This window comes from Aestuariirhabdus haliotis, assembly GCF_023509475.1.
GTDB classification, from domain to species: domain Bacteria; phylum Pseudomonadota; class Gammaproteobacteria; order Pseudomonadales; family Aestuariirhabdaceae; genus Aestuariirhabdus; species Aestuariirhabdus haliotis.
Genome location: NZ_JAKSDZ010000002.1, coordinates 173,015 through 230,685, shown reverse-complemented (window position 1 = coordinate 230,685; position 57,671 = coordinate 173,015). Strand labels below are relative to the sequence as shown.

At 51.4% G+C, this 57,671-nt stretch carries 50 protein-coding genes (1 of these 50 cut by a window edge); 30 read left to right on the top strand and 20 right to left on the bottom strand.

All coding sequences use genetic code 11. The features are described 5' to 3' along the window. The 6 genes from MIB40_RS02940 to MIB40_RS02915 all read right to left on the bottom strand — a co-directional run. Window positions 1-235: the 5' end (the start) of a diguanylate cyclase domain-containing protein gene (locus tag MIB40_RS02940; RefSeq protein WP_249690617.1), read on the bottom strand. The gene continues 2,561 nt to the left of window position 1, outside the view; only the first 235 of its 2,796 coding nucleotides appear in the window; the start codon lies at window positions 233-235; the stop codon falls past the left edge of the window. A 100-nt stretch (window positions 236-335) separates the two neighbouring features. Continuing rightward, entirely contained in the window at window positions 336-1,802 is a 1,467-nt protein-coding gene (astD, locus tag MIB40_RS02935; RefSeq protein WP_249690599.1) for a succinylglutamate-semialdehyde dehydrogenase, read from the bottom strand. Between the two features lies 1 nt (window position 1,803). Next, the gene (gene astA, locus MIB40_RS02930) at window positions 1,804-2,835 is read right to left on the bottom strand and encodes an arginine N-succinyltransferase (protein WP_249690597.1); all 1,032 of its coding nucleotides are present in this window, start codon (window positions 2,833-2,835) and stop codon (window positions 1,804-1,806) included. Between the two features lie 125 nt (window positions 2,836-2,960). Further along, window positions 2,961-4,049 (bottom strand): arginine N-succinyltransferase, encoded by a 1,089-nt coding sequence (locus MIB40_RS02925; RefSeq protein WP_249690595.1) that lies wholly within the window; start codon window positions 4,047-4,049, stop codon window positions 2,961-2,963. A gap of 298 nt (window positions 4,050-4,347) precedes the next feature. Further along, window positions 4,348-5,574: an aspartate aminotransferase family protein gene (locus tag MIB40_RS02920; protein ID WP_249690593.1), complete on the bottom strand. Its 1,227-nt coding sequence runs from the start codon at window positions 5,572-5,574 to the stop codon at window positions 4,348-4,350. 39 nt (window positions 5,575-5,613) lie between these two features. After that, complete coding sequence (locus MIB40_RS02915) at window positions 5,614-10,428, bottom strand: NAD-glutamate dehydrogenase (protein WP_249690591.1); 4,815 nt, start codon at window positions 10,426-10,428, stop codon at window positions 5,614-5,616. Between the two features lie 249 nt (window positions 10,429-10,677). On the opposite strand from MIB40_RS02915, the gene MIB40_RS02910 reads away from it, so the two are divergent. Then, a complete protein-coding gene (locus MIB40_RS02910; protein ID WP_249690588.1) occupies window positions 10,678-11,664 on the top strand; it encodes a GlxA family transcriptional regulator in 987 nt (328 codons plus the stop codon). Between the two features lie 31 nt (window positions 11,665-11,695). On the opposite strand, the gene MIB40_RS02905 is transcribed toward MIB40_RS02910, so the two are convergent. After that, window positions 11,696-12,952 (bottom strand): valine--pyruvate transaminase, encoded by a 1,257-nt coding sequence (locus MIB40_RS02905; RefSeq protein WP_249690586.1) that lies wholly within the window; start codon window positions 12,950-12,952, stop codon window positions 11,696-11,698. Window positions 12,953-13,163: 211 nt separating this feature from the next. Further along, complete coding sequence (locus tag MIB40_RS02900) at window positions 13,164-14,501, bottom strand: MATE family efflux transporter (protein WP_249690584.1); 1,338 nt, start codon at window positions 14,499-14,501, stop codon at window positions 13,164-13,166. A 171-nt stretch (window positions 14,502-14,672) separates the two neighbouring features. Here MIB40_RS02900 and MIB40_RS02895 point away from each other — a divergent pair, with 171 nt between their 5' ends. Further along, a complete protein-coding gene (locus MIB40_RS02895; protein WP_249690582.1) occupies window positions 14,673-15,137 on the top strand; it encodes an acyl-CoA thioesterase in 465 nt (154 codons plus the stop codon). A 35-nt stretch (window positions 15,138-15,172) separates the two neighbouring features. Here MIB40_RS02895 and MIB40_RS02890 read toward each other — a convergent pair whose 3' ends face one another. The 4 genes from MIB40_RS02890 to MIB40_RS02875 are packed head-to-tail and all read right to left on the bottom strand — an operon-like array spanning window position 15,173 to window position 19,193. Continuing rightward, the gene (locus MIB40_RS02890; RefSeq protein WP_249690580.1) at window positions 15,173-15,586 is read right to left on the bottom strand and encodes a hypothetical protein; all 414 of its coding nucleotides are present in this window, start codon (window positions 15,584-15,586) and stop codon (window positions 15,173-15,175) included. Further along, on the bottom strand, window positions 15,583-17,928 hold the full coding sequence (locus MIB40_RS02885) for a PqiB family protein (RefSeq protein ID WP_249690578.1): 2,346 nt from the start codon (window positions 17,926-17,928) through the stop codon (window positions 15,583-15,585). Before MIB40_RS02885 ends, MIB40_RS02890 begins: the two co-directional genes overlap by 4 nt. Further along, window positions 17,921-18,571, bottom strand: a complete 651-nt coding sequence (locus MIB40_RS02880) for a paraquat-inducible protein A (protein WP_249690576.1) — start codon at window positions 18,569-18,571, stop codon at window positions 17,921-17,923. Before MIB40_RS02880 ends, MIB40_RS02885 begins: the two co-directional genes overlap by 8 nt. Next, window positions 18,564-19,193, bottom strand: a complete 630-nt coding sequence (locus MIB40_RS02875; RefSeq protein WP_249690574.1) for a paraquat-inducible protein A — start codon at window positions 19,191-19,193, stop codon at window positions 18,564-18,566. Before MIB40_RS02875 ends, MIB40_RS02880 begins: the two co-directional genes overlap by 8 nt. Window positions 19,194-19,234: 41 nt before the next feature. Between MIB40_RS02875 and MIB40_RS02870 the strand changes: the two genes are divergently transcribed. Continuing rightward, window positions 19,235-19,546, top strand: coding sequence for a YkgJ family cysteine cluster protein (locus tag MIB40_RS02870; RefSeq protein WP_454892279.1), 312 nt, complete (start codon window positions 19,235-19,237; stop codon window positions 19,544-19,546). Between the two features lie 54 nt (window positions 19,547-19,600). Here MIB40_RS02870 and gltA read toward each other — a convergent pair whose 3' ends face one another. Then, window positions 19,601-20,884, bottom strand: coding sequence for a citrate synthase (gene gltA, locus MIB40_RS02865; RefSeq protein WP_249690572.1), 1,284 nt, complete (start codon window positions 20,882-20,884; stop codon window positions 19,601-19,603). A gap of 437 nt (window positions 20,885-21,321) precedes the next feature. On the opposite strand from gltA, the gene sdhC reads away from it, so the two are divergent. The 12 genes from sdhC to htpG all read left to right on the top strand — a co-directional run bounded on the left by sdhC (window position 21,322) and on the right by htpG (window position 36,309). Further along, complete coding sequence (gene sdhC, locus MIB40_RS02860) at window positions 21,322-21,696, top strand: succinate dehydrogenase, cytochrome b556 subunit (protein ID WP_249690570.1); 375 nt, start codon at window positions 21,322-21,324, stop codon at window positions 21,694-21,696. Beyond that, the gene (sdhD, locus tag MIB40_RS02855; protein WP_249690568.1) at window positions 21,690-22,058 is read left to right on the top strand and encodes a succinate dehydrogenase, hydrophobic membrane anchor protein; all 369 of its coding nucleotides are present in this window, start codon (window positions 21,690-21,692) and stop codon (window positions 22,056-22,058) included. The genes sdhC and sdhD overlap by 7 nt, the downstream gene beginning before the upstream one ends. A 3-nt stretch (window positions 22,059-22,061) precedes the next feature. Continuing rightward, window positions 22,062-23,831, top strand: coding sequence for a succinate dehydrogenase flavoprotein subunit (gene sdhA, locus MIB40_RS02850; RefSeq protein ID WP_249690564.1), 1,770 nt, complete (start codon window positions 22,062-22,064; stop codon window positions 23,829-23,831). 15 nt (window positions 23,832-23,846) lie between these two features. Beyond that, window positions 23,847-24,551: a succinate dehydrogenase iron-sulfur subunit gene (locus tag MIB40_RS02845; RefSeq protein WP_249690562.1), complete on the top strand. Its 705-nt coding sequence runs from the start codon at window positions 23,847-23,849 to the stop codon at window positions 24,549-24,551. A 233-nt stretch (window positions 24,552-24,784) separates the two neighbouring features. Then, the gene (locus MIB40_RS02840; RefSeq protein WP_249690786.1) at window positions 24,785-27,610 is read left to right on the top strand and encodes a 2-oxoglutarate dehydrogenase E1 component; all 2,826 of its coding nucleotides are present in this window, start codon (window positions 24,785-24,787) and stop codon (window positions 27,608-27,610) included. 47 nt (window positions 27,611-27,657) lie between these two features. Beyond that, window positions 27,658-28,860, top strand: coding sequence for a 2-oxoglutarate dehydrogenase complex dihydrolipoyllysine-residue succinyltransferase (gene odhB, locus MIB40_RS02835; RefSeq protein ID WP_249690560.1), 1,203 nt, complete (start codon window positions 27,658-27,660; stop codon window positions 28,858-28,860). Between the two features lie 60 nt (window positions 28,861-28,920). Then, window positions 28,921-30,366 carry a dihydrolipoyl dehydrogenase gene (lpdA, locus tag MIB40_RS02830; protein ID WP_249690558.1) on the top strand — a complete coding sequence of 482 codons (1,446 nt, stop codon included), beginning with the start codon at window positions 28,921-28,923 and terminating at the stop codon, window positions 30,364-30,366. A 171-nt stretch (window positions 30,367-30,537) separates the two neighbouring features. After that, entirely contained in the window at window positions 30,538-31,704 is a 1,167-nt protein-coding gene (gene sucC, locus MIB40_RS02825; RefSeq protein ID WP_249690556.1) for an ADP-forming succinate--CoA ligase subunit beta, read from the top strand. After that, a complete protein-coding gene (gene sucD / locus MIB40_RS02820; protein WP_249690554.1) occupies window positions 31,704-32,585 on the top strand; it encodes a succinate--CoA ligase subunit alpha in 882 nt (293 codons plus the stop codon). The genes sucC and sucD overlap by 1 nt, the downstream gene beginning before the upstream one ends. A 94-nt stretch (window positions 32,586-32,679) precedes the next feature. Further along, a complete protein-coding gene (locus MIB40_RS02815) occupies window positions 32,680-33,558 on the top strand; it encodes a prenyltransferase (RefSeq protein WP_249690552.1) in 879 nt (292 codons plus the stop codon). 32 nt (window positions 33,559-33,590) lie between these two features. Next, window positions 33,591-34,283, top strand: coding sequence for a DUF599 domain-containing protein (locus MIB40_RS02810; RefSeq protein WP_249690550.1), 693 nt, complete (start codon window positions 33,591-33,593; stop codon window positions 34,281-34,283). Window positions 34,284-34,407: 124 nt separating this feature from the next. Next, entirely contained in the window at window positions 34,408-36,309 is a 1,902-nt protein-coding gene (gene htpG / locus MIB40_RS02805) for a molecular chaperone HtpG (protein WP_249690548.1), read from the top strand. Window positions 36,310-36,447: 138 nt separating this feature from the next. On the opposite strand, the gene fabB is transcribed toward htpG, so the two are convergent. Then, a complete protein-coding gene (fabB, locus tag MIB40_RS02800) occupies window positions 36,448-37,665 on the bottom strand; it encodes a beta-ketoacyl-ACP synthase I (protein ID WP_249690546.1) in 1,218 nt (405 codons plus the stop codon). A 24-nt stretch (window positions 37,666-37,689) separates the two neighbouring features. Then, window positions 37,690-38,205 carry a 3-hydroxyacyl-[acyl-carrier-protein] dehydratase FabA gene (gene fabA, locus MIB40_RS02795; protein ID WP_249690543.1) on the bottom strand — a complete coding sequence of 172 codons (516 nt, stop codon included), beginning with the start codon at window positions 38,203-38,205 and terminating at the stop codon, window positions 37,690-37,692. 301 nt (window positions 38,206-38,506) lie between these two features. Between fabA and MIB40_RS02790 the strand changes: the two genes are divergently transcribed. From MIB40_RS02790 to MIB40_RS02775, 4 genes are all read left to right on the top strand, one after another. Next, entirely contained in the window at window positions 38,507-39,523 is a 1,017-nt protein-coding gene (locus tag MIB40_RS02790) for an NAD(P)H-dependent glycerol-3-phosphate dehydrogenase (protein WP_249690541.1), read from the top strand. Between the two features lie 17 nt (window positions 39,524-39,540). Then, entirely contained in the window at window positions 39,541-39,816 is a 276-nt protein-coding gene (locus MIB40_RS02785) for a DUF4389 domain-containing protein (protein WP_249690539.1), read from the top strand. A gap of 3 nt (window positions 39,817-39,819) precedes the next feature. After that, window positions 39,820-40,290 carry a phosphohistidine phosphatase SixA gene (sixA, locus tag MIB40_RS02780; RefSeq protein ID WP_249690537.1) on the top strand — a complete coding sequence of 157 codons (471 nt, stop codon included), beginning with the start codon at window positions 39,820-39,822 and terminating at the stop codon, window positions 40,288-40,290. 70 nt (window positions 40,291-40,360) lie between these two features. Continuing rightward, window positions 40,361-41,137 carry a crotonase/enoyl-CoA hydratase family protein gene (locus MIB40_RS02775; protein ID WP_249690535.1) on the top strand — a complete coding sequence of 259 codons (777 nt, stop codon included), beginning with the start codon at window positions 40,361-40,363 and terminating at the stop codon, window positions 41,135-41,137. A gap of 18 nt (window positions 41,138-41,155) precedes the next feature. Here the strand turns inward: MIB40_RS02775 and MIB40_RS02770 are convergent, their stop codons facing one another. Further along, entirely contained in the window at window positions 41,156-41,857 is a 702-nt protein-coding gene (locus MIB40_RS02770) for a patatin-like phospholipase family protein (RefSeq protein ID WP_249690534.1), read from the bottom strand. A 148-nt stretch (window positions 41,858-42,005) separates the two neighbouring features. On the opposite strand from MIB40_RS02770, the gene MIB40_RS02765 reads away from it, so the two are divergent. From MIB40_RS02765 to MIB40_RS02755, 3 genes are all read left to right on the top strand, one after another. Beyond that, on the top strand, window positions 42,006-42,812 hold the full coding sequence (locus MIB40_RS02765) for an alpha/beta hydrolase (protein ID WP_249690524.1): 807 nt from the start codon (window positions 42,006-42,008) through the stop codon (window positions 42,810-42,812). Further along, entirely contained in the window at window positions 42,809-43,681 is an 873-nt protein-coding gene (locus tag MIB40_RS02760; RefSeq protein ID WP_249690523.1) for an alpha/beta fold hydrolase, read from the top strand. The genes MIB40_RS02765 and MIB40_RS02760 overlap by 4 nt, the downstream gene beginning before the upstream one ends. Before the next feature lie 121 nt (window positions 43,682-43,802). After that, window positions 43,803-44,171 carry a DUF7793 family protein gene (locus tag MIB40_RS02755; protein ID WP_249690521.1) on the top strand — a complete coding sequence of 123 codons (369 nt, stop codon included), beginning with the start codon at window positions 43,803-43,805 and terminating at the stop codon, window positions 44,169-44,171. On the opposite strand, the gene MIB40_RS02750 is transcribed toward MIB40_RS02755, so the two are convergent. After that, entirely contained in the window at window positions 44,150-46,411 is a 2,262-nt protein-coding gene (locus tag MIB40_RS02750) for a sensor domain-containing protein (protein ID WP_249690519.1), read from the bottom strand. The genes MIB40_RS02755 and MIB40_RS02750 overlap by 22 nt on opposite strands. Before the next feature lie 126 nt (window positions 46,412-46,537). Between MIB40_RS02750 and MIB40_RS02745 the strand changes: the two genes are divergently transcribed. Then, the gene (locus MIB40_RS02745; RefSeq protein WP_249690517.1) at window positions 46,538-47,410 is read left to right on the top strand and encodes a DUF4892 domain-containing protein; all 873 of its coding nucleotides are present in this window, start codon (window positions 46,538-46,540) and stop codon (window positions 47,408-47,410) included. Between the two features lie 86 nt (window positions 47,411-47,496). On the opposite strand, the gene folE is transcribed toward MIB40_RS02745, so the two are convergent. Then, window positions 47,497-48,039 (bottom strand): GTP cyclohydrolase I FolE, encoded by a 543-nt coding sequence (folE, locus tag MIB40_RS02740; protein WP_249690515.1) that lies wholly within the window; start codon window positions 48,037-48,039, stop codon window positions 47,497-47,499. A 135-nt stretch (window positions 48,040-48,174) separates the two neighbouring features. Between folE and prmB the strand changes: the two genes are divergently transcribed. The 3 genes from prmB to MIB40_RS02725 all read left to right on the top strand — a co-directional run bounded on the left by prmB (window position 48,175) and on the right by MIB40_RS02725 (window position 51,537). Further along, entirely contained in the window at window positions 48,175-49,134 is a 960-nt protein-coding gene (prmB, locus tag MIB40_RS02735; protein WP_249690513.1) for a 50S ribosomal protein L3 N(5)-glutamine methyltransferase, read from the top strand. Window positions 49,135-49,264: 130 nt separating this feature from the next. Further along, window positions 49,265-50,368, top strand: a complete 1,104-nt coding sequence (gene aroC / locus MIB40_RS02730) for a chorismate synthase (RefSeq protein WP_249690511.1) — start codon at window positions 49,265-49,267, stop codon at window positions 50,366-50,368. Between the two features lie 2 nt (window positions 50,369-50,370). Beyond that, complete coding sequence (locus MIB40_RS02725) at window positions 50,371-51,537, top strand: MFS transporter (protein WP_249690509.1); 1,167 nt, start codon at window positions 50,371-50,373, stop codon at window positions 51,535-51,537. Here MIB40_RS02725 and MIB40_RS02720 read toward each other — a convergent pair. Both MIB40_RS02720 and MIB40_RS02715 read right to left on the bottom strand, forming a co-directional pair. After that, window positions 51,516-52,016: a SixA phosphatase family protein gene (locus MIB40_RS02720; protein ID WP_249690507.1), complete on the bottom strand. Its 501-nt coding sequence runs from the start codon at window positions 52,014-52,016 to the stop codon at window positions 51,516-51,518. The two genes, MIB40_RS02725 and MIB40_RS02720, sit on opposite strands and share 22 nt — an antisense overlap. Continuing rightward, a complete protein-coding gene (locus MIB40_RS02715; protein WP_249690505.1) occupies window positions 52,017-52,901 on the bottom strand; it encodes a LysR family transcriptional regulator in 885 nt (294 codons plus the stop codon). 187 nt (window positions 52,902-53,088) lie between these two features. Here MIB40_RS02715 and leuC point away from each other — a divergent pair, with 187 nt between their 5' ends. From leuC to asd, 4 genes are read left to right on the top strand one after another with little or no spacing between them, the layout of a single operon-like run. After that, a complete protein-coding gene (gene leuC / locus MIB40_RS02710; RefSeq protein ID WP_249690503.1) occupies window positions 53,089-54,510 on the top strand; it encodes a 3-isopropylmalate dehydratase large subunit in 1,422 nt (473 codons plus the stop codon). Between the two features lie 29 nt (window positions 54,511-54,539). Beyond that, window positions 54,540-55,187: a 3-isopropylmalate dehydratase small subunit gene (gene leuD, locus MIB40_RS02705; RefSeq protein WP_249690501.1), complete on the top strand. Its 648-nt coding sequence runs from the start codon at window positions 54,540-54,542 to the stop codon at window positions 55,185-55,187. Window positions 55,188-55,208: 21 nt separating this feature from the next. Continuing rightward, window positions 55,209-56,285: a 3-isopropylmalate dehydrogenase gene (gene leuB, locus MIB40_RS02700; RefSeq protein WP_249690499.1), complete on the top strand. Its 1,077-nt coding sequence runs from the start codon at window positions 55,209-55,211 to the stop codon at window positions 56,283-56,285. A 29-nt stretch (window positions 56,286-56,314) separates the two neighbouring features. Further along, window positions 56,315-57,427, top strand: a complete 1,113-nt coding sequence (gene asd, locus MIB40_RS02695) for an aspartate-semialdehyde dehydrogenase (RefSeq protein WP_249690497.1) — start codon at window positions 56,315-56,317, stop codon at window positions 57,425-57,427. The last annotated feature ends 244 nt before the right edge of the window (window positions 57,428-57,671 follow it).

Sequence of the window (57,671 nt, the reverse complement as noted above, 5' to 3'; positions counted from 1 at the left end):
TGTGTACAAAATTAATTTCCCGATTGTTGATACGTCCCCAGTAGCGCCAAAGGTCTACTAATAGCCCCTGGGCAGTCCCATCGCTCGTGACCAAAGAATAGGGGGCATCATCGGTGACAATTGCAACCTGTAGAGGGGCTGCAGTGACTAAACCAGGCAGCAGAACTATAGCCCCTATGATGAGTGCATAGAGCGGCCTCAGGTCGAGTCGTAAGAGAAAGGGGGCGGAAATCATAACCCTAGTTTATGCATTAAACAGAGTGCTGCCCAGCCAAGTTAAAAAGTAAGCATAAAAAAAGCCTCCGAAGGGAGGCTTAATCATATTTGGCACGAAATTAGAGTGATAGTCCAGGCGCCAGCTTTTCGGGCAGGTTGACCGTATCGGCTTCGAGGGATGCTACCGGGTAAGCGCAGTAATCTGCGGCATAGTAAGCGCTGGCCCTGTGATTGCCGCTCGCACCAATTCCGCCGAACGGGGCTGCACTGCTAGCACCGGTGAGCTGCTTGTTCCAATTGACGATTCCAGCCCGGCTGCGTTTGAAGAAGTGTTCATATTGCTTTCGGTTGTCACTGAGTAGGCCTGCGGATAAACCGTAGCGGGTGTTGTTGGCCATATCGATCGCTTGATCAAAGTCATCGTAGCGAATCAGTTGCAGAAGCGGTCCAAAGTATTCGTCGTCAGGTAGTTCGGTGATGGCCGTTACATCGATCAATGCCGGGCTGATGAGTGCGCTTTGTTCATCAAGGCGTTTAGCTTCCACCAGAGGAATGCCTCCAAGCGTTTGCAGGTGGTGCTGGGCCGATAAAATGCCTTCGGCAGCGGCCACGGAGATGAGTGACCCCATAAAGGGTTGTTCGTCGGCATCATAAAGGCCAACCTTGATCTTCTTGATTGCACTGACCAGTTTATCGATGAAGAGGTCGCCCTGTTCACTTCGAGGAACATAGAGTCTACGAGCGCAGGTGCACCGTTGACCGGCTGAGACATAGGCGGATTGCAGTGTCTCGTGTACTGCACCGTCCAGATTGGCAACTTCATCAAGAATTAACGGGTTGTTTCCGCCCATTTCGAGGGCAAGGATTTTGCCGGGATCGCCAGCAAACTGTTGGTGTAGCAGGTGCCCGGTTGCTGAGCTGCCAGTGAAAAACAAACCGTCGATGCCTGGGTTGGCTGCCAACGCAATACCGGTATCTTTTTCGCCTTGCACCATATTGATCACGCCCGCGGGTAATTGGGCGCTCTCCCAGAGTTCAAGGGTTTTTTCGGCGACGCGAGGGGTTAACTCGCTAGGCTTAAACACTACGGTATTACCCGCTAGTATGGCTGGAACAATATGCCCGTTGGGCAAATGGCCAGGGAAATTATAAGGCCCAAAAACGGCAACTACCCCATGGGGTTTATGACGTAATACGGAGCGGCCGGCAGGGACCTGAGATTCTTCTTCGCCGGTACGTTCTTGATAGGCTTTGATGGAAATAGTAATTTTTCCAATCATGGCAGCGATCTCGGTACGGGTTTCCCACAGGGGTTTGCCCGTCTCTTCGGCAATGGCCAAAGCAAGAGCTTCGCGATTGTTATCCAGCTGTTCGGCAAAACGTTTTACAACGGCTTCTCGCGCCTCGAACGGTATTGACGACCAATCATAGAATGCAGAACGTGCAGCATCGATGGCCTTATTCACTTGTTCGGCCGTTGCACTTCTGCCTTGCCATAGAGTTTGTGCTTTTGCAGGGTTTTCTGAGCTGAATTCCGGACCTTGCCCTTGCACCCAGCTACCATTAATAAAAAGAGATTTACTCATATTAACCTCTTGTCTTTGATGACAGTCGAACGACGCGCACGGCATCTCCATCTTCTACTTTAAGAGCAGCTGCAGTTGCGGCGCTGATATCAACTACGTTGTGATCTCCAGGTAATTCAACCAGACAGCAGCGGAACTCTTTCAGGTTGGTATTAGACATAAGGTATTGTTCACCACCTTCGGGTGATTCAGTAATGTTGACTTTGGCGTAGTGGCTCTCACGGACGGCCCGAATATCCAGTACACGGGTTTCTATCGTTGGTCCGGCATCAAAAATATCCACATAGCCTTCATTACGGAAGCCTTCACTCTCTAACATCATGCGTGCAGGTAAAGTATTGTCATGTACCTTACCGATCACTTCCTGAGCGGCTTTGGGCAGCATATTGGTATAGATGGGATGACGTGGCATCAGCTCGGCAATAAAGGTTTTATCGCCCAGACCGGCCATATAGACCGCATCAGAAAAATCCATGGAAAAGAAATGCCGCCCGAGACCTTCCCAGAAGGGGGAGTGACCATTTTCATCAGAAAAACCACGCATTTCTGCTATCACATGCGTAGAAAAGCGTTTGGGGAATTCGGCAAGGAACATGAAACGGCTCTTGGACAGCAGGCTGCCATTTTTACTGTGGCGGTAGTCGGGATCGAGAAAAAGGGTGCAGACTTCCGAGTAACCGGTGTGGTCGTTACTTAAAGTCAGAGTTCGCACGGCATTATGCACGCCCAGCTGCCGAGAGGAATGAACCAGTGTGCCGACCCTGTAGTTGTACCAGGGTTGGGAAAGGCCGACTGCGGCTTCGATACCACAAATGCCGGCTACTCGACCTGTTTCGGTATCTTCCAATACAAACAGGTAAGTTTCTTCGCCGGCAGTGGTGACCGTTTTTTCAAAGGCTTCGAGCGAGCTGTAGATTTTTCCTCGTACCTGACCCTCATTGGGTTGCAAGGAAGTAAACCCGGCCCCGGTCTTTTCTGCCAGAGCGAACAGCTCGTCATAATCATCGGAATGAATCGGTCGAATTACCATCATAATGCATTTTCACCTGCGAAGAGGTGCCTCCTTGTGAAAGGAAACGCTGGCTGTCTCTTGGTAGAGCAGTCGTTTCTTGTTGCTTTAAATTGTGTGTGGCTTGCGGTTGTATCGCCACATTATCGTTAGCTGAAGGTTTGGTCGTTATTGTCTGAACTTAGCGAATGACAGGGGGTTATTTGAACCGCTTCCCCTTCATCAATCATTAGTACCTTCATTTGTTCCAAGCTTAGTATCGGCTGTTTTTCTGGTAACTCGGTTACCAGGCAGCGAAATTGGTCGAAATTGCAGTTGCTGACCAGGTAGGGCTTTATAACATCATCTGAGCCATTGCCTGTCGAGGCCGAAGTGACTTGCGATGAGTCATTACCGGATACGATAAAGGTTGTCCGATCTACCTGATGTAAGGTTTCCAGTTGATCGGTGTCGACCTCCAGGGTAGGGCCTCCATCGAAGATGTCGATATGATCCTTAAATCTAAAGCCTTCCATTTCCAGCAATACTTTATTGCTCTTGATATCGTTGCGCGGAGCGCCAAGAGCATTTTGAGCGGCTTCAGCCAAAAGGGGAATGTAGATAGGCTGTTGCGGCATCAAGGAGGCAATAAACCCTTTGAAATTGATACCTGCAAGAAAGGTAGCTCTTGATAAGGGCATTGAAAAGAAATGACGACCCAGGCTTTCCCAAAAGGGGGATTGACCTTCGGCGTTGACCTGACCCTGGAGCTCGGCAATGCAGCGGTCGGAGAACAGTGATCGATGCAGCGCCATAAACAGGAGGCGTGCACGGGACAGCAGCTGATGATTCTGGCTGTTTTGGTGTTCCGGCGCCAGGAATAAGGTGCATAGCCGAGTGCTTCCGGCGAGATCCTGGCAAATGGTCAGTGTTCCAACCTGATTTTGAACATTCAGCTCGTGGGAGCTGTGACTGACCGTAGACATGCGGTAACTGTAAAAGGGGGAGTTCATCCCGATACGGCATTCAATGCCGCTGATACCTAATAACTCATTTCGGGCGCTGTCTTCCAGGACGAAGTGAAAACTGAGATTGTCACCCACGTTGCTCGAGGTCCGCAAAGACTGTTGGGTATTTCCAATCAGGTCGTTCAGGTATTCGCGGTGCGCGGGCAAGGTAGTCAGGCTGCCACCGGATACCACCGCCAGGCGCTCTAGCGCGGGCAGGTCATGGTAATCGATGGGTCTGATGATAAGCATGCAAACTCCGCGTTCAAATAGAGCGATTAATCGTTATGTATGGCGGTCAAGTGAGGGTGGCCAACCGTTGGCCGGGAAACTGTCTGGCCGGTGCCCTGATCAGGCGGGCACCAAGGTGCTTCGGCGATGGCCAGCAAATATTATTTACTAAAAGCCGAGTGGGGCATAGGTCGCAACTGTTGCCATTGCGACCTCGAATATTCCCTTTCTGACATAAAACGGCTCAAACAGGGCATGCCCGAGAGGCCAGTAATCCGGGTAAGTAGGGTGTTTCAGCGACTACCTACCCGGAATGGACTCAGGCGTCGGGCCCAGCCGTCACGACCTGGGCAACAGCCTTTGCGAGCCCTTCCATGCCTTCATCAATATCCTGATCGTCAATGATCAAAGAGGGTGCCATTCTCAGTACGTTGGGTCCTGCCACTAATATCATGGTGTTGTGTTCCCGGGCCGCGGCCAGGAATTTGGCAGCTTTGCCTTGCCAGGTTTGGTTGAGAGCAGCACCAATCAACAAGCCCTTGCCCCGAATTTCAGTGAAAATCTGATGCTCGGCGTTGATGGCTTCCAGCTTGGCTACAAAGCGTTCGCGTTTACGCTTGACCCCATCCAACAGTGCTCGATCGTTCACGAGCTCAAGTACTTTACTGGCAACGGCGCAGGCAAGGGGGTTGCCGCCGTAAGTGCTGCCATGGGTCCCAATGGTAAAACTGGCGGCAATCGCCTCGGTGGTCAGCATGGCGCCAACGGGAAAACCTCCTCCCAATGCCTTGGCCGTGGTCAAAATATCAGGAATGACCTCGGTATCCATGTAAGCGTAGAGCTCGCCAACACGCCCGACACCGGTTTGCACTTCATCAAATACCAACAGGGCATTGTGCTTATCGCACAGGGCTCGGGCGCCTTTTATGAACTCGGGATCCCCGGTGATAATACCACCTTCACCCTGGATAGGTTCCATCACCACAGCACAGGTTTTATCGGAAATAGCAGCTTCCAGAGCGGCAAGATCGTTAAAGGGGAGGTGTGTGATACCGCCTGGTACGGGTTCAAAGCCTTCACGATACTTCTGTTGTCCACCGACTGAAACGGTAAACAGGGTTCGGCCGTGGAACGCTTGATTGAAGGCGATGATCTCATTTTTCTCGGCGCCATAATGGTTGAAAGCATAGCGGCGAGCCAGTTTAAAGGCGGCTTCATTGGCTTCGGCGCCCGAGTTGGCAAAAAAGACTCGCTCTGCAAACGTGTTCTGGGTCAGTTGACTGGCCAGTTTTAACGCCGGTTCATTGGTGTACACGTTGCTCAGGTGCCACAGTTGCTCTGACTGCTCTTTCAACGTATTGACCAGCTCGGGATGACAATGACCCAGCACGTTGACGGCAATGCCACCGGTGAAATCGATGTATTCCCGACCTTCCTGGTCCCAGACTCGAGACCCCTGGCCCTTGACGGGAATCATATTCTGGGGGGAATAGTTGGGAACCATGACCTGGTCAAAGGTTTCGCGGGTATAGTTGGAATGACTCATTGCGTGTTTTTCCTCCTGCTAAATTAGGTTTTCCGAACATCAGGAAAGTTGCCTGAGTTCCTTGATCGCAACCGATAGCATGGCCAGGTCACGGTTCGGGTTGGACTTTATGTCCGCCAAAAAGCTTTGACTGCGGCGGAACTGATTGGTGTTTTTCTCTAACCACAGCTCTAGGGCCGTAGTGGCACTGATGCTATCGTCAGTGCTCGTTACCACCTGCGCGCTGGTATCCCGTAGCACTCTGTCAAGTTCATCGGAAAGCGTTGTTCGGGCCTTACGTTGCCACGGGTTGGTGGCAGGTAACTCGTCCACACTGGTTCGTAACCAGTGCAGTTGTAAATGTTCGTTAAGCGCGAAAAATATTTCTGCCGACCGTTCGAGTTCTACCACAGATAGGGAGCCGATAGCCGCAATGTCCAGGCTGTAGTAGAGATGGTCCAGCAAAGCATGTTCCCGCGCCAGTTCTAACTCCAGACCAGCTTGATTGAGGCGGTTGGCCTGCAGTTCGACGGCGTTTAAATCTTCCCCCTGCAAATACTCTTTAAGCTTATGTTTGAGCAGTTCGACAGCGGGTTGGTAGGCGCTCTTCAATTCGTCCTGACTGTTAATGGCGCTGTTATTTCGTAGCAACCACAGAGTAACCCGTTCGGTTAGCTGTTGCAGCTGATAAAACAGTTCGGTTTGTATTTCGTGTACGAGGGAACCGCTGACCTGCTCCAGTTGATGCCATAACGTATCGATGGAGAAAATTTCCCGGGCGGCACTGTAAGCACGAATGATTTCGCCGGCACCCCGGCTGCTCTCATCGCTGATATGGGGCCAAAATGCTGCCCCCATGCTATTACCAATCTCATTGGTCAGATGGGTGGCGATGATCTCGGCTTTCAGGGGGTGCTTGCCAATCAGGTTCGGGTACTGTTCGTTCAAGGCTTGAGGGAAGTAAGCCTGGATACGTCTTTCCATAGCCTCATCCGCGCAGACGCCGCTATCAAGTAGCTCTTCGTACAGTTTGATTTTGCTATAGGCCAGCAGTACGGAAAGCTCTGGTCGGCTCAGGCCTTCGGCTTGTGCCTCGCGCTCTTGCAGTTGTTCATCGTTGGGTAAAAACTCCAGCTTACGCCGTAGTCGACCCTCGCGTTCAAGTTGATTGATAAGGCGAATATGATCGGCCAGATGAGCGCTGGAAAAATAGGTGCCCAGACTTAGAATGCGCGCCTGCTGGTAGTTATTATCCAACACCAGTTGGGCCACGTCATCGGTCATGCTAGCGAGCAGAGTATTGCGCTGCTTGAGAGTGATGTCGTCGTTGGCCAACACCTGTCCCAGCAAGATTTTGATATTCACCTCGTGATCTGAGCAGTCGACACCCCCCGAGTTATCGATGGCATCGGTCGTGATCAGTCCTCCATTGCGAGCAAACTCAACACGAGCTGCCTGAGTGAAGCCAAGATTGCCACCTTCGCCAACAATCTGGCAGCGGAGCTGGTTGCCGTCGATTCTCACTGCATCGTTGGCTCGGTCACCGGCATCAGTATGGCTCTCGTGGCTGGCCTTAACGTAGGTGCCTATGCCGCCATTCCACAGAAGATCGACGGGGGCTTGCAGCAGGTGTTGAATAAGCTCGCTAGGGGTAAGTTTCTGCTGTTCGATGTTTAAAACATCACGAGCCGCTTTGCTTAGCGTAATGGATTTTGCTGAACGATCGAAGATGCCTCCGCCTTTTGAAATAAGCTTGGTATCGTAATCTGCCCAGCTTGATCTCGGCAGTTCAAATAAACGCTTGCGCTCCTGCCAGGACGGTTCAGCTTGAGGGTCCGGATCAATAAAAATGTGCAGATGATTGAAGGCGGCCAGCAAGCGGGTTTGGCGAGAGAGCAGCATGCCATTGCCGAATACATCTCCGCTCATGTCGCCGATGCCGACGCAAGTGAAAGGTTCGCTTTGGCAATCGCGTCCCTTTTCGTTGAACAGGCGTTTGACTGATTCCCAGGCTCCGCGCGCAGTGATGCCCATCTTCTTATGATCATAGCCGTATGAGCCACCTGAGGCGAAGGCGTCATCGAGCCAGAATTGATACTGCTGGGCGATTTCGTTTGCGATATCAGAGAAGGTTGCGGTGCCTTTATCGGCGGCAACCACCAGATAGGGATCATCCTCATCGTAGCGCTGGGTTAGTGCTGGGGGGATGATCTTATCGCCTTGCAGGTTGTCAGTAATATCCAGTAAGCCCCGAATAAAGGTTTGATAGCAGTGGATGACCTCTTTCTGGACATCCTCACGAGAGCCGGACTCGGGCAGCTGTTTGGCAACGAATCCACCCTTGGCGCCACTCGGTACAATGACCGCGTTTTTGACCATTTGGGCCTTAACCAGACCGAGGATTTCGGTGCGGAAATCTTCTCGGCGATCGGACCAGCGAAGTCCACCACGCGCCACCTTACCGCCGCGCATATGAACTCCCTCTACCCAGGGTGAGTACACAAAGATTTCAAATCGAGGGCGAGGCAGCGGGAGTGCCGGTATCTGTTCGGGATCCAGCTTGAAAGAAAGGTAGCCCTTGGGTTGTTGCTGTTCATCAAGCTGGTAATAGTTAGTGCGCAGCATGGCGATGATGACACTGAGGAAATGCCTCAGAATGCGATCTTCGTCGAGGTTGGCTACATCGTTTAGTGCTGCTTCAATCTGCTCTTGTAAAGCATTAATGATTTCATCCGTGGCTTCCTGATGTGGTGCAAAGCGGGTTTCGAACAGCTCGATTAACAGGCTGGTAATGGTGCTATTCCTGCCGAGGGTTTGCTCCATATAGTGCTGACTGAATGAAACCTGAGCCTGTGTCAGGTATTTGCTAAGTGCACGTGCAATGGTGCACTGGCGCCAGCTTAAACCGGCGCTCAAGATCAAGCTGTTGAAACCGTCGTTTTCAATTTCACCACGGTAGGTGCGTGCAAAGCACTGCTGGAACTGCTCTTTTAGCTCGGGGTCGTCAAGATCTCGTTCGCTAGTGACAGTAATTAGGAAATCTAGGATCCAAAACTGATGACCGCGGACATTTTTGACCTGATAGGGTCGAGCGCTCAGCACGCGTACACCCATATGTTCCAGAATCGGCAACACATCTGACAGGGCCATGGTGTCGCCTTGGCCAATGACCTTGAAATTCAGGTTGCTGTAATTTCCCAGAGGGCGACTCAGGTGGGTTGATAAGGGGTTGTCGTGATTGATGGTCTCAATACGATGAACGTCGGCGACGGCTCGGTTTGGGCTGTGTTCATCGCGGTAGGCGGCTGGAAAAGCACCTCCATAGATATGATTTAAGCGGTTACCCTCGGCTTCTCCATCGGTTGCTACCAGAGCGAGGTGTAAATGATCTTGCCATGAAAGCATGGCTTCACGCATACGATGTTCGAGTTCATCAATACTGATGTCGGCATTGTTACAGTTTTTACAATGCACGGTGATATGTACGTGAGCCGTTAGTTGATCCGAGAACTGCACATTGAATTCACTATTCGTGCCGTCAAAAGCCTCCATCAATATGCTTTGCAGCTGTTGACGTAGCTGAGTATTAAATCGATCTCGGGGTACCAACACCAAGGCAGTGACAAACCGACTGAATATATCCTCTCTCAGAAAAACTCGAAGTTGTCTTCTCTCTTGTGTTTCCAGAATACCGGTAACGATTTCATCCAGTTTGTTTACGTCGGCCTGTAAGAGTTCATCGCGAGGATATTGAGAAAGAATGTGCTGGAGCGTTTTACCTTTATGGCTATTAGCCGTGCAACGAGCTTGCTGCATAATATAGCTGGCTTTTTGTCGGAGTAATGGCGTTGACTGGATGGGTGAAATATAGGCGCTTGATGCGTAGAGGCCAAAGAATCGCCATTCACCAATCACTTTACCCTCGTCATCGAAGCGCTTAATGCCCAGGTAATCCAGGTGGGATGGACGGTGTACGCTTGATTGCGTGGTTGACTTGGTGATCGAGAGCAGCTTGGGTTTGAGTAACTCCTCAAGTATGTGAGGTGCCAGCTGATTGATCAGCGGGGTGTTTTTCCCCATAGATCGAAAAGTACCCAGGCTACTGTTTTCGTCAATATCCAGGGTGGCCTCACCCTTGCTATTGCGGGTCAGGGTATAAGCTCGAAAGCCAAGGAAGGTGAAGTGATTGTTGAGAACCCATTTTAAAAAAGCGATAGTTTCCTTTTTATCTGCATCATCGATGGGCAGGCTTTTCGATTCGCAAATGTCGATAACTTCTTCGAGCTTTTCGCGCATGGGCTGCCAATCGGTTACGGCGTCACGTACATCGCATAACACCTCAGCGATGGCTGTTTTCAGTTCCAGTTGTTTTTTTCTTGAACCCTGTTGGTCAACTTCAATTCGAGTGACGGCTTCGGCTATGGTGTTTTTTGCTTTAGTGTCGTGTGGGTATACCGATAGCAACCGTCCGTTGCTATCTCGTTTGCAGGCTATAACAGGGTGAGTAATTCGGTGCAGTGTCAATTCACGACGTGCTAGTAGCATGTTGATGGAACTGACGAGGAAGGGCATGTCGTCAGTGATCACTTCTATAACCGTGTGCGGGCAGTGCCAGCCATGTTCTTCGAAATTCGGGTTATAGATGCGTATTAGTGGTTCGCCTGGAAGGCGTTGCTGGATACAGTCCCATAGACAGAGTAAGGCACCTTCGAGCTCGTCTTGGCGAGCATTGACCAGATCCAGAGCAATGCTTTCGCTAAAATAAAGATCGGCAAGAGCTCCAATCGCTTCCTGCTGCTCAGTTGGTAATTTTTTGTTAATACGTTGTTTCAGTTGGTCGATGGTATCGAGCTTTTGTTGCTTTAATGTGCTCATGCTTGTCCCGTTCTGTGGAAACAAAGAAATACATAGCCGAATGCTAGCAGCTATAAATAAGTGATAATGATCAAGATTATCAGTTAAACGCTATCGTTGTGGTAGCGAAGAAGTTTTACTTAAGCGACCTTGAGTTGTTACCAGATGACATTTGTCTTCGGGTTGTTTTTGGGGGTGAGCTTATGTTTCACTTTTGCCCAAGCTCGCGATGCTCGCTAGTGTTGCTTCTGTTCGTAAATTGGACGCTTCATGCATTTTAACGGATCCCTACCCACCCCTTTAAACAAGGGCGCAAGCCCCAGGCACTATGGCTTTTTGTTGTTGCCGGGCTATTCCTTGATCGCCTTTTCGTCGGCCATTGAAGCATTGCGCATGGCCAACTGGGTGAGTGGGCAAGATTTGTACGAATGCACCATGATCAGCCCGGATGGTGACCCGGTGACCAGTAGCTGTGGTGTCGAGACGCGGGCTGATGCCTCACTCGAGCAGATGCCAGCGCTGGATTCATTAATTGTGTGTGGTGCCAGTCCGGTAGCTCGGACTGGCAATGAGAGTGTGATTCGTTGGCTTCGGCAGCTCAACAAGCGCGGTATGGAAGTTGGCGGCATAGGTACGGGGAGCTATTTGCTGGCCTGTGCGGGCTTGCTGGATGGTTATCGGGCGACTATTCACTGGTGGGATTTGCACAGCCTGCGGGATGAATTCCCTAATATTAATGTTTCATCCAACTTGTTCGAGATCGATGGCGATCGTATTACCTGTGGAGGCGGAACCGCCGCCATGGATATGATGCTGTTTTTAATTGGCCAGCAGCATGGTCTCGAGATTGCTTCGTCGATTTCTGAGCAATTTGTCTGTGAGCGAATTCGTCCCCCGGAACATCCCCAGCGGATCCCTTTGCAGGCAAGGATCGGTACCAGTCATACCAAGCTGATCGAAGCGGTCAGTCTAATGGAGGCGAATATTGATGAGCCTCTCACTACCGATGATCTGGCGTTCCATGTTGGGGTGTCCCGCCGCCATCTTGAGCGTTTGTTTAAAAAGCATCTGCAAAGCGTACCCTCAAAGTATTACTTGCAGATGCGTCTTGAAAAGGCCCGCCAACAGTTGCAACAGAGCGATGTGCCGGTGGCTGAGGTGGCGCGAAGCTGTGGCTTTGCTACGGCGTCTCACTTTAGTACCACCTATCGCAATCACTATGGCTTGACGCCTCGTCAGGAGCGAACGGCTCAATAAGGGCCGTTCCCGAACTTTGTCAATCGTCCAGTTAGCCTTCGCGGTAGGCGCGAATCACCTCTTCGGCAATAATATCCAGACCACGATTAACCTCGCTCGGCGAGCGAGTGTAAGTGATACGAATGCATTCATGGCTGTGTTGCCAGGCTTCTTCCATCCCCGGGAAGAAGTAGTGGCCCGATACCACCAGTACTCCGCGTTGTTTTAAACGGTTATAGAGTTCCAGGCTGCTAATTGGCAGACCTTCCAGCCATAGCCAGAGGAACATGGCGCCTTCGGGTTTGTGGATGTGAAATTTATGTCCGGCCAGTCGATGGCGCAGGTGATCGGTAGCGGCTAACGCTCTCTGCTGATAGAAGGGCCTAATGACCGTATCGCTCAGGCTGAGGATCGAGCCATCCTTGATCATGTCCAGTGCCAGCATACTGCCGGCGCTGTTGGGAGACAGACTAAGAATGGCGTTGACGCCACTCAGTGCTTTGATAATGGCTTCGTCAGCAATCACGATTCCGGTACGTAGAGCAGGCAGACCCAGTTTGGACAGGCTCAGGCAGAGAATGGTATTGGCGTTCCACATCGGTGTCGCCGGGGTGAACAGCAGGTTCGGGAAGGGCTGGCCATAGGCACCATCGATAATAAGCGGCACGCCCTGAGCCTGGGCCATAGCATCGAGACGCGACACTTCTTCGTCGGTGATTACATTGCCGGTTGGATTGGTAGGGCGTGATACGCAAATGGCGCCGGTTTCAGTACCCACTTGCAAGTTGGCAAAATCGACCCGGTACTTGAACAGGTTGTCTTCGAGCAGCTCGATATCGGGGCGCGTTGCGTTGAAAAAGTTGTCACTCAGGCCGGCATCGGCGTAACCGATATACTCCGGCGCCAGTGGCAGCTGTATTTGCCGTTGGCTACCATCGCTGTACTCGCCGGCAAAAAGGTTAAAAAGCATAAAGAACGCATTTTGGCTGCCATTGGTCAGGGCAATGTTGTCGGCCGTGAGCCCCCAGCCATAGCGATTGTTCAACAGCTTTACCAGTGAGTGGATAACTTCCTTTTCACCCTGAGGTGCATCGTAGGTGCCTATCAGGCGAACAAATTCATCATGATTGTCGAGAATACGTTGCAGTCGTTGCTTGAAGGCTTGCTCGACTTCTGGAATATGAGCAGGATTCCCCCCGCCCATCATGATCATATCTTCGCCGCTTGCTAGTGCATTTCCCAGGTCGTCCATAAGCGAAAGGATGCCGGAATTGCTGGTGAATTTTTCACCAAATGCGGAGAGTTTCATTGCGCGAGGTTCCTTGATGGTGGAGCCGTTATGGGATGGTTTGATCTGGGAGCCGATTGTACCAGAATTGATTTTTGCTGTTGCTCGACAGTTTTGCTCTGTTGAGTAAAAAGTCAGCAATGTTGTCGGGCCCTGTTTGTCGGGGCGCTTAATGCCTGCTTTACAAGGATATCCCAATGCTTATCCACAGAATGTGTGGATAGACTCTTGATTACGCCGTGTTGTCTTTAACCAAACGGTCGAGTCTGAGGAAGGAGCGGGCCACCACGGCGGATAGCAGGTTGCCAATGGCGGCACCTATAAAAAGGCCGGGAATGCCTGCCAGTTGTGAACCGACCCAGGCCAAGGGTACAAAAAACAAAAATAATCGACAGGCGCTGACACAAATGGCTTTCGAGGGTTGGTGCAGGGCATTGAGCGAAGAAACGGTCAGTATAGTAACGCCAAGGGGGGCCAGGCTGAGCACAACACACCACAGATAGATTTCAATGTATCCGTGGGTGATCGGATTATCACCAAAAAGCGTTGCCAGCCAGGGTGCGCTCAGGGCCAGCAACAGGTAAATACCGGTTTGCCAGATCAGGGCAAACCGATAACTGCTGCGAATAGCCACTACGATTCGATCGTATTGTTGGGCTCCCAAGTTCTGGCTGACCAGTGGCGGTAATGTCATCGACAGAGCCAGAATGGCCAGCAATGCCAGTGCACTGATGCGTTCTCCCACCCCGAACGCGGCAACGGCTTCGGGTCCAAAGCCTGCCACAATGGCAGTGACAATGGCGATGGCGAGAGGGGTCATCATGTTAGAGAGTGCTGCGGGCAGGGCTATGCGTAAAATGCCCGGCCAGCAGTTAAGCAGTTCAATCAGGGATGGAGGCGTTAAACAGACCAGGCGATGTTTAACCGTGAGCAGCAAAAGGCTGATGGAGAGAGCGATCGACCAGGCAATGATGGAAGCGATAGCCGCGCCCTGCAGCCCCAGTGCAGGTATTGGGCCGATACCGAATATAAGGAGAGGGTCGAGCAGGGCGTTCAGGAATGCTCCCAGAGCCATCAGTTTAGCTGGTGTTTGAGTGTTACCGGTGGCACGAAAAATGGCATTGCCGTTCATCAAGATCAACTGACAGGTGCAGCCGAATATCCACAGGCTAAGGTAGTCGTTTATCAGGGGTTGCAGGTGTTCGGGAGCGCCGAGTAATGAAAAAATCTCATAAAGGAAATGCTGACTGATCGCGCTGACAGAAATTAGAATGATCGCCGCCATCAACAGGGCGTTACGTCCAATCGACGCGATAGGTAAGTCGCTGCCGGCGCCCTGGGATCGTGCCATCGTGGCCGAAATGCCGATGCCCATCCCCACGGCAAGGTTTACCAGGGTGGTGGCAAAGGGCAGGGTGAAGCCAACAACCGCAAGTTCATCGATGCCGAGCTGGGAAATAAAATAGGCATTGAGCAGGTAATACAGCATCAGGGAGATGATGCCGCCCATCATGGGGGTGGTCAGTCGACGAAGTAGAGGAACGACCGGCTCGGTGAGAAAGGGGTTCATTACCGGCATGCCGGGTTTGGTATCCAGGTGGGGTGAATGGGTAGTGTACCCCAGAGTGCCAGGGTTGTGGTGAGTTTGTGTGTCTGAACCATGGTCGCGTTGACAGTTTTGGCCTTGCGCCGTTCAATAGGGTGCCTCTGATGTTATTGTATCTGGAACTTACATAAAGTTATGACTGCTCTTAGCTGGGATTACCCTTCGCCCTATCTCGTTGATCTCCTGGTCGGTGCCGAACATATCGACCACTATGGCCATGTGAATAATTGCGAATACATTCGCTGGCTCGAAGTGGTGGCATGGCAGCATTCAAATTTTCTCGGGTTAAGTCTGGAGCGTTACCGGGAGTTGGATCGAGGGATGGTAGTGCACCGTCATGAGGTCGATTACCTCGTGCCGGCGTTCGAAAGAGAGCAGTTGCAGATCGCTACCTGGGTTGCCAGTTGCGATGCCAAGCTCACTCTGGAGCGCTATTTTCAGCTACAACGGCCCAGTGATGGCCTTACCCTGATGCGGGCCAGGACGCGCTTTATTTGTGTCCAACTCAGTAACGGCAAGCCTCGGCGAATGCCTCGGGAGTTCGTTGAAGGTTATGGTGGTGTTGCCTTGTCGGCAATAAGTGCGGATCTCTCTCCCTGAGCGTTCGGTTGTGCCTGGGTTACATGGCTGATGTGTTATTTCAGACCCTTAAGCCGGTTAAAGGGTTCTCCTTCATTTACACACTCCAGGTCTATTCTGATGCGAATGATCGAACGCTGAAAACTGGCTGTAAATATAGACTCGGCCTCCGGGGCAACAAGCTGTGTTCGAATGGTGGGGGTTTCAGGTCCGTTTCGAAAATGGGCTCTGCATTGGATGGCGTAGGCTTCCTGGTTTTTGACCTGCAGAATCACGCTGTTAAGGGCGTTGCTGGCCTGATACTCAATCTTCATTCCGTTAGGGTTTGCATTGATCTCGATAGGGTAGAAGGCTTGGGCACCAGGGCTAAGCGTGATCAGCAATAGCGACAGAATTAGGCTTTGTTTTGCCTTGGTTCCATGGCCGTTCAGGTTACCGCATTTGTTGGTTAAAGCCGTTAGGGTTTTCATGGTGCGGGTTCCAGCGGAATCTGCGGTGCCCAATCAAGCCAGCTGGTTTGTGCTTGGGGGAAGAGCTGGAAGCGGGCACCTTCGGTTACCTGTTCTCCCATATTGACGTTGTCGGGAGTGGCGAAAGTGATACCTCCGGCAAGAATAGACTCCAGCGATTCGGTTTTAATGCTGGCACCTTTAAACAAGCCAAAGTTAACGTCTATTCCGCTGGCATTCCAGAATCGGGTGTTTTCTTTGATCAGCGAGCGATAGGGCTCTTCTATATTAACCAGTATATGCACAGCGTCGGCGAATTCTGCCAGTTTGAATCCTGTGACTTTGCCGACTGGAATGTCCCGATAGCTAACTAGACTGCCTTTTTTTAAGGAGCCCTTACGAGGTGTTACCAGCGTGATATTCAAACCGCGACTGACGGGAGCGCTAAAGGGAGGGTTGGACAGGCCTTCGAAACTGTTCGAGAAACGCCCGGGTGTTTTAGATGGGCGGACTTCAATATAGTAACCACTGATCAAAGTGCCGAGATTGGCCGTTTTTGCCAGACCCAGTTGTGGTTTAACCACCCAGAAAACACTGCCTTCTCTGGCCAGGGCCTGTGCCGAGCTATTGAGTTGCGCACTGACTTTGACATTCTGCATGTCGGTGTTGAGGTCTACGCCGATAACAGAGCCGATACGAATGCCATTAAATCGAATTTCTGTGCCTTCTTTCAGGCCCGTCCCGTTGTCAAATGTGATGGAGATGAAGGGTCCCTTGTCGATAGTGGCAGAGCGGTTAGCAAACAGTTTGAATTGATCACCATCCTTGGCAGGCTGTGCGTTGGTTGATTCGGGGCTATCAAAAGATAAGCCCCCGGCAATCAGTGATGAGAGAGACTCGGTTTCCAGCTTCAATCCGGTAAGGCCGCCGCTGATACTGATGCCGCTGGTGTTCCAGAATTTACTGTTGCTTGTGACCAGGTGTGCGTAGTGTTCCTGTATGTACACATTGACAACAACGCCGTCATTATTTTTATTGAGAGTGAAGTCTTCTACGGTGCCTACCGGGATTTGACGAAAGCTGACGGGACTACCAACGGTTAATGATCCCAGATTGTCGGCTTGTAAATACAGGGTTAAACCGCTTTCTTCCATCTCCTTGGGAGGGCGGTGGTCAAGCCCGATAAAATCCCTTTTGGGAGCGCGGTTTTGTAGTTCTGTGGCAGAGTTGACGTTGTTAAAGTCCATGTTGATGTAGTTGCCTTTTATCAGTGCGTCTATACCCTTAATGCCGCCAATGCCGATTTCAGGTTTGACCAGCCAGAAGCGGGCGCCTTCGACCAAAGCGGGTTCTGCCCTGGGGTCTACCATGACTTCTGCCCAGACACCGGTAAGGTCGGGCTTTACGGTTACAGTTCTAACAATCCCAATGGTCAAGCCCTCATAAATTACCTGTGTTTGCCCCTCCACGAGATCCCTGCCTGATGCAAATTCCAGGCGAATGGGAATGCCTGCCTCGGCATCATCAAAGTTATCGAAAAGGGCGAATTCGTCCCAGTCATCCGCGAGTTCGGACTCAATATCTGTCTCGGGTGTATAGAAAGCGAGGCCACCACTGAGCAGGGACATCAAAGATTCCACTTCAATTTTAAAACCGGAGAGATTACCTCGGAAATGCACGCCGCTGGCATTCCAGAAACGACTGGTTTTTTTAACCAGATGGGCATGTTTCTCCTCTATAAATGCCCTGACGTCGACGCCTTTACCTTCGGCATCAAGTCGATAGCTGACTATGTAGCCAACCTGGATTTTTTTGAAGTAGATGGGAGTGCCGATGGCGATGGATTTTGGGTGCTCCGTACGAAGCATAAAATGTAGCCCCTCGGCATCGTTGGCAAGACTGGGGGGCGAAGACAGGGCTTTAAAATTTAACTGCTGTTTTTTGTCCAGACTGCCGGCACTCATGGAGATATGATTCCCCGATAGTATGGTTTCAAGTCCGGTAACGCCTTCCAGAGATACTTCCGGTTTTACCAGCCAGAATTTTGCATCCTCGGTAATGTATTTCACCGCATCGGGCTGAATCGCAACTTCGACATCGACTCCTTGAGAATCTTGCGCTATTCGCATCTTGGCCACTTTACCGATGGCCAAGCCTTGCAACATGACCGGAGTACGATCGGCAATAATGCCGGTGGCGCTGGGAAACTGTATGACGATAGTGGTGGGGGCTTCTTTAATGCCTTTATATAAAAGCCAGCCACCAATCAGAGCGGCAATGAAAGGTACCAGCCAAATCACCGAGATACCACGAGGTGGTTCTGAAATAGCCTCAGGGATAGAGTGATCTTGAGGTTCAGTCATCTTTTATATCCTTAGGTTCCTTGTCATCTGTTGTGACATCCTGATCCCAGATCAAACGAGGATCGAAACTGGTTGCGGCAAACATAGTGAGTACCACCACAAGGCCAAAGGCATTTGCGGCGCTGCCGGCTTCAAATTCACTGAGATTACCAAGGTTGATAAGCGCCATCAGAATGGCAATAACAAACAGATCCAGCATTGACCAGCGCCCAATCCATTCGATCATGCGGAACATGAGGGTGCGTTGTGTCGGGTTCATCGACCAGCGGTATTGTACCGATAATAGTAATGTCACTATCCCGAGTAGTTTTAATACGGGGACGGCAATGCTGGCGATAAAGACCACAATCGCAATGGGGATCATGCCGGCTTTGGTCAGGGCAATAATCCCGCTCATTATGGTGTCGGGTTGGCTGTGGCCCAGGTAAGTAATTGTTGTGATGGGCAACAGGTTCGCTGGAATGAACAGAATTGCGGCGGCAATAGTCAGGGCCCAGGTACGAATCAGTGTTTCCGGTTTGCGCGAAAACAGGGGGCTGTAGCAGCGTGGGCAAAGTGCCTTGGTTTGTGCTGCTGGTGGTTTTTTGCACAGCTTGTGGCAGGTATTGCACAGACACAGGTTGTTGTGGCGAGCACTAGTCATGTCGGTACTTCTCCAGCAAATCCCAGGTGGTGTGCTCGTCCAGGGTTTGGCTTAATCCGATGGTGCACAGCATCAATCCTGTGAAGCAGATCAGCCCGTAGCCCGGGCTGATCATGGCCATGTTTGCCAGCTTAATAATGGCCACCAGTATGCCTATCATATAGACCTCTAGCATGCTCCAGCTGCTGAGGTGATGGTACAGTTTAAATGCTTCGATCTGGGCGCGAGACGAACGCCCCAGTTGCAGGGGAATAAGTACCAGAAGAGCCAGTACCAATCGCATCAAGGGGAAAATGACGCTGCATAACAGAACCAGGCCACTGATCCACCAGTGGCCGTTATCAAACAGCCTGGTCACTCCTGTGAGCATGGTATCGATATGGGTTTGACCGAACAGCTCCATGCTCATAATAGGGAGCGTGTTGGCTGGTATAAAGAAAACCACTCCGGCGAGCGCCAGAGCGATGGTATTGTGTGTGCTCCCCGGCTTGTGCTGATACAGTTTGTAACCACAACGCGGGCAGCGCACAATCTGGTGGAGTTTTTTTTGCGCAGGCTGCAGTAGCAAGTCGCATTCGTGGCAGGCGGTTAATGGTCGTTCACGCAGAAAGGGGGGGGTCACTATGGCAATACCTTGCATATGTTCTATCAGGTTATATAAAAGTGAGGCGTCCTACAAATGATCGTCAGCGTGTTTTTCTTAGTCTTCAAGGGTTTATGTTGATGCGGTGTCGCTCGGAATGCGGAGCCTGTTGCGTAGCGCCTTCTATTGCTGGTGCGCTTCCCGGTATGCCCAATGGCAAGCCGGCGGGAGTGCGCTGTATTCATCTGGACGATCTTTCGCGTTGCAAGTTGTTTGGTATGCCTGAGCGTCCCTCGCTCTGTGCGCAGTTTCAGGCGGAAGAATCGGTTTGTGGCCACTCGCAACAAGAGGCACTGGAGCGGATTCGAGTGCTGGAGGAGTTGACTCGCTAGTGGACAGGCACAAAAAAGCCCGGTTTCCCCGGGCTTTTTTGTGCCTGTTATGGCTTAGCGCTTGTCGACGCTGACGTAGTCGCGCTGGTCATAACCCGTGTAAAGCTGGCGAGGGCGACCGATGCGGTATGGTCCGCTGATCATCTCGTGCCAATGGGCTATCCAGCCAGGAGTGCGGCCAGTGGCGAAAATAACCGTGAACATTTCGGTTGGAATACCAATCGCCTTGAGAATAATGCCGGAGTAAAAGTCCACATTTGGATAGAGCTTACGCTCGGCGAAGTAGGGGTCTTCGATCGCGATTTGCTCCAGTCGCTTGGCGATTTTCAGCAGCGGATCGTCGATACCCAGCTCGGACAGGACTTCATCGCAGGTGGTTTTCATGACTTTGGCTCTAGGGTCAAAGTTTTTGTAAACACGGTGTCCAAAGCCCATCAGGCGGAAAGGATCGTTCTTGTCTTTGGCGCGGGCAACGAACTCATCAATGTTGCTCTCGTCACCGATCTCTTCCAGCATATTCAGTACGGCTTCGTTGGCACCGCCGTGAGCGGGGCCCCAGAGGGCGGCAATGCCCGCTGCGATACAAGCGAACGGGTTGGCGCCGGATGAGCCGGCAAGACGTACGGTTGAGGTAGAGGCGTTTTGCTCGTGGTCTGCGTGCAGCAGGAAAATACGGTCCATTGCGCGCTCGAGAACGGGATTAACCACATATTCTTCGCAAGGGGTGGCGAACATCATATGCAGGAAGTTGCCAGCATAGGAGAGATCGTTGCGAGGGAACATGAAGGGTTGGCCGATGGAGTACTTGTACACCATGGCAGCAATGGTAGGCATCTTGGCTATCAGGCGGTAAGCCGCTACTTCACGGTGACGCTCATTGCCGATGTCGAGGGAGTCGTGATAGAACGCGGACAGGGCACCGACCACGCCACACATAACGGCCATCGGGTGTGCGTCACGACGGAACCCGTTGAAAAAGTGGTTCAGTTGCTCGTGCAACATGGTGTGATTGCGAATGGTGCCGGCAAATTTTTCTTTTTCTTCCTTATTAGGAAGCTCACCGTAAAGCAGTAGGAAGCAAGTTTCGAGGTAGTCAGATTTTTCGGCCAGTTGATCAATTGGGTAGCCGCGGTGCAGAAGAACGCCTTTATCACCGTCGATGTAGGTGATCTTGGATTCGCAGGCTGCCGTCGATACAAAGCCTGGATCGAAAGTGAAAAGCCCCTTGGGAGTCAGTCCGCGTACATCTACCACGTCTGGTCCGGTAGTGCCTGAATACATCGGCAGGTCAATGGTACCAATACCTTCGATGGTTAGTTGCGCTGTTTTCTCAGCCATATGGAGGCCTCCTATCGTGCCAATTGGGTATGCGTATTGTTATCTAATGGTCGCGGCTTATCTTTATTGTTGTAGCGATTCGGGCTTCGGCCCTGAAAGTGACCGACAAATATAAAGTGATTAATCTGTTTGTCAATTACAGCTCGACACTAGATATCACTTTTCGTAACACTCGGGCATTCGACCAATCGCTACTTGTGATTGCGTCGCCGGTCAACAAAATAGAGCCCTCAAGGCCCTGAGACAGGGGGTGTCAGGCGATTTGTAGTTTCACTACAGGTTTGTATTTGTTACCTGATGTCTTTATACTTCCAGCCCGAAGTTAGGGGGGGGACCAGGCTCTTCCGGGCCGGTAACATCTGCTTCGCAGAGACCTATCTTTGATGCACGTCCTTATAAACATGCTCCCGTCGAGGAGCCAAAGAGCGTAAAGAGCCGTGAATAGTAAAAGACCTGTCAATCTTGATCTAACAACGATTAAACTCCCGCTGCCTGCTTATACCTCCATTCTCCATCGCATCTCCGGTGTCATCCTTTTTGTCGCTATAGCCTTTCTTTTGTATGCCCTCGATCTATCGTTGGCTTCGGAAGCCGGTTTTAACGAACTGAAAGTCATGATGCAGGGTTTCTTTGCGAAGTTGATTACCTGGGGCATTGTGTCAGCGCTTCTATATCACCTGGTAGCCGGTATCAAGCATCTACTCATGGATATTGATATTGGTGACGACAAGCTGACTGGCATCCTGGGTGCCAAGATTACAGTGGTTGTCTCTGCCGTACTGATAGTCCTTGCGGGGGTAGTAATATGGTAACTAATGTAACGAACTTCTCTCGTAGTGGCCTCTATGATTGGATGGTGCAGCGCGTTAGCGCCATTGTTTTAGCGGCTTACTTTATTTTTCTGTTGGGATACCTTGGCTGCAGCTCTGATGTCAGCTATGCCCAGTGGGGTGAGTTGTTTTCACAAACCTGGATGCGAGTGTTTAGTCTGATGGCGCTTGTTTCTTTAGGTGCGCACGCTTGGGTTGGTATGTGGACCATTTCTACCGACTATTTGACGGAGGGGGCGTTGGGTCGTCGCGCTGTCGTTTTCCGTTTCCTGTTTCAAGCGATCTGCGGTACCGCCATGTTCACTTATGTGGCTTGGGGTGTACAGATTTTGTGGGGTCTATAAGTTATGTCAAAGATTCGTACCATAGCCTTTGATGCCATCGTAATTGGTGGCGGTGGTGCCGGTATGCGCGCCGCACTTCAGTTGACCGAATCCGGCCTGAAGACTGCCTGTATTACCAAAGTATTTCCTACCCGTTCCCATACCGTGTCAGCCCAGGGTGGAATCACCTGTGCGATTGCCAGTGATGATCCTAATGATGATTGGCGCTGGCATATGTACGATACCGTCAAGGGGTCCGATTATATCGGCGACCAGGACGCTATCGAGTATATGTGCAGCGTAGGGCCACAAGCCGTTTTTGAACTGGAGCATATGGGCCTACCTTTCTCCCGTACTGAGCAGGGTCGTATCTACCAGCGTCCTTTTGGTGGTCAGTCAAAAGATTTCGGTAAAGGCGGGCAGGCTGCTCGGACCTGTGCCGCAGCTGATCGGACTGGTCACGCATTGTTGCACACCCTTTACCAGGCCAACCTCAAAGGTGGCACCAGCTTCTTTAATGAGTGGTATGCCGCGGATCTGGTTAAGAACAAGCAAGGCTCCGTAGTTGGTGTTATCGCCATCTGTATCGAAACCGGTGAGACCGTTTACATTAAAGCCAAAGCCACAGTGCTGGCGACTGGCGGTGCCGGACGTATTTATCAATCTACTACCAATGCCCTGATCAATACCGGTGACGGTGTGGGTATGGCGTTGCGTGCCGGTTTCCCTGTGCAGGATATGGAAATGTGGCAGTTCCACCCGACCGGTATTGCCGGTGCCGGTACTTTGGTAACGGAAGGTTGCCGTGGTGAGGGTGGTTTCCTGATCAACAGTGAAGGTGAGCGTTTTATGGAGCGTTATGCGCCCAACGCAAAAGACCTGGCTGGCCGTGATGTGGTAGCGCGTTCCATGGTTATCGAAATTCTCGAAGGCCGTGGTTGTGGGCCAAATAAAGATCACGTACTGCTGAAGCTGGATCATCTGGGTGAAGAAGAGCTGAACCGTAAATTGCCTGGAATCTGTGAGCTGTCAAAGACCTTTGCCCATGTGGATCCTGCCAAAGAGCCGGTTCCTGTGGTACCAACCTGCCACTATATGATGGGCGGACTGCCGACCAATATCGGTGGCCAGGCGCTCGTACCTGGTGAAGGGGAAGACGTTGCGGTTCAGGGGCTGTTTGCCTGTGGTGAGGCAGCCTGTGTATCAGTCCACGGTGCCAACCGCCTGGGCGGTAATTCCCTGCTGGATCTGGTTGTCTTCGGCCGTGCTGCGGGCATCGAGATCGAGAAACAGATGAAAGAGGGTATTGATACCCTTGATGCCAGCGACACTGACATCGAACAGGCCATGGCTCGCCTGGATAAACTTAACAGCAGCACTGGCGGTGAAAAGGTTGCCGAGGTTCGTGAAGAACTTCAGAAAACCATGCAGCTGTATTTCGGTGTTTTCCGTGAAGGTGAGAGCATGCAGAAGGGGCTCAAACTGCTTGAAGAGTTGGGAACCCGGGTTCAGAACCTGCATCTTGAAGACAAGAGCAATGCCTTCAATACCGCGCGTATTGAAGCATTGGAGCTGCAAAACCTGTACGAGGTGGCTTACGCTACCGCGGTATCTGCGGAAGAGCGTAAAGAAAGCCGAGGCGCTCACGCGCGTAATGACTTTACCGAGCGTGATGATGAGAACTGGCTGAAGCACTCCCTGTATTTCCCAATCGAGAAGCGTGTTGGCAAGCGTGAAGTGAACTTTGCGCCCAAGACCGTCGAAGCGTTTCCTCCGAAGATTCGGACCTACTAATTCAGGGAGCTCAGCATGTTAGTCAGTATCTATCGTTACAACCCCGAGGTAGACCAGGTCCCCTATATGCAGGACCTGCAGGTAGAGATTCCTGAAGGCAAAGACCTGATGGTGCTCGATGTGTTGGCTTTGGTTAAGGCGCAGGACCCTTCGTTGGCTTATCGTCGTTCATGTCGCGAAGGTGTTTGCGGCTCGGACGGTATGAACATGAATGGTACCAATGGCCTGGCTTGTATTACTCCGCTTTCCGCGGTGGTGACCAATGACAAGCTGGTGTTGCGTCCGTTACCAGGCTTGCCGGTAATTCGCGATCTTGTCGTCGATATGGCTCAGTTTTATGCCCAGTACGAAAAGATCAAGCCTTATCTGCAAAACGAAACGCCGCCACCGGCGATCGAACGCCTGCAAAGTCCTGAAGAGCGTGAAAAGCTCGATGGACTCTACGAGTGTATTTTGTGTGCATGCTGTTCAACAGCCTGCCCATCTTTTTGGTGGAATCCGGATAAGTTTGTTGGCCCATCCGGGCTGCTACAAGCATACCGCTTCCTGGTAGACAGTCGCGATACCCATACGGAAGAGCGGCTGGCGGATCTTGATGATCCATTTAGTGTGTTCCGTTGTCGGGGCATCATGAATTGCGTCAATGTTTGTCCGAAAGGCCTCAACCCCACGCGGGCGATTGGTCATATTCGTCATATGTTACTCAAGAGTGGTACCTGATTACCCGCAGACTAGATTACTCGTTGGAATATCACTACCGGGCTATACGCCCGGTAGTTAGCAATAACCGGGCTCAAAAGGTCCGGCAATAACATAAAACAACCAACAAGGGATGCTCGGTTTGACCGTCCGTTCTGTGGAAGGTGATGAATTTTCACCTGTAGTCCAACGTATGGCCCCATACGCAGAGCGTCCCTAGAGTACGGGGTAATATTGTGAAGCAAGAAGGTGTGATGCAGCGGATGTGGGATTCCTCCCATATATCCGGTGGCAATGCTGCATACGTAGAAGAACTCTACGAACTCTATATTCGGGACCCTAATGAGGTGCCTGAAGAGTGGCGTGATTACTTTGAAAAGTTACCTCAAATTGAGGGGGTGACGGCCAGAGATGTTCCGCACTCGACAATTCAGGAACATTTCCTCTATCTCGCTCGTAACCGTACCCAGCATGTCAATCCCGCTGTGGTTTCTTCTGACCATGAGAAGAAGCAGGTTCTGGTACTACGACTGATCAGCGGCTATAGGGTTCGCGGCCATCAAAACGCCCAGCTGGATCCGCTTTCCCTTGTACAGCGTGAACCCGTTCCAGACCTTAAGCTTGAATACCACGGCCTCTCTGCTGCTGATCTCGATACCCCATTTCAGACGGGGTCGCTGTTTATCGGCAAAGACGAAGCGACTCTGGGTGAGATATTCGAACACCTGAAACACACCTATTGTGGCAGTATCGGCGCCGAGTTTATGCACATCGTCAACACGGATGAGCGTCGCTGGTTCCAAAATCGTATGGAATCGGTCCGTGGACGCCCCGATATTACGCCGGAATCCAAAGTACACCTGTTGGAGCGTTTGACCGCATCCGAGGGGCTTGAAAAATACCTTGGCACAAAGTTTCCTGGTACCAAGCGTTTCGGCCTTGAGGGCGGAGAAAGCCTGATCCCCATGTTGGATGAGATTATTCAACGTAGTGGTTCCTATGGCACCCGGGAAATTTGTATCGGCATGGCGCACCGTGGCCGCCTGAACGTACTCGTCAATACGTTGGGTAAGAACCCAGCTGATCTGTTTGATGAGTTTGAAGGTAAGAAATTGCATGAGATGGGGTCCGGTGATGTGAAGTATCACCAGGGTTTCTCCTCCAATGTGATGACCCCGGGTGGCGAGTTGCACCTGGCGCTGTCCTTTAACCCGTCGCACCTTGAAATTGTCTCTCCCGTTGTCGAAGGGTCTGTACGAGCTCGTCAGGATCGACGCAAGGACAGTGAGCGGGTACAGGTTGTGCCCATCGCGATTCACGGTGACTCGGCCTTTGCCGGGCAGGGTGTTGTGATGGAGACATTGCAGATGTCCCAGACACGTGCCTACAAAACCGGCGGCACCATCCATGTAATCATCAACAACCAGGTTGGCTTTACGACCAGCAAACCTGAAGACACTCGGTCAACCGAATATTGCACCGACGTTGCCAAGATTGTTGACGCGCCGATTTTGCACGTCAATGGGGATGACCCTGAAGCGGTGTTCTTTGCGGCCAAGATGGCGGTTGATTACCGCATGGAGTTCAATAAGGACGTTGTTATTGACCTGGTCTGCTATCGTCGCCGTGGCCACAACGAGGCGGATGAGCCTTCAGGCACACAACCGCTGATGTATCAGCAGATCAAACAGCAGAAAACCAGTCGCACAATTTATGTTGAACAGCTGATCGCTGAAGGGGTGATTACCTCTGAAGACGATCAGAACATGGCGAACGAATACCGCAATGCGCTGGATGATGGTCAGCACGTGGTGAAAAGCCTGGTCAAGAAGCCCAATACAGAACTCTTCGTTGACTGGGAACCTTATCTGGGCCATGAATGGACCGCCGAGTGCGACACGAGGTTTGACCTGCGTCGCCTGCAGGAGCTGGCACACCAGCTTAATGAAATTCCTGAAGGTGTGGTTCTTCAGCGCCAGGTTGGTAAGATTATTGAAGACCGCCGCAAAATGGCCGCGGGCGCTTTGCCGCTTAACTGGGGCTTTGCCGAGACCATGGCCTATGCGACCTTGCTCGATGAGGGTAACCAGGTACGTATGACGGGTCAGGACGTCGGGCGTGGAACCTTCTCTCACCGCCATGCCGTGCTGCATAATCAGAAAGATGGTGTGGCTTACATGCCATTGGCTCATCTTGCGGATGACCAGCCGCAAATCGATATTTACGATTCCTTCTTGTCCGAAGAAGCCGTGTTGGCCTTTGAATATGGTTATTCCACCACCACTCCGGGAGCATTGGTTATTTGGGAGGCCCAGTTTGGTGATTTTGCCAACGGCGCTCAGGTGGTGATTGATCAGTTTATTACCAGTGGCGAGCATAAGTGGGGGCGTCTGTGCGGCCTGACCATGCTGCTGCCACACGGTTATGAAGGGCAGGGGCCTGAACACTCTTCCGCCAGGTTAGAGCGTTATCTGCAGCTCTGTGCCGAGCATAATATTCAGGTGTGCGTGCCGACCACTCCCGCTCAGGTCTACCATATGCTACGTCGCCAACAGCTGCGGCCTCTGCGTAAGCCCTTAATTGTGATGACCCCGAAGAGCTTGCTGCGTCACAAGATGGCCATTTCTACTATTGAGGACTTGGCCGAAGGCAGCTTCCAGACCGTGATTCCTGAGGTCGATGAGCAGGACCCTGCTAAGGTTAACCGGGTCATAATGTGCAGTGGTAAGGTCTACTACGACCTATTGGAGAAACGTCGTAATGACGAGCTTGATAATGCCGCTATACTGCGTATTGAGCAGCTCTATCCGTTCCCCCACGAGGACCTGATGGCAGCACTTGCACCTTACAAAAATCTGGAGTCGGTTGTCTGGTGTCAGGAAGAACCGATGAATCAGGGCGCCTGGTACTCGAGTCAACACCACATGCGCCGAGCCATCGCCGAGCATGTGCCAGGAAAAGACCTTCAATACCACCTTAAATATGCAGGGCGAGACGCTTCCGCTGCTCCGGCGTGTGGGTATATGTCCACCCACGTCGAACAGCAAGAGAAGCTGGTCAATGATGCCTTCACCCTGTGAGCCCAATTAGAGCAACCCTGAAAGAAGCGGTTATAGGAACCTAACAAATGAGTACTGAAATCAAAGCCCCAAGTTTTCCTGAGTCGGTCGCCGACGGAACCATCGCTACCTGGCACAAGCAGCCAGGGGAAGCGGTAGCTCGAGATGATCTGTTGGCCGACATCGAAACGGATAAAGTCGTTCTTGAGGTGTTGGCCCCCAATGACGGTGTGCTTAAAGAGATCGTCAAAGCCGAAGGCGAGACGGTTTTGAGTGAAGAGCTGATTGCTATCTTTGAAGCGGGCGCGGCGGCTACGGCTGCCCCAGCCGCTCCGGCCGCCGAAGCTCCAGCTGCACAGGCTGCTCCTGCACAGGAAGCGATTTTAAGCCCGGCGGCACGTAAGATCGCCGATGAAAAAGGTCTCGATCCCAGCCAGATTGCCGGTACCGGTAAAGGTGGTCGAGTCACTAAAGAAGACGCACTGAAAGCCGCCGAGCAGGCCGGTCAACAACCAGCAGCCACCGCTCCGGTTGCCAAAGTGGATGCTAGTACTCCGGTATTTACGGGCGAGCGTGTTGAAAAGCGTGTGCCGATGACTCGTTTGCGCAAACGTGTTGCCGAGCGTCTGGTCGAAGCACAACAGATGACAGCGATGTTGACCACCTTCAATGAGGTCAACATGAAGCCTGTGATGGAGCTTCGTGCCCAGTACAAGGACCTGTTCGAGAAGAAGCATGGTGTTCGCATGGGCTTTATGGGCTTCTTTGTCAAAGCCTGTGTCGAAGCCCTCAAGCGTCAGCCCATTGTTAATGCATCCATCGATGGCAACGATGTGGTTTATCATGGTTATCAGGATATTGGCGTTGCGGTCTCATCCGATCGTGGGCTGGTCGTGCCTGTATTGCGCGACACCGATAATATGGGATTGGCTAATATTGAATCGAGCATTCGTGAATATGGCCTGAAAGCTCGTGATGGTAAGCTGGGTATTGAAGATATGACCGGCGGCACCTTTACCATTTCCAATGGTGGTGTTTTTGGTTCTTTGCTTTCGACACCCATCCTGAACATGCCCCAGTCAGCCATTTTGGGTATGCATAAGATTCAGGAACGCCCGATGGCGGTCAATGGTAAGGTCGAAATCCTGCCAATGATGTACCTGGCTCTTTCCTACGACCACCGATTGCTCGACGGCAAGGAAGCGGTGACATTTCTGGTAACTATCAAGGATCTGCTCGAAGATCCCGCCAGGTTCCTGCTGGAGATTTAACCCGTCAATCATTATGGGTTTCAGCGGATTTTTTCAACACGAATTTAGCAGGATACGATCATGGCAAAACAGTTTGATGTAGTAGTAATCGGTTCAGGACCTGGCGGCTATGTGGCCGCTATTAAAGCCGCTCAGCTAGGCTTGAAAACAGCCTGTATCGAGCGCGAAACCAAAAAAAATGGCAAGCCGGCATTGGGCGGCACCTGCCTTAATGTTGGCTGCATTCCATCCAAGGCTCTGCTGGATAGCTCGTGGAAATTCTACGAGAACAGCAACAAGATGGATCAGCATGGCATCAGCCTGGGCAAAGTCGAAATCGATGTGCCCAAGATGATCAAACGCAAAGAAGGTATTGTTGAAAACCTGACCAACGGTGTTGCAGGCTTGTTCAAGGCCAACGGCGTTACTCCGATTATGGGTACCGGTAAGATTCTGGGTCCCCACCAGGTAGAAGTCACCGATGCGGACGGCAAAGCTGAAGTGTTGGAATGTGAAAATATCATTCTCGCAACCGGTTCCACCCCCATCGATATCCCGCCAGCCCCAAAGACCGGCGATATCATCGTCGATTCTACCGGAGCCCTTGAATTTCAGAGCGTCCCCAAGCGTTTGGGCGTAATCGGTGCCGGAGTGATCGGGCTCGAGCTTGGCAGTGTCTGGGCTCGTCTGGGCTCTGATGTGGTTGTGCTTGAGGCGCAGGAAAACTTCCTCGCGATTGCCGATCAGCAGGTTGCCAAGGAGTCTCTCAAAGTCTACAAGAAACAGGGGCTGGATGTGCGTCTTGGCGCTCGAGTGACCGGCTCTGAAATCAAAGGTGAAGAAGTTACCGTTACCTTCCTCGATCAGAAAGGGGAAGAGCAGAAGGTCACCTTCGATAAGTTGATTGTGGCCGTTGGCCGACGCCCTTACACCGAAAACGCGCTAGCCGCCGATTGTGGTGTCAATATGGATGAGCGAGGCTTCGTCTTTGTTGATGATCAGTGCCGTACCGGCGTGCCAGGCGTTTATGCCATTGGTGATGTGGTACGTGGCCCCATGCTGGCTCACAAAGCCTCGGAAGAGGGTATTATGGTCGCTGAGCTGATCGCTGAGCAGGCCGCCCAGATGAACTATGACCTGATCCCTTCCGTGATCTATACCCACCCGGAACTGGCATGGGTCGGTAAAACCGAAGAAGAGATCAAGGCGAGTGGTGAGGCTTATAAGGTCGGTACTTTCCCATTTGCGGCCAGTGGTCGTGCGATGGCTTCCGATGATACCACCGGTCTGGTCAAGGTGATTGCTGATGAAGCTACCGACCGTATTCTGGGTGTTCATGTGTTGGGCCCCAGCGCTGCCGAGCTTGTCCAACAAGCGGCTATTGCGATGGAATTTGGTTCCAGCGCAGAAGATATCGCGTTGACCGTATTTGCTCACCCAACCGTTTCAGAAGCCTTCCACGAGGCGGCCTTGGCGGTAGATGGTCATGCCATACACGTCGCCAATCGCAAAAAGCGCAAGAAGTAGAGTTCAGATTCAGAGGCAAGTTCTTCGGAACCTGTCTCAGGATTGCAGCCTTGGCTGCGGTCAGAAAATTTGCGGACCTGGTCCGCTCTAGGGATAGCAGATTGACGAAGGTCAGGATGTTATTGAGGTCAGAACGGTGCGCCTGGCGCACATTGCAACGGTAAAACGAGCATGAACCTTCATGAGTATCAGGGCAAACAGTTATTTGCCGAGTATGGGTTGCCTGTATCCAAGGGCTATGCCTGCGATACACCCGAGGAAGCGGCACAAGCGGCGGATCGTATCGGTGGTGATAAATGGGTAGTCAAGGCGCAGGTACACGCCGGCGGCCGGGGTAAGGCTGGCGGTGTTAAGCTGGTCGATTCCAAGGATGACATTCGTGACTTTGCCCAGACCTGGTTGGGTAAAAATCTGGTGACTTACCAGACAGATGAGAATGGTCAGCCAGTGAGTAAAATTCTGGTCGAGTCTTGCACCGATATAGCCGAAGAGCTTTATCTGGGTGCAGTCGTTGACCGCGCCACCCGCCGTATTGTTTTCATGGCATCCACTGAAGGTGGTGTTGAAATCGAAACGGTTGCGGAAGAAACTCCGGAGAAAATCCTGAAGACTGAAATCGACCCATTGGTCGGCGCTCAGCCTTATCAGGGCCGTGAGTTGGGCTTCAAGCTGGGTCTTAATAACGATCAGGTCAAGCAGTTCACCAAGATTTTCCTGGGGCTGGCCAAGCTGTTCCAGGACAAGGATCTTGCCCTGATCGAGATTAACCCTTTGGTCATTACTGACGAAGGCAATCTGCACTGCCTCGACGCCAAGCTGGGTGTCGATGGTAATGCGCTTTATCGTCAGGCTCAGGTTCGTGAAATGAATGATCCTAGCCAGGAAGATGAGCGTGAAGCGCATGCGGCTCAGTGGGAACTGAACTACGTTGCGCTCGATGGCACCATCGGTTGCATGGTTAACGGTGCAGGCCTGGCCATGGGAACCATGGATATCGTTGCCTTACATGGCGGTTTTCCTGCTAACTTCCTCGACGTAGGTGGTGGTGCAACCAAGGAACGCGTCACCGAAGCGTTCAAAATCATTCTTTCTGATGACAACGTGAAAGCCGTGCTGGTGAATATCTTTGGTGGCATTGTACGTTGTGACCTGATTGCCGAAGGCATCATCGGTGCTGTGAAAGAAGTGGGCGTACAGGTACCCGTGGTGGTTCGCCTGGAGGGTAACAACGCTGAACTGGGATCCCAGGTTCTGGCGGACAGTGGTCTGGACATCATCGCGGCTACCAGCCTGACCGATGCGGCTCAGCAAGTAGTGAAAGCTGCGGAGGGCAAGTAATGAGCGTATTGATTAACAAAGACACCAAGGTGATCTGCCAGGGCTTTACTGGCGCGCAGGGTACGTTCCACTCAGAGCAGGCCATTGAATATGGTACGCAGATGGTAGGTGGTGTAACGCCGGGTAAAGGCGGTCAAACCCACCTGGGTTTGCCGGTTTTTAATACCGTCTCCGAAGCCGTTGCTGCAACGGGTGCCGATGCTTCTGTTATTTATGTGCCAGCTCCGTTTTGTAAGGATTCCATCCTTGAAGCTGCCAACGGCGGTATCAAGTTGATCGTCTGCATCACCGAAGGCATTCCTACTCTGGATATGCTCGAATGCAAGGTCAAGTGTGACGAGTTGGGTGTACGCCTGATCGGGCCCAACTGCCCGGGCGTTATCACCCCTGGTGAATGCAAGATCGGTATCATGCCGGGTCACATCCACCTGCCAGGCAAAGTGGGTATCGTTTCTCGTTCAGGCACCTTGACCTATGAAGCGGTTAAGCAGACCACCGATGCCGGTTTTGGCCAGTCCACCTGTGTTGGTATCGGCGGAGACCCTATTCCGGGTTCCAACTTTATCGACATACTGGAAATGTTCCAGAAGGATCCAGCCACTGAAGCGATCGTTATGATCGGTGAAATTGGTGGTACCGCAGAAGAAGAAGCAGCAGCTTACATCAAGGCGAATGTCACCAAGCCTGTTGTCTCTTACATTGCTGGTGTCACTGCACCCAAAGGCAAGCGTATGGGACATGCCGGGGCGATTATCTCCGGTGGCAAGGGCACGGCAGATGAGAAGTTTGCCGCGCTGGAAGATGCTGGTGTCAAGACCGTTCGCAGCCTGGCTGAAATCGGCAGTGCTTTAGCAGAAATTACTGGCTGGACTGCCAAGTAGGCGTTCATTCAGTAATGAAAAAGGCAGCCTTCGGGCTGCCTTTTTTGTGTCTGCTGGGTATGATGGAGCGGCTGAATAGTCATGGATTTATAGTGTGATAGATTCTCGTAAATACAGCTTTTTCAGGGCGCTGCGCCCGTTTTCTTTTAGTGTTGCCCTAATCGCCAGTAGCCTCGGTGTTCTGATTGCAAATCAGGAGGGTTATCACGATTGGTTACGCAGTAGTTTGATTATTGTCGCAGCACTGCTCGCACAAGCGACCACAAACCTGATTAACGATCATGGTGATAAATCATATTGGAAGAGGGCCGAAACAGAAACGGATGAAGTAACGACACAGGTATTGGCGGCGATTACGCGTAACACCCGTATCGGAATTCTGTGTGGCGTCGCGGCTTCAGCGATTGGCCTGTGGCTAACCATAAAAACAGACCTGGGGTTGTTGTTACTCTGTGTGTTGGGTTTTCTGGGTGGATTTTATTACACGGCAGAGCCGGTTAACTATAAGCGTCGAGGCTTGGGTGTTGTCTTGGTGTTCTGGTTTACCGGTGTGCTGTTGGTACTGGGTGCCTACTATGGTATGACCGCTAGTCTCGCTACTAAGGTAATCTGGCTTTCTGTCCCCATTGCTATCCTCTCATCATTATTGCTGTTAAGTAATGAGCTTCGTGACATTAATGAGGACCGCCAGCAAGTCCTGCAAACGCTAACGGTACGACTTGGTCTTGGGTGTTCGCGGTGGCTCTATGTGGCTCTGTTATTGAGTTGCTATTTGTTCTGCGGTTACCTTGCTATATTGAGTTTGATTGACCAGCTTTATTGGCTTCTGCCTTCGTTGGTTGTGGCTCTGTTTCTGCTTCGCCGAGTAAGAGCAGAGGATTGTGGAGGGGCTTTGTTGCCTCCGTTTACGGGTCGATTTTTTTTAGTGTTTGGCATTGGCTATCTGTTGACCGTGCAAGCAGCAGCTATTTAGTTTATTAGGGTTGAATTTACGAGGGAGTGGATGTGACAGGTTATTGGGTAGATGGACTGGCGGTCGGTTTTTTGCTCGTAACCTGGCTTGGTTACAGCCTGGTCGCGAATTACTTAGCCAAGGGCAACCCCTGTCTTGCCAGTGTGCTTCATTTGTACCGAGGTGATTGGATGCGAAGTCTGTTAAGGCGGGAAAATCGAATTGCTGATAATGGCATCATTGCAAACCTTGAGCGAAATGTTTCCTTTTTTGCCTCAACCTCCATTCTGGTGCTGGCGGGCCTGTTAACGCTTTTGAATGCCCCGGGCAGCGGCATGCTGGTGTTATCAGACTTGCCTTTTACGGAAGTGACCTCAAGACAATCATGGGAACTCAAGATCCTGGTGATGATTGTTATTTTTGTCTACGCCTTTTTTACCTTCACCTGGAGCCTGCGAGTCTATAATTTCGCTTCGGTATTAATGGGTGGCGCGCCCTTGTTTGATGAAGAACTGGCTGAGACCGAGCGAGCCGCCTATGCCAGCCGCCTTGCCAATATCCTTTCGATTGCGGCAGCGCACTTTAACTATGGCTTACGAGCCTATTACTTTGGTTTGGCCACCTTGGCTTGGGTGATTTCTCCCTGGTTGTTTATCGGGGCCACCGCGCTGGTGGTGGTGATTCTTTACTATCGGGAATTTCATTCCCGGGTATTGAAAGAGATGATGTTAAGCCCATCAAAGTAAAACCTGTCTGCTTGCTAATCTTGCCCTTGAAAAGAGGGCCACCCACCCCCATCTAGCTTGCTAACGTCGGTGAAACCTCGTTTCACCCGAATTCCTTTTGATCAACTGATTTTCAGGCATAACAATGACGACAGAAACCCAAAAAGAGACTCTAGGCTTTCAGACTGAAGTGAAGCAGCTGCTTCACCTGATGATTCATTCGCTGTATTCCAACAAGGAGATCTTCCTGCGGGAGCTGATTTCCAATGCCTCTGACGCGGTAGACAAGCTGCGGTTTGAGGCCCTGTCTAGCAGTGAGCTTCTTGAGTCTGACACTGAATTGGCCATTCGTATCAGTCATGATGCCGAGGCGAATACCTTAACGATTGCCGATAACGGTATTGGTATGAATCGTCAGGAGTTGATTGATAATCTGGGGACTATCGCCAAGTCGGGAACTTCCCAGTTTCTGCAGTCGTTGACCGGTGATCAAAAGCAAGATGCCCACCTGATCGGTCAATTTGGTGTTGGTTTCTATTCTGCCTTTATCGTGGCGGATCGAGTTACTGTTGTCAGCCGCCGGGCCGGTGAAGCTGAAGCGGTTCGTTGGGAGTCTGCTGGAGAGGGGGATTTCACCATAGAGTCCGCTGATCGTGACCGTCGGGGCACCGAAATTACCTTGCATCTAAAGTCCGATTGTACCGAATATGCCGATGGCCACCGTCTACGAAACGTTATTCGTAAGTACTCTGATCATATTGCCGTACCGGTTATTATGATTAAGGAAGAGCTGCCAAGCGAAGATGAAACCGAGGTAAAGGCTGCGGAAGAGGAAACCGTCAATTCGGCTACGGCTCTCTGGACCCGTCCTCGTACGGAACTCAATGATGAGGAGTACCAAGAGTTCTACAAGCATGTCAGTCATGACTTCGAGGATCCGCTGAGCTGGAGTCACAACAAGGTGGAAGGCAAGCTCGATTACACCAGTTTGCTCTATATCCCTGCTCGAGCACCTTATGATTTATGGAATCGTGACATCCCGCGTGGGCTTAAGCTGTACGTTCAACGCGTATTTATCATGGATGAAGCCGAGCAGTTTCTGCCTCTTTATCTGCGCTTTATCAAGGGCGTAGTCGACTCCAATGATTTGTCCCTTAACGTTTCTCGCGAAATTCTGCAAAAGGATCCTGCCATCGATACCATGCGCGGCGCGCTGACCAAACGCGTACTGGACATGCTGGGTAAGTTGGCTAAAAAAGAACCTGAAAAGTACGCAAGTTTCTGGAGTGAGTTTGGTCAGGTACTGAAAGAGGGCCCGGCGGAAGACTACGCAAACAAGGAAAAGATTGCCAAGCTGTTGCGCTTTGCTTCAACCCATGAAGATTCCGAAGAGCAGAAGGTTTCCCTTGATGACTATGTTTCGCGCATGGCTGAAGGTCAGGACAAGATCTATTTCATTGCCGGTGATAGCTATGCGGCAGCGAAGAGTAGCCCTCACCTGGAGATTTTCCGTAAGAAGGGAATTGAAGTTGTCGTCCTTTACGATCGCATTGACGAGTGGTTGATGCAGCATCTGATGGAATTTGATGGCAAGCAGTTGGTTAGCGTTGCTAAAGGTGCTCTGGATCTAGGGGAGCTCGATTCCGAAGAGGACAAGAAACTGCAAGAAAAAGTAGCTGAAGAGTACAAGGATCTGGTTGAGCGTGTCACTGAGGTGCTTAAGGATAAGGTCGAAGAAGTGCGTATTACCCATCGTTTGACCGATTCGCCGGCCTGTCTGGTTGTGGGCGAAATGGATATGGGAGCACAGATGCGGCGTGTGCTGGAATCAGCGGGACAAGCAGTACCTGACAGCAAGCCGAGTTTTGAACTGAATCCAGAGCATCCATTGGTGCAAAAGCTGGCCAACGAGAGCGATATGGACCGTTTCAATGACTTGACGGCCGTGCTCTTTGATCAGGCCAACCTTGCAGAGGGTGGAAGCTTGAAGGATCCTGCAGGTTATGTGCAGCGTCTCAACAAGCTGTTGCTTGAGTTGAGCAACTGATTACAGAGGTATGAGGGGCCTGGCCCCTCAAGTTATCGACCATCAAAAAAGGGAGCTTAGGCTCCCTTTTTTGATGGTCGATTGTAGACGCTTTTTTAATGAATTGGCTGATCACTGTGGGTGATTAGCCAATCCTGTTTAGCCATTGTAGCGTCGCAAAACCAGAGAGGCATTGGTGCCACCAAAGCCAAAGCTGTTGGACATCACGGTGGTAAGGCCGGCCTTGTCCTTGTTCTGGAGTGCAATTGGCATTCCTTCGGCTTCAGGGTCCAGTGTTTCAACATTGGCTGATGCACAGATGAAGTCGTTTTCCAGCATCAGCATGGAATAGATCGCTTCCTGCACGCCTGCTGCACCCAGAGAATGCCCGGTCAATGATTTGGTTGAACTCAGAGGGGGGATTTTATCACCGAAGGCGGCACGAATGGCTTTGAGCTCAGCGAGGTCACCAACGGGGGTGCTGGTGCCATGCACGTTGATGTAGTCGATCGGAGTGTCAACAGTTGCGGTAGCAATCTTCATGCATCGTTCAGCACCTTCGCCTGAGGGTGCAACCATGTCATAACCGTCCGATGTGGCACCATAGCCGACAACTTCGGCGTAGATCGTGGCGCCACGAGCCAAGGCGTGCTCTAGCTCTTCAAGCACTACCATGCCACCACCGCCGGCGATGACAAAGCCATCACGATCAGCGTCGTAGGCGCGAGATGCCTTTTCGGGTGTGTCGTTGTACTTGGTGGAAAGGGCGCCCATCGCATCAAACAGGCCGGTCTGGCTCCAATGCTCTTCTTCGCCACCGCCAGCAAAAACAATATCCTGCTTGCCCAGTTGAATCTGTTCAACACCATTACCAATACAGTGAGCACTGGTCGCGCAAGCGGAAGTAATGGAGTAATTGATGCCCTTAATCTGGAAAGGGGTCGCCAGACAGGCGGATACGGTGCTGCCCATGGTGCGCGGAACCCGGTAAGGTCCAACTCGCTTAATGCCTTTTTCACGGATGATATCGGCGGCTTCTACTATGTTCTCGGAAGAGGCTCCGCCGGAACCAGCAATCAAACCGGTGCGTACGTTTGAAACTTCAGATTCGCTCAGGCCTGCATCGGCAATTGCCTGCTCCATAGCCAGGTAAGCGTACCCTGCGGCCTGGCCCATAAAGCGCAAACGTTTGCGGTCAATGTGCTCGGCCAGATCCAGGTCAACAGAGCCAGATATGTGGCTGCGAAAACCCATTTCCTGGTAAGTTTCATTCAAGCTAATGCCAGACTTACCCTGTTTGAGGGAGTCCAGAACACTGGCTTTGTCGTTACCCAGGCAAGAAGTGATGCCCATTCCGGTTACTACTACGCGTCTCATAGTACTTTACCTTGCTCTGTAGACTCAGAAATTGTCTGTGGATGTAAACAGACCTACTCGCAAGTTGTTCGCGGTGTAGATCTCTCTGCCGTCAACGCTGACGGAGCCATCGGCAATACCCAATACCAGCTTACGGCTAATCACCCGCTTAATATTGATCCGGTAGGTGACCTTTTTTGCTGTTGGCAGAATCTGCCCGGTAAATTTCACTTCGCCGCAGCCCAGCGCACGTCCGCGGCCGGGGTTTCCCTGCCAGCCAAGATAGAAGCCAACCAGTTGCCACATTGCATCCAGCCCCAGGCATCCAGGCATGACCGGATCGCCAGGGAAATGACATTCAAAAAACCAGAGATCCGGGGTGATGTCGAGTTCAGCGATAATCTCTCCCTTACCGTATTCTCCACCCTCTGAAGCGATGTGACTTATTCTGTCCATCATCAGCATATTAGGGGTAGGGAGCTGGGCATTGCCGGGCCCGAACATCTTTCCGGCGCCGCATTCGAGCAGCTCTTCACGGGTGTAGGCGTTTTTAGGGGTCATAGATAATCCTGGGTTATATAGGTGTGATGTCCGTATTCGCTAAGCTGTGCTGGGCGGGTATCAGAGCATCACAGCCAGATTGGCCACTATAGGTCAGATTTACGCGGTGACTATATCACCAATTACCCAGTGGCATAACGCACAGCGGCAGCTGGTAACAAAATTCAAACATTCATCTACTATGCGGTTTACATGCGGTGGATGCCAAGATCTCTGAGTTGTCTGTGATACACTCAAAGCCATACGAAGAAACGGTTTCTCATCGGCTTCAAGTCAGATGTAAAGCAAATAGAGAGTATTTATGACAGGTAAGATTATCGCTGTAATTGGCGGTGGCAGTTTTGGCACTGCGATAGCGGATATTATCGCGAGTAATGGTCATGAGGTTCGTCAGTGGATGCGGGACGAGGCATTAGCCAAGGATATTAACAAACAACGAGTCAATAGCCGTTATCTTCCGGATTACCAGCTTCATGAAGGCATTCACGCTTCCACCGATATCTTTTGGGTGGTGGCGGAAGCCGATGTGATTTTTGTTTCCATTCCCAGCAGTTCATTTCGCTCCGTGGTACAAACCATGAAGGAGGCTGTTGTTGGCAAAGTGCTTATCAGTACCACCAAAGGAGTTGAAGCGGGTAGCTTTGACTTGATGAGCCAGATTTTGGCTGAGGAGGTGCCAGAGGCTCGTATTGGTGTGCTCAGCGGACCTAATCTTGCCAAGGAGGTGGTTGCCAAGGCAATCACAGCAACGGTCATCGCCAGTGATGACGAAGCCCTGTGCCAGGAGGTTCAGGGGCTATTGCATTCTGACTACTTCAGGGTTTATTCGAATCACGATATTTACGGTGTAGAGCTGGGCGGAGCCTTGAAAAATATTTATGCCATTGTCGCTGGCCTGGCAGAATCCTTAGGAATGGGTGAGAACACCAAAAGTATGTTGATCACTCGCTCCCTGGCGGAAATGAGTCGCTTTGCCGTAAAAATGGGCGCTAATCCGCTAACCTTTTTGGGCCTGTCTGGTGTAGGAGACCTGATTGTCACCTGCACCAGCTCGTTGAGCCGTAATTTTCGTGTGGGCTATGCCCTGGGCCAGGGTAAGTCGCTGGAGGAGGCAGAGGCAGAGCTGGGCCAGGTAGCCGAAGGGATAAATACGTTGCAGCTGGTTCGGGCCAAGGCTCGTGAGCTGGAGGTTTATATGCCTCTGGTCGATGGCCTCTACGAGATTGTTGTCAATAAGCGCAGTATTCGGGACGTCACCAGACACCTTATGCTAGGCGAGCAGAAAACTGACGTTGAATTTATCCTTCAGTCCGATTAACAAGAGGAGTTTAGACCATGGACGAATCCGTTAAACAGCACCTGAAATCGGAGTCTCAATGGCTGAGAATTCTGTTTATGCTGATGTTCTGGGTCATCATGCAAGTAGCAAGACTTGTGGTTGCGTTAGTGATTTTGGTTCAGCTGATATTTGCCTTGATAACCGGTAGTCCAAACGACAATGTTTTGCATTTTTCCAAAAGCCTGAATTGTTTTATTTACCAGGTGTTGTCATTTCTTACTTATAACAGTGATGAGAAACCGTTTCCTTTTCGCGATTGGCCAGAGGGCTAACCGATGAGTCGTCATATTCTGCTCATGCGTCATGGGGAAGCAGGGCTTATGGCGGAAGAAGATTCCGAACGTGTGCTTACCGAGCGGGGTGAAGCTCAAGTGCTGGCGACGCTTGAGCATCTATCAGATTTAAAGATTGATCATATTATCGCCAGTCCCTATCGGCGTGCGCAACAAACGGCAGGCCTGATTTGTCAGACTTTCACCGGTAGTTTTACGACCAGTGATTTGCTCGTACCCGATGCCGATCCGGTTGTTGCGCTGAAAGAGTTGGTTGATCAATCTTCTGAGCAATCGATAATGCTGGTTTGTCATATGCCTTTAGTGAGTAATATGGCGGGATGGTTATTAGACAATGCTCCGTCCCGCGGGCTCAGGTTTGCTACCGCTGATGTAGCCGTTATTGAGGCGGAATGGGTCGCAGGAGGCTTTGGCGTTTTAGAGGCCGTGTTTGGCCCGCAGGGACGTCTCTGAGCCTTCTAGAAAAAATAGAGTTATCTGTACTTCTATTTCACAATAAAAATAATAGTGAGCTTTTCCAATCATGAGTGACGCAACTGTTCTGACCCGTAAACTCGGGAATATCACCCATATTTCGATCAATCGGTCCGAATGTAAAAATGCCGTTGACGAAACTACTGCCCAAGCCCTCTATGAGGCTTTTGATTGTTTTGATCACGACGAATCTGCATCCGTTGCGGTGTTCAGCGGTGAGGGTGGGGCATTTTGTGCCGGCGCTGATCTAAAAGGTGTTGCTAACGGCACGCCCCAGCCTGTTGAGGTGGAAGGGCGTGGTCCTATGGGGCCGACCCGGATGCGCTTATCCAAACCTGTTATCGCAGCTGTTGAAGGTCCTGCGGTAGCCGGCGGTCTGGAGTTGGCCTTGTGGTGTGACCTGAGAGTCGCGGCCAGGGATTCATTGTTTGGAGTTTACTGCCGGCGATTCGGGGTTCCGTTGGTGGATCTGGGAACCGTGCGATTACCCCGCTTGATTGGCCATAGCCGAGCGATGGATCTGATTCTTACCGGGCGCGGAATAGATGGAGTGGAAGCAGAACGAATCGGTTTAGTGAATCGTCTGTGCGAATCAGGCAAGGCCCTGGATTGCGCCGTTCAGCTCGCGACAGAGATCGCTGAATTACCACAGCGATGCTTGCGGAATGATCGTTTGTCGGCAATAGAACAGTGGGACCTTGACCATGAATCCGCAACCCGCAATGAGATCTGGCGTGGCATCGATACCATTAACAGTGGAGAAACCTTGCTGGGTGCTGGTCGTTTTAGTGGGGGAGAAGGGCGGGGCGGAAAACCGGTTTCCTGAGGGTTCATGGGCGAAGGTCTAAATCGTACAGGCAGAACCGGTCCAACGATGATCCAAGGCTTCTAGGGTGGCAATATAAGCCTGTTTTAAGGCGATGGGACCGTTGCTCAGGTTTCTTGGCGAGCAGCGAGGCAAGCCCTGAATGGCTAACGCTTGCAAGTTGGATTGTTGAGGGATCTCCAGTGCTTTACTGTTGGTGCGACGCCAGGGGGAGCGGGAACTGATATGATGGTAAAAAATACGTTCTCCCGGCTTCGTAGCAGCCAGTCCATGACGATCTTTGATGCCACCATCCCAATACCATTGACCATCAATGCGTGCCGGCTGCATCAAGAAGGGTACTGCGCAAGAGGCTTGGACCGCCAGGCTTAAATCGCCATCTTCTAGTATGCGTGTGGTTCCGCTTTTAGCGTGATACGCCGATAAGTGCAGCGGAATGGCGCAATCGGAAAATTGCTCGATACCCGTAAAGTCTCTTACTAATGAGCGAAAGCGTTGCCCCTTGAGCAATCCCAGACCCCAACCTGGATCCCAGAACTGGTGGGGCTTGAGCCTAATCAAAAAATCTCGTATCCGGTTTGGAGAAGCGTCGCTGCTCAGGCAGCAGCCGATAAGCGCACCGGCACTCGAACCGGTAATTTTTACCGGTTTCAAACCTCGCTCATATAAAGCGCAGGCCATGCCGCAGTGGGCATAGAAGCTGAAGAAACCTGATGACATGGTTAGGGTAAAAGGCTCTTCTTGGAGCCATTCAGCCAGCGTTTGTTTTGTCGTTTGGGGCTTTACGTTGGTGGGTGAGGTCATATAGATTATATGTCAACTAAATAGCGGCAAGCCAAATTGGCGTAAAAACAGGCAGTATTTTCTCATGAAAGACCAGCAGATTCACTTTGCTCACGCGAATGGCTTTCCTTCTGAAAGCTATCGCAAATTATTCCTGGGGCTAGAGCGGCATGGGTACCAGATCGGCTATCTAGCCAAGCATGGGCACAACCCACAATACCCTGTTACCAACAGTTGGAAGCATCTCGTAGATGAACTGATAGTCACCATTGAACGAAACTATGAGCAGCCCATAATCGGGATTGGCCACTCCCTCGGAGGCGTTTTGTGCTCGTTTGCGGCAGCGAGGCGGCCCGATTTATTCAGGGCCGTTGTCATGCTCGATTCCTTTGTTATCAGCCCCACGGAAAAAGTTGTGATTTCCTTGGCCAAGCGAACCGGTTGGATCGATCGAATTACTCCCGCAGGTCGTACTCGAGATCGACGATCACAGTGGTCCAGTCACGATGAAGCGCGCGAGTACTTTAGAGGCAAAAAGTTGTTTCGCCATTTTGATAATGATTGTCTGGAGGATTACCTGAGGGCGGGTTTATCCCATGCTGGCCAGAATGTCGAGTTGGTCTACGATCCACAAATAGAAGTTAGCATCTACCGCAATGTGCCCCACCGCTCCCCCGACCGTTATAACCGTTTCGTGACACCAACCGCCTTGCTGTATGGGGAGCACAGTGATGTGGTTAAGGCGCAACGGGTCAGGCGTGGGCAGCGAAATCGAAATCTATTGCAAAGGCGGGTTCAGGGAACTCACATGTTCCCGCTGGAGCATCCACTGGAAAGCGCTCACCATATTCATACCGTGCTAGAGCGACTGTTGAGTGAGGATAACCAATGATGCATAGCACTTCCGGATTTGATGAGTTTGAAGTTGAGGCTAATGGCCTGTGCTTTTCTATTTGCGGCTGGGGTGACCAGGACCAGCCAGTTTTGTTCGCCCTTCATGGCTGGCTGGATAATGCTGCCAGCTTCCATTTTTTGGCCCCATTATTGAAGCATTACAGAATTCTGGCGCTTGATCTGGCCGGTCATGGCCGAAGTGATCACCGCCCCGTCGGAGTTGCCTACAACATTTGGGATAATGTGGCGGATGTGCTTGCGATAGCCGACGCGTTATCTATTAACAAATTTTCCTTGTTAGGTCATTCGATGGGCGGTGTTATTTCCATGTTGATCGCCGGTAGCTTTCCTCAACGTGTTGAGAGATTGCTCTTGATTGATGGCATTTGGCCAATGGTTACCTCCAGTAGCGATTCCCCCGAGCAGTTGGCAAAAGCAATAACCGGAATGCAAAGCGTTACTCAAAAACGTAAAACTGTTTATGCTACGGTGGATGAAGCAATAGAGGCTAGGATGAAAGGGCTTAATCCATTGTCATTTGATGCAGCCAAACCTCTAACAAAAAGAGGCGTAGAGACCGTTGATGGCGGTTTCCAATGGCGCAGTGATCTCAGGTTGCGCTTGCCTTCAATGATGCGGTTAACATGGAATCAAGCCAGGGCATTCGTCGCTAACATAGTGGCACCAACCTGTTTGATTCTTGCTGAAGATGGAATCTATTTATCTCGGGAAGAGTTTGCCCGAAGCCGTGAGCTTCTACAACGCTTCTCTTTGTGCCCCGTCGCCGGAGGGCATCATCTTCATATGGAAGCAGAAGTGACCGAAGTGGCGAATGTCTTAAATCAATTTATTGAAAGGGCAGAGTAGGGTTACCTGATTGTTGCCGAACCCACTATTATTCTTCGGAAAGAAAAGGGATGCAGAAAAAGCAATAAATAGAGCAGGTTGGTGATTTTAAGTGGTGAATTAATTGTATTGAGGTTCTGTCGTGGCACCAAAAGTCTGGATGGAAGAAGATGGAATTATGAGGGTGGACTATGGCCCTGATGCTCATGTTACGCTTGAATCTGTGCAGCATATTGCTCGGCTTGCATATGATATTTGTTCTGATAAACATCCGGCTTTAATTACTGCTCAACGAACTGTAAAGGTTGATAATGAAGCCTTGAAATATTTGCAAGGTGAGGAGTATCGTCGAATCTCAGCGGCGGTTGCGGTAGTTACTAAAACGCCATTGGAACGTTTTCTGTTGCGTATGTATGCCACGTTGCAACCACCGACGTTTCCTGTAAAAGGCTTTTCTTCAGAAGCTGAAGCGTTGGCCTGGCTTGAGAGTTACCGATCACCAAAGGGTTGAGTTTGCTCTCTTTGTTTTTCTAGCAGTAAGTGCGTTGTTGTTTCCGCATTCTGTGGTGAATGGAAAAAATATCCTTGCATCAGTGTGCAGCCAAGTTTCTTCAATTGGTGCGCCTGTTGTTCGGTTTCGACCCCGGTAGCGGTTAATTGTATGCCAAGATTTTGGGCCGTTAACGATATGGTTTTTAGTATGCGTTGCGATTCAGAAGAGCTATCAACGTCACGCACTAAGTTCGGATCGATTTTTATTGTGTCGATGGGGAGTGCGCTCAGTAATGGTAAAGAGGTTGGGGTGGCCCCGAATCGATCCAGTGATATTTTAAAACCTAGCTGTGAAATTTTATGCAGAACGTCAGTTAGTTTTGGGCTTTCGTTTAGCAAAATGGGGGCGTCAAGCTCGATTTCCAATTGATTATCGACGGTTTGTTCCAGGCGAAGGCGATTTAGTTGAACCAGTAACTCTTCGCTATCTTGTAATAATGCAGCGGAGAGATTGATCGACAAGGTTCCGTAAGAAACCCCTAATAACCGCCATTTTCTCAATTGATCTTGTAGTAGTTGCAAGACCTCCTGCTCGAAGCGAAATATTAGCTGGCTCTGTTCTGCGATAGGAAGGTGTTCGCCAGGAGTTACTAGTTCGCCTTCTTCGTTATACCAGCGAGACAGGGCTTCAAGTCCGATAATCTGGTTGTCTTTGGCTTGTACTCTGGGCTGGAAATAACTCTGGATTGAGCCTTGAGAGAGCGCTGAATCCAGTTCCTGCTCCAGTTGCAGCCGCCGGTTAAGCGTACGATTCATGTTGGCACTAAAAAAACGGTAGCTATTTTTTCCTGCCCGCTTTGCGTGATACATTGCGGTGTCGGCATTTTTCAGCAATTCTTTTGTTGTTGTGCCATTTTGCGGGTAAAGCGCAATGCCAATGCTGGGAGTTACCCATCGAGTATGACCGTGAAGTCGAATTGGTGTGCTGAGCAATTCCACAATATTGCTTGCAGCGGATGAAGCATCGTAAGGGGATGATATATTCTCAATCAGTAACGAAAATTCGTCGCCGCCCAGTCGGGCTAAAGTGTTTTCCCGACGCGAGTGGTTGCTCAGTCGACGAGCAATTTCCTGCAATACATGGTCTCCGGTTTGGTGGCCCAATGTGTCGTTGATCTCTTTAAAGTTATCCAAGTCAATAAACAAGACGGCATGTTCGGTTGGGGCTCGGTGTGAACGCGCAATTACCCGTGAAAGCTGAGCAAGGAAAAATTGCCGGTTAGGTAAGCTGGTGATGTCGTCATAATGGGCCGCGTGTTCCAGCTGTTGTTGTTGCTCCTTTTGGTACCCTATATCCCTGAGTGATAGCAAAACCGAGATATGCTCTTGAAATTGAAAAGGGTTGGCGACAGCTTCTACGAATAGAGGGGTTTTGTTTTGAGTGCAGAGTTCCAGCTCGCAGTCATTGAGCTGATAGCTTTTCTTATGCAGCAGTTGGTGGAAGGGTTTGGGTAGTTTTGCCCATTGCGAATTCGTGATGAATTCCCTGAGTTCTCGGTGGATCAAATCCTCTTCATTATCAACCCCCAGTAACCGGGCGGCAGATCGGTTAGCGTAAGTGATAATCCCGCCGTCGAGAAGGAGCAAGGCTTCTGTCGTTAGATCGACAACTTGCTGATAATGCTGTTCGGTTTGTTCTAGTGCCAGCCCCAGCATTTGAAGCTCTGTGATATCGCAAAAGCTGAGCAGCCAATTTCCCCTGAGGTTGTGTTCTTGTAATGGTTGACAAGTGATACGAAATTGATGGGTAGATCCGGCAATGGTCAATGGCAATGTTTCAATGCGGGATTGGCCGTTCCGGGCAGCGTTGATCAGCTCAAGAATTGCGCGGGTTTCATCCTCTTTAAAGCAGTTTCCGATCGCGGTCAGTTGATCAGTATCAGGAAGGAAAAGTTTGGCGGCAGCATTACTCTGTAAAACATGGCCTTGCCCGTCAATCAGTATCCTTGGATTTTCATCGGCATTAGCAAACAGGTGCTGCTGGCGGTAACCTCTTGAGCAACTTCGGTAGATGATCAGGCAGCCGCCCAGGCAGGCGATAATCAGTGCCTGAGAGGCGGGGGGGAGCCCTTCGCTGAGCAGTATTGTGAAGATGGCGCTGGCCAACAGTAACAACGGGAATAGCTGTTCCTTGAGGAACGCTTTGAAATCTGTTGAAAACCAGCGGCTAAACAAGCTTTGAATAAAGGGGTGTACCACGCTTTCATCCCATGTACGGCGATGCTATAACACAGTGTAGGATATGCTGGCTTTTCTGCTCTGTTTTGGGTGGTGGTCAGTCGCAACGATGGATTAATGCGCAGTAAATGCTGAAATGGAGGTTGTGTGTCATTAGGTTTGCCAAAACGAGGTCTGTTTCTAATTCTTTTAGGTGTTTGGTTGCCTGTGCCGTTTGTGGTTGCTCAAGATCTGGGCATTGAGGCCTATCCCAACGCCACCCTTGTAAGCCAAGTCAATGAGCAAGCTAGTAACCATCAGTTGGTTACGGGCTCGATCAAGAAAATTAATGGCGTGGTGCGTGCTGATAGTGAGTTTCGCGTTAATGGTCAGCTTGCCCGGAAGCTTTACCAGATTCCGGAAGGGCATACGAACCAGGATGCGTTTGAATTCACCGAGCAGGCCATACTCGCCAAAGGTTACAAAACCCTTTACCGCTGCCAAGGTCGGCGTTGTGGCAGTAGTAACTTCTGGGCCAATGAAGTGTTTAATATTAAACAGCTCTATGGGCGCGATAACGCTCAGTTTTATCTTATTGCTGAGAACGAATCATTGCTTGGAGACTACCTGCTTACCTATGCGATTTTACGAGGTAACGGGCGTGTTTTTAGCTTGGTTGAACACTTTGAAACTGATCAGGCTCGTCAGGCTCGCATCCAGAGTCAACACTACATTGACGTTCCGGGCTGGCCTTCTGATGTTGGCGCTCTGGCCACTTCCAGTGGTCTGGAAAAACTCGTCACGATTTTCAAGGAACGTTCTGATCCGGCTGTTCTGGTCGTCTCTATTGCCGGGGACTCACCGACGCAAAGTGACCTGAATAATTTACTGGCACAGTCTGGCCGTTATGCCGAAGCGGTTAAGCAGCAGCTTGTTGGGCGGGGTGTCGATGGTAACGCCGTTATGGTGCTGGGCGTGGGGCCTGCGTTGTTTCCTGCGGGAGATCCGGGCACGGCGACAGTGAGGGTCTTGCTGCAATAAAGCCAGCTTTGGGCAAGGGACAGAACGACGCCGACTATTGAGCGAGTCTGTCCCGGATGTGTTGAGGCATTGTTATGCCTATGAAGTTAGTCTCGAATCAAGGATAGAAATTCCGCTCTGGTGTGAGCTTTATTGCGGAAGTGGCCAAGCATGACAGAGGTCTTCATCATGGAGTTCTGTTTTTGTACCCCTCGCATCATCATGCACATGTGTTTGGCCTCAATAATTACGCCAACACCGGAAGCACCTGTCACCTGTTGAATGGTGTCGGCGATCTGTTTGGTCAGGTTTTCCTGTATCTGCAGTCTGCGAGCATACATATCTACGATACGAGCAACCTTGGATAACCCCAGTACCTTGCCAGAGGGAAGGTAGGCGACGTGGCAGCGGCCTATAAAGGGCAGCATGTGATGTTCGCACAATGAGTAGAGCTCAATATCCTTGACGATCACCATCTCATCATTATCAGAAGGGAACAGGGCGTCGTTTACCACTTCGTCGAGGCTTTGCTGGTAGCCTTGGTTGAGAAACTTAAAAGCTTTAGCTGCTCTGGCCGGTGTATCTTTAAGGCCGGGTCTATCAAGGTCTTCACCTACGGCTTCGATGATATCGGCGAACGACTTTTCCATGATGCATCACTCAGTTGGGTAGCCGGTACTGGTATGGGCTAATGAATTAAGGGGCGCTATTGTACGTGTTCGAATGCTTACGGAAAACCCTGCAAGAAGGATCGGTAGTGGGAATTAAAGCCCGCTTTGGCTACCATGACGGCCTTATCTTTGATGGGAGTAGAGCGTTTGAAAGATTCGGTTACAGCCAATGGTTTATCCACGATCGCTGATTACATTCGCTGGGCGTTCAGCCGTTTTAACGAAGCCGAGCTATTTTATGGCCATGGTACCGACAATGGTTGGGATGAAGCTGTCCAGCTGGTCTTGCAAAGCCTGCACTTGCCTTGGGATTTCGATCGTTCATTGATGAGTTGTCATCTGACCGAGACCGAGCAGCACTTACTGCAGCAGCAGATTGATCGCCGGATTGATGAGCGCATTCCTTTGGCGTATCTCATCAATAAAGCCTGGTTTTGTGGCATGCCTTTTTATGTTGATGAGCGTGTTCTGGTGCCAAGGTCGCCAATTGCCGAACTGATCGAGCAGGAGTTCCAACCCTGGCTGGGGGATACTCGAGTCTCCAAAGTGCTGGATCTTTGCACCGGCAGTGGTTGCATCGGCATCGCCTGTGCAGCAGCTTATCCTGAGGCTGAAGTGGACCTGGTCGATCTGTCAGAAGAGGCGTTGCAGGTCGCCACCATCAATGTCGACAATCATGAGCTGCTGGGACGGGTTGAATGCATCCAGAGTGATCTGTTTTGTGCCCTGGCCGACCGGCAATACGATCTGATCGTCAGCAACCCTCCCTATGTTGATGCCGAGGATCTGGGGGATATGCCGGCAGAGTTTCATCATGAACCTGAGCTCGGTTTGGCGGCGGGTAACGATGGACTTGATCTGGCCTGGCGTATTCTTGCGCAAGCGGCAGATTATCTCAGCGATCAGGGTTTGCTAGTGATGGAGGTGGGTAATAGCTGGGTTGCCTTGCAGCAGCAAGCCCCTGAGGTGCCTTTTGCCTGGGTGGAGTTTGCCCATGGCGGAGATGGTGTGTTGGCGTTGAGTGCCGATGATTGCCGAAAGTATCAGGACCAATTTAAGATGCTTGTATCCTGACGTGGGACAATTAGTCACAGCCTGTTGAAAATCGGTATAATCTGCCCGCGCTCAATATGCGTATCAGCTCCTGGAGAAGCTGTTTTAACAATAGCTTTATGTCCCCAACATCAACGACAAAGAGTCCCGAATGTCAGGAAACAGTTTTGGCAAGTTGTTCAGTATCACCACCTTTGGTGAATCCCATGGTCCCGGCCTGGGGTGTATCGTCGATGGTTGCCCTCCCGGGATAGAGCTCGATGAGGCGATGTTGCAGACCGATCTCGATCGCCGTAAGCCTGGTACGTCACGCCATACCACGCAGCGTCGAGAGGCAGATCAGGTGCGTATTATGTCGGGTGTGTTTGAGGGCAAAACCACTGGTACGCCGATTGGGTTGTTGATAGAAAATACCGATCAGCGGTCCAAGGACTACACCAATATTGCCCGGCAGTTTCGGCCGGGGCACGCCGACTATACCTACACTCAGAAATACGGTTTTAGGGATTACCGCGGAGGTGGGCGTTCATCCGCCCGGGAAACCGCTATGCGGGTCGCGGCCGGTGGCATCGCCAAGCGTTTCCTGGCATCCCAGGGTGTTACAGTTCGCGGATACCTGTCTCAATTAGGACCGATCAAAATCGATCGCGTGGAATGGGAGGAAGTCAATAATAATCCCTTCTTCTGCCCCGATCCGGATAAAGTGCTCGAGATGGAACAGTACATGGATCGCCTGCGCAAAGAAGGGGACTCCATTGGCGCCCGCCTTACGGTAACCGCGACCGGGTTGCCACCCGGCCTGGGCGAACCGATTTTTGATCGCCTCGATGCCGATATTGCCCATGCCCTGATGAGCATTAATGCGGTTAAGGGGGTTGAGATTGGTGCCGGTTTTGACTGTGTTACGCAAAAAGGCACCGAGCATCGCGACGAAATGACCCCTGAGGGCTTCCTCTCTAATCACGCAGGAGGCATTCTTGGTGGAATTTCCAGCGGTCAGGAGATCCAGGCTCATATTGCCCTGAAGCCTACCTCAAGTCTGCATCTGCCTGGTCGTAGTGTAGATCTCGAAGGTAATGCCATTGAGGTGGTAACCAAGGGACGGCATGATCCCTGTGTTGGTATTCGAGCCACCCCGATTGCCGAGGCGATGCTGGCGATCGTGCTGATGGATCATTGGCTGCGACATCGGGCGCAAAATGCAGATGTGACCTGCGATACGCCGGTGATTGCCGCCCAAGCTCCCGAGCAGTAATTATGGTTCGCAGCGCTGATACCCAGGGGGGGAGCCTGGCGCTGTTCTATTTCTTCTACTTCGCCATTATCGGAGCCCAGGCACCCTACTGGGCTCCTTACTTACAAAGTCTCTCTTTTGGTGCTGCCGAGATCGGTCAGTTAATGGCCGTCTTGATGGTGACCAAAGTATTTGCCCCCAGCCTGTGGGGGTGGCTTGGTGACCGTTACGGTGGTCGCATGTATCTGGTGCGAATGGGCTCATTGGCCACTCTGCTTATTTTTTGTGCAGTGCCGTTCTTGCGTGACTTCTGGTTACTGGCGCTGGCGATAGCGGCTTACAGTTTTTTCTGGAATGCGGTCTTGCCCCAGTTTGAAGTGGTGACCCTGGCCAGGTTAGGGGATCAACCTCAATATTACAGCCGTATTCGTCTCTGGGGCTCCATCGGGTTCACCCTGATGGTGCTAGTGGCCGGTGTCTTGATCGGTGAATGGGGTATCTCAATGGTGCCCTGGTTTATGCTGGCCGCCATGCTGGGAATGCTTCTTGTCTCCCTGAGAGTAAGTGAGCGACCCGTTAGCTCGAAACCGGAGGAGGGGCGAGGGTTTCTCCCCATACTGCTTCGGACTGACGTTCTCTGTTTTTTTCTGGCCTCGGCTTTGATGCAGGTCGGCCATGGCCCTTATTACACCTTTTTCAGTATCTATATGGCGGATCAAGGTCACAGCAGTGCGGTAATCGGCGTTCTGTGGGCGCTAGGGGTCATTGCCGAGATTTTGCTGTTCTGGTTTATGCACCGGTTGATGCCGGTGATCGGGGTGCGTTGGTTATTGCTTTCCGCGCTACTGCTGGCGGCGTTGCGTTGGGCCTTGTTGGGGGTTTTCCCGGAGAACTTCCTCCTGGTTGTGCTAACTCAGTTATTGCATGCGGCGACCTTCGGTAGTTTTCACTCGGCATCGATTGAATACGTTCGCCAGAAATTCGGTCATGCCCATGCGGGGCAGGGACAGGCGTTTTACAGCGGGATCAGCTTTGGTGGGGGGGCAGCCATTGGTGCTCTGGCTTCCGGTTATAGTTGGGAAGCCTTTGGCGGCGGCTGGACCTTTGTCGGGGCGGGAGGGGTGAGTTTACTGGCAGCAATTTTGGTATGGCGCTTTATAGGTCCGCCTCAGGGCTTCGAAAAAAGCTGACGGGGCAGGTATAGCGAGTGAACCTGACACTCAGATTGCTTGAGTTCTGACCAATCACTGATATCACAGTCGATGACTACCAGGGCTGCGGTCGGTATGGGGTCGCAAAAATCTGCATCCAGAGAACTGACAAAACTTTCGAGCCCAGGGTTGTGCCCAACGGTCATGATGCAATCCTGAGTCTCGGCGTAATCAATAATAACCTGCAGAATCTGGTGAGCGCTGGCATGAAATAAGCTGTGCTCCACTTCCAGTTTGGGGCGGTGGCTATAGGCATTCATAACGCTATGAGCGGTGGTCAGGGCCCTGTTGGCGGGGCTGCTTAAAATCAGGCTGAGTTGAGGGAATTGCTGATAAATCCATCCGGCCATAAGAGGCGCGACACGTTCACCGCGCTTGTTGAGCGGTCGTTCGATGTCCGGTAAACCGGGATGGCTCCAGCTCGATTTGGCGTGGCGTAGAATCAGTAATTGTTTCATTCAAAGCCCTTCACGGTTGCTGTGCAGAATATCAATGAATGCCCGAGCGGCATTTGAAAGCGTGCGCTCTGTGTGGTGAATATAGCCAAGATCCCGCTCAAGGTTGGCGCCAATCAGTTTGATCTCTGACAGTTCGTCATCGAGCATGGAGCGTGGCAGTACGCTCCATGCGAGTCCAATGGAAACCATCATCTTGATGGTTTCCAGATAGTTGGTGGTCATCGATACCGTTAACTCCAGGTGGTGCGCGTTGAACAGACCTTTCACTATATGGTGGGTGAAAGTGTTTTGTCCGGGAAATATGGCGCTGTACTGGCTCAGCTCTTGTAATGTCAAGGCTTTGCTGTGGGCAAGGGGGTGCTCGCTGGAGACGACGAAGCATAGTGGATCGCTCCAGACTTTTTGCGAATAGATCAATTCCCGGGCCCGTTGCTGGGGGGCAAGCGTGATGATGCCTAGCTCAATTTGCCCATGAATCACCTCTTCGTAAGCCACTTCCGAGTCCACAAAATGAATGTCCAGAGCGACTTCGGGGTGTTGGCGGCTGAATTGCCGCAAAATTGGCGGTAGCCGATGCAGGCCAATATGGTGGCTGGTCGACAGGGATAATGAACCTCCAACATCTCCTTTCAGGTTGTTGAGCTGGCGTCGGGCGTCTTCCAGCTCAGCCAGGATGCCATAAGCCTTTGGTAGTAACGTATTACCGGCTTCGGTCAAGCTGATCTGTCTTCCGATGCGGTCAAACAGGCGGGCGTTGAGCTGGGTTTCCAGGGTGGCGATGCGTTTACTGATGGCGGGCTGTGTTAAATGCAGTTGCTCGCCGGCCAGGGAGAATGAGCCGCTTTCAGCGACGGCAATGAAAGCCTGTAAGGCACTGGTTTCCATAGGTTATACCTGTTGATGTTTAGATTCCATTTTGGAATCTAAACTATAACAAATATGAATTTGTTTTATTTGATTCTAGCCATTAGCATAGCCGCAATGATCATCCTGGAGGTTTCTCGAGGATGGTATTTTTCGATTCTGCAGTGAACCTGTAGGCTTGCTGCCCGCGATAAAAGAGGCAACTCTAATGACAGCCAAAACCCTGTACGACAAGTTATGGGATGCACATTTGGTGAAACAGCGCGATGACGGCTCTGCGCTGATCTATATCGATCGTCAATTGCTTCATGAGGTGACTTCTCCTCAGGCATTTGAAGGGCTCAGATTGGCCGGACGAACCCCCTGGCGACTTGATGCCAACCTGGCAACCCCCGATCACAATGTACCTACGACCGCAGACGAGCGGTCTGAGGGCATAGAAGGTATTGTCGATCGCGTATCGCGTATCCAGGTGCAGACTCTGGATGACAACTGCCAACACTTCGGCGTTCAGGAATTTCGTATGAACGATCGCCGTCAGGGCATCGTGCATGTGGTTGGGCCCGAACAGGGAGCGACGCTGCCAGGAATGACTGTGGTCTGCGGTGATTCCCACACCTCGACCCATGGCGCCTTCGGTGCGCTGGCCCATGGTATTGGTACCTCCGAAGTAGAGCATGTGATGGCGACTCAATGCCTGGTCGCCAAGAAGATGAAGAATATGCTGGTGCGGGTCGATGGTGAGCTGGGTGAGGGCGTTACCGCCAAAGACGTAGTCCTGGCCATTATTGGCGAAATTGGTACCGCTGGCGGCACAGGGTACGCCCTGGAATTTGGTGGCGATGCCATTCGGTCGTTGAGCATGGAAGGGCGTATGACGCTGTGCAATATGGCGATTGAGGCCGGTGCCCGTGCCGGTATGGTCGCTGTCGATCAGGAGACCATCGATTATGTCAAAGACCGTCCGTATGCCCCCAAAGGCAAGGATTGGGATAAGGCGGTTAACGCCTGGCGTGATCTGGTCTCCGATGATGACGCAGAATTTGACCGGGTTGTTGTGCTCAAGGGTGAAGAGATACTGCCGCAGGTAACCTGGGGCACCTCGCCGGAGATGGTACTGCCGGTGGATGGTTCTGTGCCCGATCCCGCCCAAGAAAAAGATGAGACTCGCAGCCTGGGTATTGCGCGGGCGCTTGATTATATGGGATTGGATGCCGGTCAGAAGATCACCGATATTCATTTGGATCGAGTGTTTATAGGGTCCTGTACCAATTCGCGCATTGAAGACCTCAGGGCTGCGGCTAAGGTGGTTAAAGGTCGCAAGGTGGCGTCTACTCTCAAGCAAGCACTGGTGGTGCCAGGGTCAGGCTTGGTCAAGGAGCAGGCGGAACGAGAGGGCCTGGATCGGATATTTATCGATGCGGGTTTGGAATGGCGTGAGCCGGGATGCTCCATGTGTCTGGCCATGAATGCTGACAAACTGGGCTCGGGAGAGCACTGCGCTTCCACGTCAAACCGAAATTTCGAAGGGCGTCAAGGGTTTGGGGGAAGAACCCACCTGGTGAGCCCTGCCATGGCCGCAGCCGCAGCTGTTATGGGGCATTTTGTCGATGTCCGTGAGCTTGACTAAGCGCGAACAACAGATCAGGTGAAAGAACAATGAAACAATTTACTCAGCTAACGGGTATTGTCGCGCCGCTGGATCGCGCGAACGTCGATACCGATATGATTATTCCCAAGCAGTTTCTGAAATCGATCAAACGCAGTGGCTTTGGCCCCAACCTGTTTGATGAATTGAGATATCTGGATGAGGGTCAGCCAGATCAGGATTGTGCTGGTAGGCCGCTTAATTCTGAATTTGTCCTCAACCAGCCCCGTTATGAGGGGGCTTCTGTGCTGCTGGCGCGACAAAATTTCGGCTGTGGTTCGAGTCGTGAGCATGCCCCCTGGGCGTTGGATGATTACGGGTTTCGTTGTGTGATTGCACCCAGCTTTGCGGATATTTTTTACAATAACTGCTTTAAAAACGGCATTCTTCCGATCACCTTGCTCGACGAAGTCGTGGATCAACTGTTTGAGGAAGTTCAAGCAAACGAAGGTTATCGGTTGGAGGTGGATCTGGAGCGCGAAGTGATCCTGAAACCCGATGGCCAGGAAATTCCTTTCGCTATCGATGGCTTCCGCAGGCATTGCCTCCTCAATGGTTTGGATGAGATTGGCCTCACCCTACAGGACGCTGATGCCATCCGCCGTTTTGAGCAAAAACATGAGAAAAAGCACCCCTGGCTGTTCGGGGCGATCAAGTAAATTTTTAATGGAAGACAAGTGATGACTAAGCAGGTTTTGATTTTACCAGGTGATGGCATTGGGCCAGAAATTACAGCGGAAGCCGTCAAGGTGCTGGAAGCTGTCAAGTCGCGTTTTTCCCTTGATCTATCGTTTGATCAGGCGCTGGTGGGCGGTAGTGCGATAGATGTTCATGAGGTTCCCTTGCCTGAAGAAACCATGGAAAAAGCGCGCGCTGCCGATGCTATTTTGCTTGGTGCCGTGGGTGGCCCTAAATGGGATGGTCTGGATATGGCAATACGTCCTGAAAAAGGCTTGCTGGGATTAAGGTCTGGCCTGCAACTGTTCGGCAACTTGCGCCCGGCAATTCTTTATCCTCAGTTGGCGGATGCTTCGACGCTGAAACCTGAGGTGGTTTCTGGTCTGGATATCCTTATTGTTCGCGAGCTGACCGGGGGGATCTATTTTGGTCAGCCAAGGGGTATTCGGATGCTGGATAATGGTGAGCGTCAGGGTTTCAATACTTACGTTTATTCGGAATCTGAAATTCGGCGTATCGGCAAGGTCGCTTTTGAGGCGGCGCGTAAGCGTGGTGGAAAATTGTGCTCGGTCGATAAGGCTAATGTGCTGGAAGTGACCGTGCTTTGGCGTGAAATCATGGATGAGATGGCAAAGGATTACCCCGATGTCGAACTCAGCCATATGTATGTCGATAATGCTGCCATGCAGCTGGTGAAGGCCCCGAAACAATTTGATGTGATGGTAACGGGCAACATGTTTGGTGACATTCTTTCCGATGCCGCGGCCATGCTCACAGGTTCGATTGGTATGCTGCCATCGGCGTCCCTTGATGAAAATGGTAAGGGTATGTATGAGCCTTGTCACGGCTCGGCGCCGGATATTGCCGGCAAAGGTATTGCCAACCCGCTAGCGACAATCCTGTCGGCGGCGATGATGCTGCGCTATTCATTGTCAGAGACCGAGGCTGCTGATGCCATTGAGGCGGCAGTAAGTCAGGTTTTGGATCAGGGTTTGAGAACCGCAGATATTCAATCTGAAGGTTGTCAGCAGGTGAGTACTCGCCAAATGGGTGATGCTGTCTTGGCCGCATTGGTCTGAGAAAATACGCTAGCGGTAGGAGTTAGAAAATGTTGAAAGTTGGGTTTGTAGGTTGGCGTGGCATGGTCGGTTCGGTACTGATGCAGCGTATGGCCGAAGAGAATGATTTTGCCGATATCGATCCCGTGTTTTTTACCACCTCTCAGATGGGGCAGGCGGGTCCAGAGGTCGGTAAAATCATACCGTTGCTGAAAGATGCGCGAGATATTCATGAGTTGGCACAGATGGACGTGGTGCTGACATGCCAGGGTGGGGATTACACCAAATCTGTCTATCAACCTTTACGGGATGCAGGCTGGAAGGGCTATTGGATCGATGCGGCCTCGTCGTTACGTATGGCGAGTGAGAGCGTCATTATTCTGGATCCCGTCAATCGTGACGTCATCGATAAGGCGCTGGATGCCGGAGGTAAAACCTTCGTTGGCGGTAACTGTACGGTTAGCTTGATGTTGATGGCGTTGGGAGGCTTGTTCAAGGCCGATGCAATTGAATGGCTAACATCCCAGACTTATCAGGCGGCATCCGGGGCGGGTGCCCAGAATATGCGAGAACTGCTCAATCAGATGGGGGCATTGAATAGCGTTGTTGCTGATGAGCTGGCCACGCCTTCCAGCGCTATTCTCGACATTGATCGTAAGGTGACAGATGCAATGCGCTCTGCGGATTTTCCTGCCGCTAACTTTGGTGTTCCGTTGGCGGGGAGCCTGATTCCCTGGATCGATAGTGAGCTGGAGAGCGGTCAAAGCCGGGAAGAGTGGAAGGGACAGGTTGAAACGAACAAGATTCTTGGTCGGGATACGAACCCCATTGCTGTCGATGGTAACTGTGTGCGTATTGGTGCTATGCGAAGCCATAGCCAGGCTTTCACCGTAAAATTGAAAGAGCATATCCCGTTGACCGATATCGAGGCGATGTTGGCTGAGCATAACGACTGGGTGAAAGTAGTTCCCAATCATCGCGATGAAACCATTGCAGGACTCACACCGACTGTCGCTACCGGAACGCTCTCGGTTCCGGTTGGTCGTTTGCGTAAGCTTAGTATGGGGCCTCAGTATTTATCGGCGTTCTCTGTGGGTGATCAGTTGTTGTGGGGGGCGGCGGAACCTCTGCGGCGTATGTTAAGGATACTGTTGAGTGTTTGATCGGCAGTGATGCGCTGGTATTGAATCGATTGTTGGTTAGATGGTCGTTCTCTGGCCCCATACCGGGACTTCAACTCTGTTTTTTGAGTCTGGGTATGGGGTTCGTTTTTTTGTCTCTGATGCAAAACTGTGCACTACGTCGAAGAATCGACGGCTAATGGTTGCCGTGATTTCTGTACCCTCCTAACAGATATTGATAAAAAACCATTTATAATTGATACTTACTGAAACTTGTGCATAAGCT

Excerpts from the sequence above, each read along its gene's own strand:
- fabA (WP_249690543.1), bottom strand. The coding sequence starts at position 38,205 with ATGACCCCTAAAAACGCCTACACCCGTGAAGAGCTGCTCGAATGCGGC.
- prmB (WP_249690513.1), top strand. The coding sequence starts at position 48,175 with ATGACGGCCTTATCTTTGATGGGAGTAGAGCGTTTGAAAGATTCGGTT.
- MIB40_RS02845 (WP_249690562.1), top strand. The coding sequence starts at position 23,847 with ATGTTAGTCAGTATCTATCGTTACAACCCCGAGGTAGACCAGGTCCCC.
- MIB40_RS02765 (WP_249690524.1), top strand. The coding sequence starts at position 42,006 with ATGAAAGACCAGCAGATTCACTTTGCTCACGCGAATGGCTTTCCTTCT.
- MIB40_RS02915 (WP_249690591.1), bottom strand. The coding sequence starts at position 10,428 with ATGAGCACATTAAAGCAACAAAAGCTCGATACCATCGACCAACTGAAA.
- MIB40_RS02910 (WP_249690588.1), top strand. The coding sequence starts at position 10,678 with ATGCATTTTAACGGATCCCTACCCACCCCTTTAAACAAGGGCGCAAGC.
- sdhD (WP_249690568.1), top strand. The coding sequence starts at position 21,690 with ATGGTAACTAATGTAACGAACTTCTCTCGTAGTGGCCTCTATGATTGG.
- astD (WP_249690599.1), bottom strand. The coding sequence starts at position 1,802 with ATGAGTAAATCTCTTTTTATTAATGGTAGCTGGGTGCAAGGGCAAGGT.
- sucD (WP_249690554.1), top strand. The coding sequence starts at position 31,704 with ATGAGCGTATTGATTAACAAAGACACCAAGGTGATCTGCCAGGGCTTT.
- MIB40_RS02895 (WP_249690582.1), top strand. The coding sequence starts at position 14,673 with ATGACTGCTCTTAGCTGGGATTACCCTTCGCCCTATCTCGTTGATCTC.
- MIB40_RS02890 (WP_249690580.1), bottom strand. The coding sequence starts at position 15,586 with ATGAAAACCCTAACGGCTTTAACCAACAAATGCGGTAACCTGAACGGC.
- MIB40_RS02715 (WP_249690505.1), bottom strand. The coding sequence starts at position 52,901 with ATGGAAACCAGTGCCTTACAGGCTTTCATTGCCGTCGCTGAAAGCGGC.
- astA (WP_249690597.1), bottom strand. The coding sequence starts at position 2,835 with ATGATGGTAATTCGACCGATTCATTCCGATGATTATGACGAGCTGTTC.
- MIB40_RS02925 (WP_249690595.1), bottom strand. The coding sequence starts at position 4,049 with ATGCTTATCATCAGACCCATCGATTACCATGACCTGCCCGCGCTAGAG.
- MIB40_RS02900 (WP_249690584.1), bottom strand. The coding sequence starts at position 14,501 with ATGAACCCCTTTCTCACCGAGCCGGTCGTTCCTCTACTTCGTCGACTG.
- MIB40_RS02760 (WP_249690523.1), top strand. The coding sequence starts at position 42,809 with ATGATGCATAGCACTTCCGGATTTGATGAGTTTGAAGTTGAGGCTAAT.
- sixA (WP_249690537.1), top strand. The coding sequence starts at position 39,820 with ATGAGTCGTCATATTCTGCTCATGCGTCATGGGGAAGCAGGGCTTATG.
- MIB40_RS02880 (WP_249690576.1), bottom strand. The coding sequence starts at position 18,571 with ATGACTAGTGCTCGCCACAACAACCTGTGTCTGTGCAATACCTGCCAC.
- MIB40_RS02785 (WP_249690539.1), top strand. The coding sequence starts at position 39,541 with ATGGACGAATCCGTTAAACAGCACCTGAAATCGGAGTCTCAATGGCTG.
- MIB40_RS02920 (WP_249690593.1), bottom strand. The coding sequence starts at position 5,574 with ATGAGTCATTCCAACTATACCCGCGAAACCTTTGACCAGGTCATGGTT.
- odhB (WP_249690560.1), top strand. The coding sequence starts at position 27,658 with ATGAGTACTGAAATCAAAGCCCCAAGTTTTCCTGAGTCGGTCGCCGAC.
- MIB40_RS02790 (WP_249690541.1), top strand. The coding sequence starts at position 38,507 with ATGACAGGTAAGATTATCGCTGTAATTGGCGGTGGCAGTTTTGGCACT.
- MIB40_RS02770 (WP_249690534.1), bottom strand. The coding sequence starts at position 41,857 with ATGTCATCAGGTTTCTTCAGCTTCTATGCCCACTGCGGCATGGCCTGC.
- sdhA (WP_249690564.1), top strand. The coding sequence starts at position 22,062 with ATGTCAAAGATTCGTACCATAGCCTTTGATGCCATCGTAATTGGTGGC.
- gltA (WP_249690572.1), bottom strand. The coding sequence starts at position 20,884 with ATGGCTGAGAAAACAGCGCAACTAACCATCGAAGGTATTGGTACCATT.
- asd (WP_249690497.1), top strand. The coding sequence starts at position 56,315 with ATGTTGAAAGTTGGGTTTGTAGGTTGGCGTGGCATGGTCGGTTCGGTA.
- leuC (WP_249690503.1), top strand. The coding sequence starts at position 53,089 with ATGACAGCCAAAACCCTGTACGACAAGTTATGGGATGCACATTTGGTG.
- leuB (WP_249690499.1), top strand. The coding sequence starts at position 55,209 with ATGACTAAGCAGGTTTTGATTTTACCAGGTGATGGCATTGGGCCAGAA.
- MIB40_RS02905 (WP_249690586.1), bottom strand. The coding sequence starts at position 12,952 with ATGAAACTCTCCGCATTTGGTGAAAAATTCACCAGCAATTCCGGCATC.
- leuD (WP_249690501.1), top strand. The coding sequence starts at position 54,540 with ATGAAACAATTTACTCAGCTAACGGGTATTGTCGCGCCGCTGGATCGC.
- MIB40_RS02720 (WP_249690507.1), bottom strand. The coding sequence starts at position 52,016 with ATGAAACAATTACTGATTCTACGCCACGCCAAATCGAGCTGGAGCCAT.
- folE (WP_249690515.1), bottom strand. The coding sequence starts at position 48,039 with ATGGAAAAGTCGTTCGCCGATATCATCGAAGCCGTAGGTGAAGACCTT.
- htpG (WP_249690548.1), top strand. The coding sequence starts at position 34,408 with ATGACGACAGAAACCCAAAAAGAGACTCTAGGCTTTCAGACTGAAGTG.
- aroC (WP_249690511.1), top strand. The coding sequence starts at position 49,265 with ATGTCAGGAAACAGTTTTGGCAAGTTGTTCAGTATCACCACCTTTGGT.
- lpdA (WP_249690558.1), top strand. The coding sequence starts at position 28,921 with ATGGCAAAACAGTTTGATGTAGTAGTAATCGGTTCAGGACCTGGCGGC.
- fabB (WP_249690546.1), bottom strand. The coding sequence starts at position 37,665 with ATGAGACGCGTAGTAGTAACCGGAATGGGCATCACTTCTTGCCTGGGT.
- MIB40_RS02775 (WP_249690535.1), top strand. The coding sequence starts at position 40,361 with ATGAGTGACGCAACTGTTCTGACCCGTAAACTCGGGAATATCACCCAT.
- MIB40_RS02840 (WP_249690786.1), top strand. The coding sequence starts at position 24,785 with ATGCAGCGGATGTGGGATTCCTCCCATATATCCGGTGGCAATGCTGCA.
- sucC (WP_249690556.1), top strand. The coding sequence starts at position 30,538 with ATGAACCTTCATGAGTATCAGGGCAAACAGTTATTTGCCGAGTATGGG.
- MIB40_RS02885 (WP_249690578.1), bottom strand. The coding sequence starts at position 17,928 with ATGACTGAACCTCAAGATCACTCTATCCCTGAGGCTATTTCAGAACCA.
- MIB40_RS02725 (WP_249690509.1), top strand. The coding sequence starts at position 50,371 with ATGGTTCGCAGCGCTGATACCCAGGGGGGGAGCCTGGCGCTGTTCTAT.